We start from the raw sequence: 57,671 nt of genomic DNA, 5'->3' as shown, positions 1-57,671 counted from the left end.
GGATGATCCGGAATGTTCTGCAACCCATGCCAGGCGGCGATTTCGCTGTGCAGGAATTCCCGCATGAAGAAATTGGGCGAAAGGCGTTCACGGCCAAAAGCGTCCAGCTGGGCATAGTTCGAGATCGCGGCCACTCTATCACTTTCGAAACAAGGGAGACTAATCTTAAGCCGAAAGTTTTCCTTTTGCCAACTAATATCAGAGAGTGGCGCTGGTTGTCTGCGCCGCTGCCGGGGCAGGACAGATAATCGCTTGTCCTGTTGCCCGGCGGTGAGCGCTGTCAGTGTGCTTTCGAATGGTCGAGAATCGCCCAGAGAGTCTCGGTATGTGCCTGCGCATTGGGAAGTCGCGGCTTTGCCCAGTCTGCACGTTCGCCAGGGGCGAGAAGAGAAGGGAAGTCCAGGACCGCGTCCGCAGCCACACCCGTCCTTTCGAGCGGGGCGGACAGAATCAGCACCCGCAGCGAAGCCGCGGCATCCTGGGTGGAAGCGCCTCCGGTCAGCGTGCGCTCCACAGTCTCGGGCGACACCTTCCAGAGCCGCTCTGCCGCAGCCATGCCCAGGGACTCCGACCCGAGAAGCCGCGTGAGCGCATCGACATGCTCCGCACCAAGAACGCGAATCGCGCCAATGCGCGCGGGCAGTCTCGACTCCTCTACGGGGCTGGAATCCGCAAGCATGCCAAGCAGGAGCCGGGGCGGAAGCGAGTGGGGAACCTGCCATAAGGCCTCGAGCTGTACCTCGTCGAGGCAGGCGGACACGTCTTCGTACGACACGTGCTCCAATACCCATGTACGTATGCGCGAACGGTAGAAAAGTACCTGTCTCATCCCGTCGGTCCGCCCCGAAAAGAGGAACTCCATGAGGAAGGGGAGCAGTTTCGGGGCTGCTGTGGAGCCGATCCTGTTCAGCTCCCGGAGGAGCAGGTTCTCTGCTGCATTGCGCCGCTCCCGGTCCGTCTCGCTCATGATGGCCTCGAGCCACTTGAAGTCCACGGGCCATCGGCCTCTGATGCCTTCGGCCAGAAGTATCGGCGCGAGAAATTCCGGCGGATACTCGGGAGGGCGCGTGAATTTCTGGACCAGCTGGCCGGCAACCGCCATCATGCGCTTCCACTTGTACGAGAGGGCCGGCCGATCAGGCAGGAGTGTCGGCCAGAACCAGGGGGTCATGCCGACCGCGAGGTCCGGAGCCCAGCCTGGAAAGTGCCAGGTCCAGCTTTCCGGCAGATGCATCGGAGGCCTGTCGCACCAGATGCTCCACGCCCAGCATATGGTGTTCCATTCCAGTGATTCGTCTTCGTTGTCGGCAGGGCGCGTCCATGGAGCAGGTGTCAGATCGGTCTCGGCAAGACGGGGCAGAACCATCCCGGCGAGGCACGCGAACGCCTCGGGCACCGTCCGCATGTCACTGAGCCGTTTGCCGATTTCCCAGAACAGTGCTTCCCCAGCGCCGATCCGGGCTAGCGCGTCCGCAGGCATTTCCTTGATGCGATCGAGTACTGGCAAGAGTTCGCCGATCGACATGCTGCCGAGCGCTGCATCGATCAGGACACGGCGATCCTTGTCATGGCAGTACATCGCCCAGTGGTCGACCGGCTGCTCACGGATGATCTGCATGAGCAGGTCGCGTGCGACCAGGTCGACCAGAAACTGAGGGGCCAGTACCAGCATGCCGTCACGGGTTTCAACCAGAAACCGCGCTTCGATGAGCGGAGCGATTCCCGTCTCCTGGATATATTCGGCGACGGCCATGGCGCGCTTTCGTCGCTCTGCCTGATTCGCGCCGTTGGCGATGGAAAGAAGGGTCGTCTCGTCGAGGGCGACGGATGCTGCAGGGGCGAAGGCTGCCCATTGCGCTGCGGTCAGCGGATCGTTCCAGCTCAGCTGGCGCGCCGCGAGCCTGGCATCCACCAGCTCCTTGAAGCGTCTGGACAGTGCCTTGTCGGCGCGGGTGACCTGTTCGAGTAGCCGCTGTCCCGCATTGAGGTCCGACACGCGTGGCAGCTCGGTTTCCCTGGATAGATGGCAAAGGCGGCAGACGGCAAGGAGATCGGCTGGTCCCCTGACAAACTGCCACCCTTCGGGAAAGCTGGAGAGCCAGTTCGCGACGCCCTTGGCCGTGAACAGCGTATCGTCGGTAGTGCGGCTGATGCGCTTTTCCACCCAGTCCAGCAGGCGAGCCTGCCAGTCGTCGTGAATGCGCCATTCGTATCTGGCAATCGAGTTGAAGAAGTCCTGCGGGTTCCTGAGCGCAGCCATGCGTCCGTCGATCTGCCCTGTCAGAACCTCCCAGCTGGGTAGCCACGTCGACGGTGCGTCAGTATCGCCCTCCGGCGCACTGAAGGGCGCCACGATCAGCAGGTTGAGATCGCGATGCGCCTCCGCCAGGGCGATCAGGTCGGCATTGTCGCAGGGCTGTTCTACGAGAAGGATCAGATTGCCTGCCTGGCGAAGGCGTTCTCCGGCGTCACGGAGTCGTCTTTCCACCATGTGCTCGTGGCGTGTCCGCGCACGGAGTGCTGCCCAGAAGAAGCTGAGGCCGGTGCCGGGCAGGAACTCGAGCCAGGAGATCTCATTGTCGGGGCCGCGCCATGCATGGCGCGGAGGCGCCACGTCAAGCCAGAACGCCAATCTGTCTCCCTCCTTTCCGGCAGCCGCCGACACGGGGAAGCCGATCTCGCATGAGGTTTCGCGCGCCAGCGTGATCGGGGCCAGTTCCGGGAAGGTCGTGAACTGGAAGGCGTCCCCTGCAGGGGCATCGTGCAGACCCAGGTCGACTAGCGGCGCCTCCAGCAGGGTCGCGAGAGCGCTAGCGTGCGAAGGGCGTCTTGTCCACCACACCTTGTCTCCACGATCGATGTCGCCCAGCTTTACCGCCAGCGCACGAGGTGCAGGCCAATCCAGATCGGTGAACTCGCTCACCAAGCGCTTTGCCAGCTCGTCGAAGGATCGAAATTTTCCGCTCGAGCGAGCGGTACTGATTGGTTTGAACATTGGGCCTCCATTTTCTCGGAAGCATACTTTTCTCGAACAACAATTGCAATGTCGAATGCAACGCTGCGCAGCATTGCAGGAGTCGTTGCGCATCGGGCGCAAGGTAACTAATCTTCCTCTGTGGCAAATATTTTTTTACAGGAGGTCATCCAAATGAAGATTCGTTTTATCGGTCCGCTCGGAAAAGTCACTGGTTCGTGCACCTGGATGCACGATGAGGCAAACGACTGGAATTTTCTCGTCGATTGCGGGATGCAGCAGGGGGAACGTACGGCTGCGGAGTGGAACGCCTGCGACTGGCCCTTCGACCCGGCAGAGATCAAGTTCGTGATCCTCACGCACGCACACATTGACCACAGTGGTCTGCTTCCCATGCTGTACAGGAAGGGATTCCGAGGTCTGGTGTATTGCTCGAGGGAGACTGCCGAGATCGCGAAGATCCTCTTGCGGGATGCGGCCGAGCTGTCGGACATCGGTTTCACCGCAAAGGACGTGAACGCAATCCGCTGGCATGAACCGCGCCGGAGTCCATTTTTCGGCCAGTTTCATTCGGTCGACAGGAATCTCTTTGTGCGCTTCTTCCGTTCGGGGCATGTCATCGGTGCGCTCTCCGTCGCAGTTCACTGGGGCGCACCAGGTCCGGGGCAGCGCAGCATCGCCTTTTCAGGCGATCTCGGGCCCAACGTGGAGGATGAGGAAAGCCTGCCGTTCCTCCGGCACAGAATGTACGCCGGTTCGAATGACTTCGCGGTCATCGAGTCAACTTACGGCGAGATGGTACGGACTGCGGAGCAGAACGATCCTGCGCATCGCAGGGCTCAGCTGCGCAGTCTCCTCGATCGGACGATTTCACGTGCCGGCAGTCTCATCATCCCGGCGTTCGCCCTCGGACGTGTTCAGGACGTCCTTTTCGATCTGCACTGGATCGTGGCCGAGAATCCGGAGCGATACGAGGGCGTCGGGTTCCACATTGATGCACCAAGTGCACGAAAGATGAACGCGGCCGTGCTCGAGGCTCTCCGGAGAACCGAGAACAACGGCAAGAACGGAAAGGTACGCCCCCTCTGGCTGGGTAAGCAGATGTTCCGCTGGTTCGGCCTGGACGACAAGGATCCGACGCATGTGCGCACGGTTCTCGATATCTGCCACATGACACTGGGGGCCGAGGCTGGAGATGACGTGCAGCTCCCCGCTTGCGGAAATGCCGTCGCGCGCGCCTGGCGGCCGTTGTTCCGCGCCATGACCAATCGTCGCCAGCATGTGCCGGAAGAGGACTCCCGTGCATCGGTGTATGTGGTCAGTTCAGGCACTTGCGATGGTGGGCCTGCGGCCTGGTGGCTGCCGAAATTGATCCCGTCCACCAGCAACACCGTTGCGCTCGCGGGCTTTTGTTCGGCCGGCACGGTCGGCGGACAGCTGCTTTCACTCGCGAAGGCCGGTCTGGAGGAGCGCCGGCGGCTGACGGGCAGTCTCGACTGGCCGGGTGGGATGACGATGCCGCTGGCGGAGATTGGCGCCGACGTCGTTGCGCTCACGGGCTACTCGGCTCACGCGGATCAGACTGGTTTGCTCGACTGGATCCTGAATCATCACAAGGACGAGTTGAGGCTGGTGGGCAAGGCAGTCTTCATTCAGCACGGTGGGGACATGCAGCGGGAGGCCCTTGCGGAGGCGATGAAGGCGAGGGCGGAGATGGAGGGCACGCTTGTTCAAGCGATGATGCCCGCAGATCCGGATTTGTGGTTCGACCTTGACAAGGACGCTTCCGAGATTTCGGATGAGGCGTGTCTTCGCGAGATGGAGGATGAGATTGCGCGCCTGAGCCGAGAGATTGCTCGGCGCCGCGGAATACCGGGAGGCAAGGGAAGCTCGATGCCAGGGCGAGGGCAGCAACGGGGAAGATGAGCGACGGCCGGCGTCGCAGGGCGCTGGTCGGACTTTTTTGATGCTTGAGAACATATTGATGAAGTTTCAAAACCGTATCAAAAACACACATCAGAAACTAAATTTGCTGAACAGACATTTTGGTTATTGCATAAATGTAACTGTCGAACGATAATCATCTGATAATGAACGGAAACCTCCATTTAGTCGATGGAGGGATCGGTATCAGCCCAATTTTCGAGCTACCATGGACGTGCAGTCCAGCGGTACAGAAGGCAGGTGGCAATCACGTGGTCAAGTCAGGCGAATCGTGTGGTGCATTTCCCGAATTCCGGGAAGAGGGAGACGCGTGGCGACCGTTGCCAGCGTGGGCGCAGTTCTTCTTGTGTACCGGGTATCAGCTTCAGTCTACACTGGACAGTACTCGTCGCATCATCCTGCTGACCACGCCCTGTGAATCCGCTGGGGCTGCGCTCCTCACGCTTGGTGCCATGCGTTTCCGGCTGTCGCAGGAGGGGGCCGACGATCTGGCAGCCCATTTTTTCCGAATCAAGGCACTGGCAGGTACCCGACATGCGGATCGTCCTCTCTGCGACATTCGGAGCCACGGGCGACGAGCCGGTCCGTTCCTCGTCAGCGATGTCGAGCCTGATATCGGCGTCTGGGTGCGGCACACCGGCATGGAAAGCGACCGTCGGCTGATCACACCGGCAACTGCCATGAACTGGCGCTTTCACGACGAACCGCCCTTGCAGCTGCATGGCGGCCGAGTTCCCTATCGTGAGCTTTACGACGGGCTTTTCCCTGACGCAGGCGCTATCTGTGCAGGAAATCTTTCTCGCTCGGATTCTGCCATTTGCCTCATGACGCGACTGAGAGGCGAGGCAGCCACGCGTGCGGCAGCTGCCGAGATCCGGCTTTCTGTGGGTGGTTTGGAGGCCGGACTGGACGAACTGCTGACGGTCAGACACTGGGCCGCCGAGCGAATTTCGCGCGTCGTACTCTTCAACACGCGGAAGGGTGAATTTGATCGTCATACTCGGTCCCCGCAGCTGGTTGTTGCTGATGGCGATGAGGCCTTCCTGCGGGCGCTCGACAAGCCAGAAATGAAGCTGGCTGATGTGATTGGGGTTGTGCCTCGCACACTGGAGCGCGATCGCCTCGAGGCGCTGGGTCATCGACTGGCTCATCTCGAGCAGTGGTACCGGCGAGACGATCCGCTGTCTGACGGTATCGGAGAGCTCCCAGTAGGCGTCGCAGCCGCGCTGCTTGCACGGAGGGAAAACTGATGGTATCGGCTTCCCGAATCTTCGACAGTCTGGCCCTCAATGGAACGGTGCACGCCGAACGGCATGACGTGTTCAGTGGATGGTTCAGCAGTCTTCGCAGCAGCCTGCGCAGGATGGCCCATATCTGGCATGAAGCTGACGATCCGGACGCCCTCGAGACTGTGGGTTACATTCAGCGCATGCTTTCGGAATGGCTGACAGTCCCTATCGCATTCGATGAGGTTCTGACCGACAAACTCGAGCCATTGGGGACGCCGGCATTTCTGGAGCGTCGCTGGGGCGCGGACATGGGAAACCTGTGTCAGGCGGCCCTTGATGCGGCAGCGCAGTTGCGCGGCATGGCGAGCCCGCTGGCGGTACTGGTGGGTGAGAAGATCTGTCAGCTGCAGGCGAATCAGGTCGATTTCCGTGTGTTCTGTCATCGGTCCGCCGTCCCGGCCTTCAATCAGCTGATCGCTGCGGCAGGTGGTACTGCGCTTCCGCCCGAGGCATTTCTGCATTCGTGCCGTGATTACCGCGAGTGCGTGCCGTTCGAGACGCTTGTCAAGGTCGGCCCGCTGCGTGCCCGTGGCTGGGGCGCCGTACCCGATGCACTGATTACCGCTCCCCGGTTCACCCGGTTGTTGCAGTTTGTCTGGTCCGGGTGCTTCGATGAGCCGGAGTTCGGCTACGACCCGGTCAGTTCCTCTGCTGCATCCGGGGCACCGCTGCCGCAAACCGAGGCAATGCCGTCGTCGCCCATGGGCTCGGCTCTGCTCTGGTCGCGACAAGTCCACCAGGCCGATGACGCTGATGACACGACGTTCGCGACGCCGCCGCCTGACGACGATGAGTTCCGGATGTTTCGCGATTTCCGGGAAACTACTGCCCGGGAAAGCCGTCAGGCTGTCCTGGTTCAGGTTAATGACGAACATGGCATCCTGTACCCGCCGCTGGCCCGGGTGTTGTGCTTCGACCCGAGCCAGCATGACGTGCACTGTCTCGGGTACCGTGTCGTCGGCGATTCTCTGACCGAAACCTGTTTTGTCATCCGGCCATCGTTGCAGACCGAAGGAGCCGGGACGCTGCAGGCGCAACATGGCAGGTTCAGTCAGATATGGAAATCATGTCTGCGCAGGCGCCTCGAGGAAAATGCGGAAGCGTTGATTCACGACCTGGATGCGGCCGGTCTTGACCTGACGTGGTTGAGTCCCGCTCTTCATCACTGGGCAAAGCCACCGACAACCGTAATCCATGCGCCACAGCAGAAACGGCATTTCGAGATTCTGATGCGCGTACTGAAGGCCGATTTTACATCGGTCGCGCCGGCGCGTTTCCGGGACAAGCCATTGTGGCAGTTCGCCTGGCAGGAAGTCTGCCACAGCCGGGGGGAGGCAATTCATGCCGGTTTTGTGAATCACGCACAGGAGGACGAGAGCCTGCGCGAAGTACTCGTGTCCATGGTTGCCGAAATCCGCGATCTGGCTGCCGCAGGCTCCAGTTTCACGTTGGCGCTGCCGGGTGGTCGTGCGGTAGCCGGCACTGCATTCTTCGATCGCGTAGTGGTCATTGAGGACGGCTTCCGCGCCTCCGATCAGAACATGCGGGTCGCCCATCCTCTGAACGAGATTGAAAAATGGCGCGTCTGATTCCCGCATTTACCGACGAGCGTACGCCGCCGGGCGAGAAGGACGTCTTCCGCATGCTTGCCAGTGGACCGGATGACTGGGTCGCAATTCATTCGCTCGACCTCGCGCCCTGGAACCGCGGACACCGGACCGAAATCGATTTCGTCGTGATCGTGCCCGATACCGGCATCCTCTGCATCGAAGTGAAGTCGCACAGGACGATTCTGTTCGAGGGCGACCAGTGGATCCCGCATGACATCCGCCGCTCGCCGTTCAAACAGGCAGCGGATGGGCGCTACAGCTTTTACCGAAACCTCATCGGTCTATCGTCAGGCTATCACCGACTGCCGGTAGTCCATTGCTGCATCTTCCCAAATGCACCGTTCCCACTTCGCCCGAACCTGGCCGTGCAGCCGTGGGAGCTGATCGACGGGCTGCAGTTCCGTTCCTTCAGGACGGCGCAGGAGTTCTGCGCGCGTCTGGTCAGCTGCATGCGCAGCAGTATTGAAGCCGACGCCAGCCTGACACCCCTCGCTGCGCCGGTGCGCCCGGCAGATGTCGCCAGAATCGTCGAGTTCTGCGCGCCGGTGCACAAACGCCGTCCCGGTGCACGAGAAGACATCATGCAGAGGGAGAAGGAAGCGGAGCATGTGCTGCGCGAGCAGCAGCGACCAGTGCTGCGTCTCGCGGAGCTGAACCCTCGCATCGTCGTGGATGGCGCGGCCGGTACCGGGAAGACGCTGATCGCGATGGAACTCGCCGCAAGTCTGGTCCGGGACGGCAGACGTGTAGCCCTTGTATGTTTCAACCAGCTCGTCGGGGAATGGGTGAGACAGCGGGCTACCGACATGTCTGCCGCACTGCCGAACCTTGTCGCCGGCCGCGCGATTCGTTTGATGGCAGACATGGCCGGCATCGCCGTGCCGGAGCAGCCATCGGCATCGTTCTGGGACGAGGATTTGCCGGCACAAATCGAGGAGCGGTTGACCGATCCGGATTTTACCGCCACGGCGTCATTCGACTACCTGATTGTCGATGAGGCGCAGGATCTCCTGGCACGGCCACGCATCTGGCACTGCCTGACACAGTTCCTCGCCGGCGGGTTCCGCGACGGAAACTTTGCCCTGTTCGGCGACTTCAGTCACCAGGTACTTGGTGACAAATCGGCACTGGATGAACACCTCGCTGCGCTATTACGGGATGCCCGCCCCGCGCGCTGGCGCCTGGCGGAAAACTGCCGTAACTACCAGGTTATCGGAAACACCGCTGTCCGCCTCAGCGGCTTTGCTGCCCGGACCTACAGCGGCTACATGCGCGGCGGCGGGACGCTTTCCTGTTACGACATCGAGTTCTACCGCAGCCCGGACGAACAGGCGGCTTACGTGAGGAGCTGGTTTGCGGAGTTCCGGGCGAAAGGTTATCGGCCTGGCGAGATCGCGATTCTTTCGTTCTGCGCAGAACCCGACAGCATTGCCGCGCGACTGACAGCAGAAGGTCTGCCACTGCAGGCGGCGTGGAAGCAGGGCGACGGCACTGCTCACTCGACCATTCATGCATTCAAGGGACTGGAGCGCAAGGTCATTCTGTTGACAGATCTGGCGCCGCGACAGTCCGAATTTCACCGGCATCTGTTTTACACCGGCATGACGCGTGCCGTCGAAGAGGTTCGCATTCTCTGCCATGAGGGTGCAAAAGAGGTATTGGTCAAATGGCTCAAGGAAGGGGATGACGAATGAAGGAACGCTCGGAGCTGATCGGATGGGTGCGCAGTGAGGTCGTAGGGCCGTCGACGCCGCTGTCGACGCCACGGATCGTCGAATTCAATCAGCAGAAGGAATTTCATGATCCCGAACCGAACCGGCGCGGGCCGCTGGCCTGGCGTCCTGTACCTGAGGCGGTGCCTGAGGAAGTGCTGTATTACGACCGCGAGAATCCTTACCGGCGTTATGGGGCGGGCCTGCTGCACCCGGCCGGGAGTTTTCAACGCGATGCCCGTAGCCAGGGAACGGCTGCGGCACTCGCCACCGACACCCTCGGTACGGATGGTGACGGGCTGGACGAGGAAGGTCCTCCCTCCGACCTGCAAGGGAATGAAGCGCCCGAGGACGCAACGTTCGATGCGACGGCCACGCCGGACGCTGCGTCGGACGATTTCGAGGTGACCAGTCCTGACGTCCGCTTTCCCTCCACGCTGGGCGTGACCTTCTGTGCCCGGCTCGAGGGCGGTGGACAGATCGTGATCCGGCTGCCGCGTGAGCGTCGCTTCGTCTGGCAGGCCGATGATGCCGCGCCGTTCGCGCTGAACGGCAGATACGAGAAGGCGGCGCGGTGCTGGAGCGACGACAAGGGGCCGCGTACCGCTCCGGTATGGCGACGGTTGCCGGCACTGCCTGCAGATACGCGGATCCTGATCCCCCGGCAGGAGCTGGTCAATGGCAAGAAGGTATCCCGGGACCTGCCGGCAGTGCCCGGATCCCCGCTGGCGCTGCGGATCGAAGCCTTTCCGCGCAAGGTCCGCCACACCGCCGACAGGTGGTTGATCACCGTCGTATTGCGGAACGTGACCCCTGCGAGTCATGCCGGATCGAAGGAGGCGGTGCTCTACCAGAGCTACTTCGACGTCAGCGTCACCGGTGGCGCGCTTGAACGGTATCCGGAAAGCGAGCGGCCGTTCGAGAAGCTGGATGAGGAAGAACAGTCCCTGGCCCTGCTGTACCGTGAATCGGCCACCTGGGCGATCGGACACGGATGCGCTGCAGGCTGGGATGCCGCGCCTGGTGCTGCACCTGCCGAGATCTACGCGGATGTGATGCCTGCGGTCGAGCTCCCCAGCATGACGGCCGACGTGGTCGACAGGAAGGGGAATCCGATCGAGATGCCCATGAAGATGCTGGCAGCGCTGCAGGACGACGGCAAGGGCCAGGCCTGGACGGCGCTGACCACGCTTGCGGCGGAGTACGAGGCCTGGATTGCCGAGCGAAGCGCCGAAGCCACCGGTCTTCCAGAGAATCTGCAGGATGTCGCCCTGCGGAACCTGGACGCATGCCGCCGGTGTCTGGATCGCATGCAAGCGGGTATCGCGCTGCTCAAGGCAGAGCCGTCGGCGAGAAGAGCGTTCAGGCTGGCCAACCTTGCCATGCTCCTGCAGCAGATCGGCACGAAACAGCTTGACCGACGGCCGCTCGGTTGGAACGCCGGAGCCCGCATGGTGGTGCCGGCGGCAGGGACTGCCAATCCATGGAGTGTGTACAGCAGCGATGGCGTTCGTCCCGGACTCGGCACATGGCGAGCCTTCCAGATCGCCTTTCTGCTGATGTCGCTTTCGGGGGCAAGCGATGCGGAATCGTCCGACCGGGAGATCGTCGACCTGATCTGGTTCCCGACAGGTGGCGGCAAGACCGAGGCCTACCTTGGCGTGATGGCCTACTACATGTTCCATGAACGTCTGCAGATGGGCGAACAACCGGGGCTCAGGCGAGACGGCACCAATGTCCTCATGAGGTACACGCTGAGGATGCTCACCACGCAGCAGTTCCAGCGCGCGGCAGCGCTGATCTGCGCGATGGAGTACCTGCGCCGCCATCCCGACCGGCACGATAACGGAAAACTGGCCGGTGAGCGTTTCTCACTCGGTCTCTGGATCGGCGCCGATGGGGCGCCGAACAAAATCAAGGACGCTCAACAAAAGATGAAGGCCTTCGCCGGTGGCGAGGGCAAGGGTAATCCGCTGGTACTGACCGAATGCCCTTGGTGCAGATGCGGGATCGGCCGATACGACGGCGATCAGCCACCGGGAATGAGGCAGAAGGATTGGCACGCACGACGCGTGCGCGGTATCACGGACATCCGTGACGAAGGTCCGCTGCTTCATTGCTCCGACGGCCAGTGCGCGTTCGGCGGGGAGCATCCGGATACCTGGCTGCCGGTGGAGGTGATCGACGAACGCATCTATCGACGTCCACCCAGTCTCGTGATCGCGACTGCCGACAAGTTTGCCATGATTGCCTATCGTCCGCAGGCAGGTGCGCTGTTCGGCAGACAGCATGGCGAAGGAGACCCGGTGCAAGTCCGTATGCCGCCTGGCCTGATCATTCAGGATGAACTGCATCTGATCTCCGGACCGCTCGGCACCATGTGTGCGCTCTATGAAGGTATTTTCGAGGCGCTGTGTACTGTCGAGTACGAGGGAGTGCGAGTCAGCCCGAAGCTGATCGCCTCGACGGCCACCATCCGGGGCGCCGATGGCCAGGTGAAAACCCTGTATGACCGGGACCAGACCAGTCTGTTCCCCGCACCCGGCCTGACCATGGGGGATTCCTTTTTCGGGCAGTATGCCCGCGACGAGAACAGGAAGTTGCGGCCGGGGCGTCTGTACCTCGGAATCCATGCATCGGACTACGGCTCGATCCTGACCGCACAGGTTCGGACATTCTCGTCCGTGCTGTTCCGTCCGTTCTTCTTTGCGGCTGAGCGTCGTGATCCCTGGTGGACGCTGCTGGCGTTCTACAACAGTATTCGCGAGCTCAGTGGTGCGCGCACGCTGTTCGATTCGGATATTCGGTCGCGCCTGAAATTCATGTTCAACCGCGAGGGTGTCGATCCGCAGGCCCGCCGGAATCTTCGAGTCGTCGAGGAGCTGACGAGCCGGCTGTCGCAGTCGGAGATCGTCGGGATGATGGACAGGCTCTCGGTCGCCTGCACACCCGAAGGCAGCGACGTCATGGATGCCTGTCTGGCGTCCAACATCATCGAGGTCGGTGTCGACATCGACCGGCTCTCGCTGATGGGCGTGATTGGGCAGCCGAAGACCACAGCTCAATATATCCAGGTGACCGGTCGCGTGGGGCGCCGCTGGTGGGAGCGTCCAGGTCTGATTCTCACCTTGTACAGCCCGTCGAAGAGCCGGGACCGATCGCATTTCGAACAGTTCCACAGCTACCACCGGCGGCTGTACGAGCGTGTCGAGCCGACCTCCGCTACACCTTTTGCGATCTCTGCCATTCAGCGTGGCCTCGCTGGCGCCATGCTGACGTGGGTACGCCAGCGGAAAAAGGCGGATGTGCATGATTTTGCAGCACACGAGGCGGCACTCGAAGAAGCACTCGAGATTCTCTCCGACCGATCATATGCGGTACAGCAATCCGAGAGCGACGCTGAGCGATCGGCGAAGGAGCTCGTGCGCGTTTACGAGAGCTTGCGTGACAAGTGGAAAAGCAACCCACAGGAATGGGAGAACTTTCCCCCAAAAAAGGATGGGGAATACCTCATGCTCTGGCCTGGGCAGTTTGCAACTGATCTCCAGAAGCGCAGGGGCGAAGTCATCCCAAGCAGCATGCGCCAGGTCGATGGCAGCGCCGAACTGAATATCACCCCGGCCTATTCAACCCGGCCGGATGCAGGAGGTTGAGAATGGCTGACAAACCAATTCGCGTCGGGCAACTGATTGCGCCTTTCGGACCCGGTAGTCTGTACACCGACCGTCGCGGCATTCCGCATGTAGTCTGTGGTCTCGATTACTGGTACATGAAACATGAACCTGCACGCGGCCTGGTCCCGTGTTCGGATGTTGCAGAGTTCGAGATATTGGAATCCCGTCTGTCCGAACTGCTGCATGTCGACCGGTTCCGTGCACCGCCGGATTATCGTCGTGTGCGCAAGGGTGACGATCCGCCGCCGAACGCGGCGTTGACCATACCCGCGTTGCGCTTTCCGACCTGGTATCGGCATACGAGCACGGGTGAGATGCGCCGTTTCAACCCGGATAGCGCCAGGCTCCCACCGGCTGCCGGCGGGCGCTGGCAGCCCGTCCGGTTCATTTCTGTCTGCGCAGGTGGTCATCTCAATGAATTTCCTTGGCAGGAATGGATCGGCTGTACCTGTTCCGGACAGGGCGGTCTGCGCATCATCGACCGCGGCGGTGCCGATCTGGCGAGCATCCAAGTCCTGTGCAAGACCTGTCCGCCGGGTTCCGATGGCGCGCGGGGCAAGTCGCTGTCGGGGACCACGTCGCCACCGGACAAGCAAGGTGATGCGGACGGCGCAGGCCGTGGAAAAGGACGGAGCGCATTCGAAAAGGCGGGAATCGCCTGTCCCGGCGAGCGTCCATGGCTAGGGCCAGGCGCCGAGGAATGCAATTGCCCGCATCCGCTGGTCGGTGCCCTGATCAACCAGACCAATCTTTATTTCCCGCGCACGATGGCGGCCATCCTGCTGCCGGAAATGAACATCGATGACGAGGCAGCCCGTGCACGAGCAGAGCTCGCGAAAGAGCCGGCTTATTGTGTCCCGAAGCGAATGGAATGGAAGCTTGTCAGTGAAAGCGAACACTCCCGGATCGCCGAGGATGTACAACGGTACCTCGCCCGGCGAGGAAATGAGTTCGACGCCACGGCAGTGGAGGAGGCGCTGAGGAGTCTGTTCGAGCCGCGTTTCAATGCCGATGATGGTGCTGCTGTGCCCGCGGCGCCGGAATCGGAACTGCAGACGTTCCGGCGCCAGGAATTCAATGTCATCCGCCAGAAAATCGATGACCCGGACCGGATGCCCGATCTACGCGTGATCCCCTCTGAAGTACCGGACGACCTTTACGGAATCGTGACACGTGTGAATCTGGTGGAACGCCTGTGCGAGACACGGGCATTCTTCGGCTTCAGCCGGCTGGAACCACAGACTGTACCCCCGTCCGAGATGCCGGATGCAGCGATCCGACAGCTGTTCCGGTACCCGCCGGTTGACATTGCGGATCGCTGGTTACCCGCCGTTGCCGTGTTCGGTGAAGGAATCTATCTGGAGCTCAGCGAGGACCGCCTGCGCGAGTGGCAACAAAAGAACCATTCATGGCTCGCTGACAGGCTGAGCGACGACTTCATCCTCCGCCTGTCCGAGTTGCCCCAGGCCATGGCCCCGGAAGGTGTGGGAAGCCGGGAATGGGCGTCGCGCTTCCTGCTGGTGCACAGCCTGGCTCATGTGCTCATCAACCAGCTGGTCTTCGAGTGTGGGTATAGTACGGCGTCGCTGCGGGAGCGGCTCTACATCTCCGCGGATCCCGCTGCCCCCATGGCCGGAATCCTCATCTATACGTCAGCCGGCGATTCCGAGGGCACCATGGGTGGTCTCGTGCGGCTTGGGCAGCCGGAACGCTTCGGTGCAATCGTCCGCCGCGCGATCAGCCGGGCGTCGTGGTGTTCTGCAGATCCGGTCTGCTCGGAAAATCTTGGGGGGCAGGGCTCCCGTCAGGTCAACCTGGCGGCATGCCACTCTTGCGTGCTGCTGCCGGAAACGTCGTGCGAGACGATCAATCAGGGGCTTGATCGGGCGATGCTGGTTGGTACGCCGGAAGACCGGTCACCTGGATATCTGTCGGAACTGGTCGAGACGTACATGGTGGACTGAGCCAGAATGAGCTGAGCACCACAAACTGGGGCGCCTTGGATGGGCAGAGCAACAGATCTTCCTAGGGGGCGGAACAGGTTCAGCTCGATGTTCGATTAAAGCTAAAAATCACGTATCCGGCGGTCAGCGGTTATTGATATCGTTGTAATATTTCTGTTGTGCATTGTTCAAGGGAGACGTCATGGGCTGGTGGGACAACATCAAGGACGCAGCGGAGCGGACCGCCAATTTCGTAACGGGCGGGATGAATGACCGCAAGAAGAGCGAACGCATCACGCGCTCGGCAAAGGCGCAGGAGGAAGAAGCGGAACAACGCCTGAAGGACGCACAGCAGGCAACAGCCGAGAGCCTTGCCGAGTTGGGGCGGTTGCGCGTCAGGGTTTTCGAAACGACGGTCACGGAATTCGTTTCCCTGTACGAGATGATGAGCACCATCCAGGTAAGCGATCTGAGGGACACCAGCCAGACGTTCAATGTCGATCCTGACCTCCCCGAGGTGAAGGAGCTCAAGGCGACCTCCGAGCATGTCCAGCAGATGCTTCTTGGAGGCGGTGCTGGAGCCCTCGGCGGTGCATCGCTCGCGTTGGGAGCGTGGGGACTTGCAGGAGCCATTGGTACCGCGTCCACCGGCACCGCCATCGGTACCCTGTCCGGTGTCGCGGCAACGAATGCCACGCTGGCCTGGCTCGGAGGTGGAGCAGCGTCTGCGGGCGGCATGGGGGTGGCCGGCGGGATGGCCGTGCTCGGCGGGGTAGCTTTGATTCCGACAGCAATGGTCGCGATGTACTTCGGGCAGAACAACGCGAAACAGAAGCTGAACGATGCACGGAATTACAGGGACGAGGTCGACGCAAAGGAAGCACAGATCAACACCTACGTAGGCCAGCTGGAGCAGATCCTGAAGGGTTCCGATCTGATGAAGGAAACGATTGCCGGGCTCGAGTCGGTTGTCAAGATGCAGAATTCGCGGATGCGCTCGAAACTGATCGATGTCGCATTCGCCGGTCATTCATTGCATGAGCACTTGTCCACCCCGCTGCTCGCGGCCGACGGAAAAATTGATGAGATGACGGTCGCGCGTATCGAGCGTGACACTCTCGTGTTGATCGAAGAAGGAAGCCTGGCATGATGATGGACTATCTCAGCGCAGGAGCGCGGCTGCGGAGCACTGCAAGCGCCATGATGGAAGCGGCTCGACACCAGATGAGCGACGCGCGTAGCAGCTGCGAGACCACGAGGAATGGGACGCGAAAGTCGCTTTCCGTACTGGATGAGCAACGGCGGCTGGTTTCTGCGGAACTCGCGACGGTATCTCCTCTGTATCGGCTTGCAGGACTCGACAATCCTGGTCCGGTTGCCGGAGCCGAGACAGAACGTTTGCCGGCCATCCTCCTCGACGAAGGAGGACTTCCATCGGTTCCATCGGCGCCGCTGTGGCTCGCCATTGGAGCATTGGCGGGTGGTGCCATCGGTGCCGTTGCTGTCTTCGCAGCTGAAATCTCAGCCTCTTACGGCTGGATTGCCGCTGTTCCGGGAGGCGCGTTGGCAGCTGGCATGCTTGCCGGCATGATTCACGGAAGGAGAGCCGTTTATGTGGCGCGCGAACACGAGGCGCTGGGGCGGCAGTGGCATAAGGAAGCAGCATCCTTTGTCCAGAAGACCGATCGCGTACGCAGGTTTGCTGCAATGTCGACGCGACTGAACGCAAGCCTGGCGACAAGAATGCACGCGCGCGAGGCCGAACTCGAGGAAGTCGCTCGCGATACCGTCAATGCCGCGATCCTTTTGAAGGATGTACTCAATACGGCCTTGCTCAATGAGGAGGGCGCTTTCCTGGATGAGGTGATCGAACAGCTTCACGGACAGAAAGAGCGGATTGCCGGTTTTGCCGATCGAATCGCTGCTGCAGCCTGAGTGCCTGGAATGGAGCGAGTGATGATTGATCAGACGGGCGACGAGCAGAAGCAGCACGCAGAATTTTCGGCCGAAGTGAATTTCGCCGCAACGACGGCCGTTAAGCGTTACGCCGAAGCTACTGCGGAACACTGCAGATCGATTGCGGAGCTCGAGAAGATTGCGCGTTATCAGGTGAATCCCGAGTACCGCGAGAAGAATTTGCACCAGCAGGCCGGGAAAGCGGCCGAGGTGAAGCACGTCGCGCGGACCAATGCCGAAAACGCCATTGCGCGCGACCCTTCCAGAATCGCCCGCACCGACAACGTTGGTTACCCCAATCACCAGGAATTTGATTTTGTCGAGGTGGACCCTGCGAACGGTCCTGTATCGGTGGACGGCACACAACTGACGTCTGGAGGCCAGATGAAGGTTCACAAGGACATCGAGAAATACCGCGATCATTTCAAGGGCAACTTCGACAAGTACCGGCGTGCCGAACTGGTGGTTCCAGGTGACCAGTTCGACCTCGTCATGAAGGACTGGGCAGCCGAGCAGAACAGCCTGGTCGAACAGCGCGACAAACTCCGCAGTCTTGGTCAGGATGAGCTGGCGCGGCAGAAGCAGGAAGCGATCGACAGGATCGAGGATGCACGTTCCCGCCTGAAGCGGTCCGACGTCTCGTCGGTTGACGCGATGGAGGCGCGGACATCACCGACCTTCAGCGCGGTCAAGGATGTGCTCGACGTATCCCATCGTGCCGGAATCGAGGCGGCAAAATCCAGTGCGGCCATCGGTGGAGGGATGAGTGCAGTGCGTAATCTGGTGGCCGTTGTCAGATCAGGCAAGCCTCTCGACGAAGCTGCCCTGGATGTGTGCAAGGATGTTGGCGTATCTGCCGCAGGCGCCTACGTCAGCGCCGCTGCAAGCACCACGATCGGTGGTGCCCTGCAGGCCGCGAACAGTCAAGTCATGCAGAATCTGGGCCGGTCCAACGCGCCTGCAATGGCCGTGCAGGTCGCTGCGACGATGGGGAAGAGCATCATCGAACTGGCAAGTGGCAGGATGAGCAGCGAGGACTTCGTTCGGAACGTGACGAAGGATGGCAGCATGCTGGCAGTCTCGATGACCGGCTCCAATCTCGGCGCGATCGTCGGGACGGCGGTTCTGCCTGGGGTCGGCACGCTCGTTGGTGGACTGGTTGGCGGCATGGTGGCGTCCATGCTTGGAGGACAGCTGCATGCCGAGCTGATGCGGTCCGTGGCGAACCTTGATGCGTCGAGCGCATTGCGCCAGCGAACGCAGGCTCTATGCCTGAGGTTGAAAGCCCAGCACGAGGCCTACAAGGTCGAGATGCACGCCGCGTTCGACGTTTTCTTCAGAGAGAAGAGCCTGGCGCTCAAGCAAGGTTTCGACCTGATCTCGGCGGCGTCGGCTGAGGGCGCAAGCATTCATGATGGATTGTCCAGGATCGCAGTGGCCATGAACAAGGACCTGGCCTTTGGGACTCGGGAGGCATTTTCCTCTCAACTTCGTTCCGGCAGGGCTCTCGAGTTCTGACATGAAGAACGATTGACGTACAGAACCAGATATCCTCCGTCTTCATTTTGTGTCGTCTGTGCCAACGTGACCGCTGTCGGGAGGCGCTCCGGGATGCACTGGAACTGGTTCCAACGGCTTCTTGGAATCGGTAGCCGTGCACGTTACTCCCAGCGTGCCCAGGCTCGGCCTTCCAGCCAGGTTCTCAGCCTTCGTATATTCCGGGGTCGGCATTGCCTGCTGAACACGGGCGATTTTGGAGAGACCCGCCTTGCCCGAAGTGCTACCGGAAAATTTACATGCCTGCAGCGGTTGCTGCAGGCATGTGCGCGTCAGTCAACGGCCAGGGGCGCGACTTCCCCAGCCGTACGAAGACCCTCGACCAGATCCCTGAGCAGCCGTGCTCCCTTCAGTACGCGGTCTTCGCCATCGGCGACCCGGCCGTCCTCGTCTGACTGCGGTATCGCCAGCATCAGGTCCGGGCCAACCTCATGCTTGCGGCACACGTCGCTGAACACCGCCAGGGCGGTCGGGCCCTTCGGGGCGCACAGCTGAAAGCCGCCATCACGACAGCTGATCAGCTTGTCGTCACTGTCCTGGAGCTTGATCCACCGGTCCACAGCGTGATAGTCATCCCAGCCGTAGAAGCGGCAATCGGCGACGTTCTTTCCTTCGCGCACACCGCTTGCCACGATAACGGCCTGCAGATAGGGGTCGCGGTAGTAACTGTTCAGCTGGCTCGCGTTCAACATGCACAGGTCGAAACCCATTCGCTCGGTCGAAGATGCATAGATGCCGCTTTCGCCGGAACGCATCGCCGGGTACTTCACGAGGTAATAGCGCCAGTCCAGGTGCCGCGCCTGTTCCTGCTCCTCCAGCCAGGCATCGGCGATGGACTGCAGGCGCGCCTCGGGCAGATCGCCCTCGGTTTGTCCGTAGCGGTCGAGCAGAGTCTGCAGCGCGGCGTGGATACCCTTGACGCTGGCGCCGGTCAGCAGGTTGCGCCAGGCTTCGAGCTGGGTCGGCTTAGGGCTGCCGAACAGGAACCGCCCATTCTGCGTACGCTGCTGGTAGGGCCCGCAGGCCAGCAGCGCGGCACGGATCTGCGGCGCGGGGATGGCGGCGTCCTCCGGGAAGATCTCGTGGAACAGGCGTGCGCGCCGGACGAAGGCATCGGCGTCCGCGCCGAGATCGAAGGCGACAAGGCAGCCGCGCAGCAGGGAACGGTCTTCGAGGGTGTGCAGCGTCTCCTGCACGGCCGGATGGCCCTCGAAGCGTGCCAGGAAAGCAGCCTTGCTCTTCTCCTCCTCGATCTGGCGCGCGTTGTACCCCTTCAGGACGTCCAGGTCGCCGTCATGCATCCAGGCGGCGGTGGTCTCAAGCAGCGTCGCCATCTGGTTCGGGCGGATCTCGTTGCTCGAGGCGAAGATCAGATTACGTATCGTGCGCAAGCGCCGGGCGGCTTCGGCCGCGTCGGGACGAGGGGAGTGCCTCAGGTATTCGAGGAAAGCGAAAAGCAGCAGCGTGCGGGCCAGCGGGAAGCCGCGCCGCTGGCCGCTCGTGTCGCCATAGTTGGCGCAGCAGTCGCCGAACAGATCGACCTTGTCGTAGATCGCCACGCAGCCCTGCCGGTAACCCCTTTGGGTGAAGTGGGTACCGAACCATGCGGCGTAGCCGTCGGCGTCCTTGATATCGCGCTCCCTGATTTCCCTGACCAGTGCGCCCAAGGTGGCGAACATGTCGTCCTGTGCCTGCGCTGCCACGGGGCTGTCCACGCCGTAGATGCGCTTTGCCCACCGGCCGATGTCCTTGTCGAACGGCGCGTCATCGACCGACACGCCGCGGCGCAGGACTGTGATGTCGCCGACGAAGTGGAACAGGCGCAGGAACTCGTCGTCGATGATCGCCTCTTCGCCTTCCTTCTTCGTGCCGCTGTCGCGCAGGGGCCAGAGCAGGTCCGACCAGTCCTGGTCGATGTTGCGGGCAAAGTCGGCGCGTGCCTTGCTGGAAGTGGCGCCCAGGGTCTTCTCGAAATCGGCCTTGAAGTGCTCGAACGGCGTGAGCGGCTTGCCGCGAGAATTCATCTTGATGTACAGCTCGTCGGTCAGGCCCATGTCTTCCACCGACAGGAAGTCAAAGGTGATGACAGGCTGCTCCTCGTCCACCAGACGCTCCCATGCGGCCCGGCAGGTGGCCTGGTCATCGGCCGCGAACAGGGCGTGCAGGTCGTCCAGCGCCACCAGCATCGACTGTATGGTAGGGTCGTGCTTCCATGCACCGGCGTACCAGGGCTGGTCGGTCAGCCACGCCGACAGGGTCGCCGTCCCGGCCTTGCCGATGTGCGGCAAGGGGCAGCACGGACGTTCGATGACTAGCTTCTTGCAGAAATGCCTGGCGCTGAACCGGGTGCGGTAGGTGAATTCGGCCAGGAAGCGGCACTCCTCAGCAGGGATGCCATTGCGCGCAGCAAGGTACCAATGAAGCAGGAACAGCGTAGTCAGGCGCTGCTGGCCGTCGAGCGGCACCAGACGGCCGTCCTCGATCTCGCCATAGATGAAATCAAGGCCCACTGGCTGGTTCTCTACCAGCGCCTGGCGCAGCACGCCGAGGAAGGCTTCGCGGATGCGCGTCGTGTTGGCGTCCCGGCGGCCCTGGGCGTAATCGCGCTGGATCATCGGGATCTCGATATGTCTTACCGCACCGTCGCGGAAAACGTTTCTGAAAGATGTGCTCATGCCTGGGCTCCTGCTGCCGGTTTCTTCAAGTACTTCCAGACCACGCCCTCTTTCCCTTCGGGCGAAACGTGCGGGTCGGCGAACATGGCATCGAGATAGCAGGCGCGGTCCGCGCGGCTCCACAGATGCATCTGCTGAGTATCGGTCCTCGTGTAGTACTTCAGGAACACGCGCCGGGTGCAGACTGGAATGAACCTGCCGTCCTGGTCCATGTCGATGAGCTGCAGGCGCTTGACCTGAAAGGCGCCATTGCTCAACGCGCTGTTGACGGCGCCGGAGAGCAGCGCCAGGTTCGCGATCGAATGCTCGTCCTGGCTTGTCCCGTCCGGGTTGAGGAACTCGTCCAGTACCCGGCGCGACAGCGCAGCGAAAACCCCGCGACTGATGCCGCCCTTGTCAGAATCGAGTGTCAGGTCGATTGCACCCAGCAGACCGGCTTTCGCATCTTCCCTCTGCCGGTCTTCGAAGCGGGGCAGTGCGCACAGCGCACGACGGGCGTCGGCCAGCCAGCTGCGCCATTCACTGTCCGTCTTCAGCGGTTCTGCATTCTGCGCGTGGATGTGCTCAAGCGACCAGCGCTCCTTCTTGTGCGAGTCGAACGGGTAGCGCTCCGAGGAGTGATCCAGCAGGCGCACCGTTTCGACATTGAACAGGAGGAGCAGGCGCTCGCACTGCCGGCGATGCTTTTCGTAGTCCAGTTCGCGGGCTGCCGTGGCGTCGAGCCCGAGAAGCCCGGCGATGCGATCGTCGAGGAAGGTCGAGAATGCGGACTTCGTCACGGCTTCCTCTCCAGTCGCCTTCCCGACGAGATCGCCAAGCTTGTCGCCGGCGGCGACCAGGTAGCCGATCTTGTGATAAAGATCCCGGTCCTCGAACCATTCGCGGAGCAGATGGTAGAGCTCAAGTACAGGTGCCCATACCGCGATCTGGGGTGCGCTACCCTGGTTGGCCTCCGCCTTTTTTGCGCCCTTGTTCTGATGCTGCAGCTTGTCGAGTTGCTTCTTGAAGTACTCGAAGGTGAAGAAGCGGTCGCTCCTGGCCGTGTTTTTCTTTGCCAGGAGGTCGAAGATCAGTTCGATGCGGGCCGGGTAAGCCGAGGCAGGATGGTTGGTGAGGAAAGCCCAGAAGGCGTCGTCCTGCAGGGATTGCTCGATCATGTCCCATTGCGTGGCGATCTCGACCTGGCGGTAATGCGCGTTCAAGGTTCCGGCATCCTTGCCCGACAGGAGCAGCGCCTTCACCAGTTCTGCGTTGGTCAGAGCAATACGGCCGACGTTCAGGCGCGTGAAAAGCGTGATCGAATCCTGTTCGCCGGCGTCGTACCAGATCACGTGGACCTGTTCGCGCAAATGGCGGTACATGTCGTCGGCAACGCCCGCGATCTGGCCGTCGTCGGTCTGCTCGCCCCTCTTCTGAAACCAGCGCTCAATGCATTGGCAGGCCTGGTGCATATGGAAAAAGTCGATGTTCGCGTTGCGCTGCGCTTCGGTGGGATCGAGCAGGTAGGCGGCGCTGCCCGGCCGCGTTTCGTAGGCCAGGTTGAAACCCGGGACGATGCCCTTGACCTTCTTCAGGTACAGATAGAGCAGGTACAGCGTCGTCAACCTCTGCTGCCCGTCGATCAGCTCGTAGTAGACCGTGCCAGGCGGTGGCAGGCCTTCCCGTGCTTCGTCGGCAGATGCGCCGGAGATTCTCTCCTTGACGACGATCGGCTGCAGGCAGTACTTGACGCCCGGATCGAGATCGCGGCAGGCGTAGATGTCGTTCAGCAGCGCCTCGACCTCATGCTGTCCCCAGCGGTATCCACGCTGGTAGGAAGGAACGAAAAAATGCCCCTTCAGTTTGCTGACCTTCTCGGGCCGGGGATTTGCGAGGCTTTCTTCTGATTGTTTGTCCATTGCTGCTTCGGCTTGAGTGTTGATGGGATGAACTGCTTGTCAGGTTTACGCGAAGAAGTGCATGTGTTGATCAGACCGAGCACTTCCAGCGGTGTACATCGCCGAGTTAAAGGATTGCGCGGTCCTTTTCTGCATGGAACCTGGTGAGTTCAGACTTGAGGTGATCCCAGCGATAGCGTAACTGGTCCAACAACTCTTCTGGAGTCGTACCCCGATCAGCAATGCCATGATGGCGAAGGGCCGCCGCGAGCTTGTTGCGAACCTGGCGCGCCTGGAGCTTGGCCAGCAGATTCGCACAAAGCTCCAGCAGAAAGTCTTCGAACTCGTCGCCCAATGCGGGAACCGGTGGGAAAGCGAAGCCGGACGTGAAGCGGCGGCAGAAGTAGTCGTCCCTCGATTTCTCGCGGTCGCGCGCCAGCTTGGAATCGGCCAGCTGCCGGTACCGGTCTTCGTCGAGCTCGCCCCGTCGCTGGAGATGAAAATAGGTTTCGCGCTGTTTGCCCGTGAGTGTCCGCGAGACGTTGTGTATCGAGTCCGTGAATTCGCCGAGCCAGCGGCTGTAATGTTCCGGTCGGGGTTCGCGAATGGCGTCGAGCGCACGCCTGCGGCCGTCGGCCTGTGGAGCGACAAAACTGTCTTCGAGCGCGGAAAAGCATTCCGCACTTGTCCAGTGGCCGTACACCGTCTCGGTAAAGTATCGCTGCCGCCAAGTCTGGCGTTCGATTGCCGCATCGGGTTCGCCGCTCGTGTAGCGTACGTAGGGACGGGTGAACGCCTGCATTTCGCCAGTCTGACTGAAGCCGGCGTTGCCGAGGTTTGTACCAAGCAGGCCTTGTGGCATTGGCTCCTTCAGACGCAACACGAGGCGACCGAACGTCGGATCAGGCTGATAGCTGTGGCAGAGGCGGCCGCGGCGGATCCAGGCATCGAATCCGTTGGGCCAGTGTGTATGCACGATACGCAGCGGCGGCAGAGAGAGCCAGGACTTGTCATGGATGTAGAACCACGTGTGGGCGGTGTCGTGACCGCTTGCCAGATCGGTGAAGTATTGCAGTGCTGCCTTCTTGTTCCTGATGTCGATATCAGCGAGGTCCACATGGACGAATGATTCCGCATGCACGCCGAACCCGTAGGGACTGGCGTTGGCCGAACCTGCCAGCAGGGTATGGCGGCGCCGGTTGTTGGCGCCATTCACCCATTCGAAGCAGTAGAGTTTGGCGTGGACCAGGCCGCCGCCACCAAGTGGAGCAACACGGCGCAACACGAATCTCGCGCGGCCAGCGAGCGTCTGCTCAATCGCTTCGATGCGCTCCTGCGGCCAACCGTCGTCCACTGCTAGTACGACTTCGTCCGGCCCCAGTGAAAGCACTTGCTCGATGAACTCGTGAGTGGGGTAGGGGCCGACGATCGTGGCACGGCTCAGGCGAAAGCCGGTGCCCACGTGTATCCAGTTGTTCGCGTATTCGGTAAATTTCAAAGGTGTCTCCCAGGATGGAGTCGGTCAGCCTGCCGGAACCCCGAACGACTTGCCCGGCTTCCGGCAGTGTGAGTGTTAACCGTGCTCAGAACACGGTCGTCACGACATGAATCAGCAACCCGACAAGCCCGCCGACGAGCGTGCCGTTGATGCGAATGAACTGCAGGTCGCGGCCGATCGCCAGTTCGATGCGGTCACTCATTTCTTCTTTCGTCCACTTCGCCAGTTGCTCCTCGATGAAAGGCGTCACCTCGCCACGGTGGCGCTGCACGAGGTTGCGGCTGACGGATTCGACCGCGGAGTTCAGCCATTCACGCGCAGCAGGATCGCTGACCAGAACACGTCCTGTCCTTTCAACCAGGCTTTGCGTCGCGCTGGCCAGCGCCGGGCTTGTTCCCTGCAGATCTGCCAGCATCCTGTCGCGGAAGACATCCCAGAGCCCGTTCAGGGCATTCTGCACGCTGTCGCTGCGAACCGTCTGCCGCTGGTATCGGGCAATCGCGTCCTTCCATGCAGGGTCCGCCTTCAGATGCAGGGCACTGTCGGCAATCCAGATACCGACCTGAGCACGGAGCGGATGCTCGCCGCTCCGCTGCACTTCCGCGATCTGTTCCTGCAGCGACTCGATGGCCTTTGGCATGTAGCCCTGCACCAGATTCTTCACGAACCCATTCTCGACGTTCAGACTGCGAAGCAGGAAATCGCCGATGGTCTCGTGATTGTCCTCGTTCGCCAGCCAGCCTGCGAGCCTGCCGAGCAGCGCATCGAGCAGCTCCTGCTGCTTGCCTTCGGCCAGCAAGGCGTCCATGCCGCCGCCGGCCAGTGCCGACAAGTCGAGTTTGAGGAGTTCGTTGGTCGCGAGCTCACGGATCATGTTGCGGACCTGTTCGTCATCGAGCCCCTGCAGGACCTGCCTTACAAGCGAGGTGGCCGAGCAGCCGACCTGTTTTGCATTCACCGGATGGAGCAGCCATTCGCCCAGCCGCATGGCGACATTCGCCTGCCGTACGCGACCGACGATGCCGTCCTCGGTGATGAAATGGTTCTCCACGAAGCTGCCCAGACTCTTGCCGATGCTGTCCTTGCTGTTCGGGATGATCGCGGTGTGCCAGACGGGAATGCCGAGCGGATGGCGGAAGAGGGCGACCACGGCAAACCAGTCGGCAATGGCGCCGACCATTGCGGCCTCGGCGAAGGCTTCGAGGTAGCCCCAGGCCGGGTGCCGGCCGTGACGCGAACGAGCGAGCGCGAAAAGCACCATTGCCGCAAGTAGAAGCCCGAGAGCCACGCGCTGCATGGCACGCAGGCGGCTGCGGCGGAAGGTGTTTTCGGCAACGTCGAGCTGCTGGACGATATCGTTTTCTCGTTTCATTGCTTCCTCAATGGATCAGTTGCAGGCCGAGCAGGGCGGCAGTCGATGCGAGGCTCAGGGCGCACACCGCGACGAGCCATTTTGTCCGCACCTGGAACGGCGCAAGCTGAAGGGCAAGCTGCTCCTGGACAGCGGCTGCCACCAGTGCCTTCTGCGATTCGGAAAGCGCCTCGTAGCGGGCTGCGGTTTCTCTGGATGACTGCTCGACGGTGGCGGCCAGCGTGTCCAGACCGCCTTTCAGCCGGCTGGCGCTGGTTTGCTCCTGCTCACGCAGGGTGCCAAGCTCGGCGTCCAGTTTCGCGACCCCACGCACTGAAGCGGCAAGGCTCTCGTTTGCCGCTGCCGCCCTGGTGTCGAGCTGCTCGAGAACCGAGCTTGTCCTGCCGAGGCTGCCGTCGAAATGTGACTGTTGCTGCTCCAGGCGTTCACCCAGCCCGCCGAGCTCCCGGCTGAACCGCTCGACAGCCACCCGCTGCTGCTCGCGTATCGTGCCGAGCGCACCGTCGACCCTGGCAAGGTCGGCAGACGTTGCGACCAGAGCGCCGTTCACCGCATCGGTCTTGGCGTCGAGCTGCACGAGAACGTCGCGGGCGCGAGCCAGGCTGTCCTGGATGTGCTGCTCGCGCTCGACCTGCTCGTCGTGGCGCTTCTCGAGCGTCGATGCCAGGCCTGCAAGCTCTTCTTTCAGGCTGTCGACGCCATCGGCAACATCGTTGACATGGCGATTCAGACGTTTGCTCTGACCCTCCAGCACTTCGCCGAGACCCGCCTCGACGGATCGAGCGGCGTGAATGCTTGCCTGCTCGACGGCCGCGATATGGCTGCGCAGGTCCTCGATAGTCTTGTGCAATGGCGCAAGTGGACGTTCCATCACGCGCAGCAGCAGTTGCGACATGGCCTGCTCCTGCGCGTCGATATGGCGCTGCAGTTCTTCGTCTTTTGGATTCTCGTGGCGCTTCATGGTGGTTCCATTCAGGATAATTTGATCTTGCGGCGTTCTTCGCTCAGGTCGGCTACCGACAGCAGGGTGAGCAGGGCGTCGACAGGCTGTTTCGCCATCGCGACCCGCGCGTGTTTTTCCCGTAGCTCCGTCAGGTATTCTTCGTCGAGCATGTTACTGAACCTGGCTGCGCTGCCCTCATCGCTGTCGAGGCGTGCAAGAGCCCGAGTCATGTCGGCTTCCACCTCGCTCGATCGAGCGATGAGTTTTTCACGTGCCTTCTTCTGCTGTGCGGCGATCTGCTTCAGTCCCAGACCTTCGCTCTCGGCCGCGGCCGCCTCGACTTCTAGTTCGGCTGCGCGTTTGCCCGCGTGCTTGTGCCACACTGTCTGCAGGAGTTCGGCTGTTTTCACGCTTGCGTCCCGAATGTCGTCCTTGAGGCGCTTCTTGTCTTCGGAGAAGCAGTTCGACCATTTAGGGTAATACTCGTCCAGGGAATAGCCCTCCATGCGTGCAATGAGGGTGGCGAACTCGTCGTCGGTGATCCGCTTGACCTTGCCGATGTTTGCGGTCAGGTTCGGTCGGGAATTGCCGAAGAATTTTCTGGCTTCGCTGCCCGATGGCACGGTGTCGAGAAAGCGCTGGCGCAGCCATGAGGTGACATCGGTGATTCGTCCGAAGAGCGCGCTGGTGTTCGTCGTCAGGCCATCTACCTTCGTGATGTGATCTTCGGCGTCGAAAACGAGGTCCGTGCTCAGTTCCTGCTCTGCCGCCGCACGCCGGGACAGCAGCGCACGGGCAGCCTTCGCCTGACGGGCAATCCGACGTTCGCCGCACAGAGCCTGTTGCTCTGTCGCCTCGGCTTTCGCGATGCGTTCCGCCAGTTCGGCAAGTGCTGCCTTTCCTTGCTCGATGCGCGCTTTGCGCTTGTGCCGCGTGACGACCTGGACGTCGAGCGCATTGCGGAATCGGGCTGCTTCGGTGGCCGAGGCCTGAATGTCCGCGTGCAGCGCCGCTTTGAGTTCGTTCACGAGTGGTTCGACGCGCTTCGCGAACGCGGCGTCTTCCTGCAGCATGGTCTGCCACGACTGCCCGAACTCCAGGGGAAAGAAACGCGCCGTGCTTGCCGCTTCCGGCGACAAGGGCAGACCGAAGGTCTGGATCTGCTCCAGCAGACGCTCGCGGAAGTGTTCGGCCGTCAGTTTCCCCTTATGGTTGCGGGCGAACTGTTGTACGGTATGCGGCGTGAACGAGTAGGTGGTCACGATGCGGAATCGATTCGGCACGTACTGCCAGTCCTCGATACTCGGCAGCGTGAGCGCTTCGGGGTTCAGGAAAGACAGGTCGTCGCCGCGTCCGACCAGAAGGATCAGGTCCGCATGCGGCACGTAACGCTGCGCCATGCGCTCGACATGTTCTCGTTCGACCTCGTCCGCGGGGTTGTCCCCCGGCAGGTCCAGCATCCTTGTGCCGATACCGATGCCAGTTCCGGCGGTCTGCCCGAAACAGTCGTCCGGAATCCACACCACCACGGGCTTCTCCACCTTGAGACGGCGTTTGCTCATCCGTTGGCGCAGTTCCCCCAGCGCCTCGCACATGTCATCGTCGGCGGCGATCCGCCGCATGCCCGACCCATCATCGAGATGCCAGTCGCCGTCCGGTGAACGCCTGTATTCCATTGTGGTGGCGGTGGCCGACTTGCCGAAAGCGCGCCCGCCGCGCAGCACCCGGCTGACGCGCGCCTGTGCGTCGGCTCCCAGTCCCATCAGATCGAGGAGTAGGGTGGTCTTGCCCACCTGGGTTTTTCCGAACACGACAACGTAGGGCTCCTGGTCGCCGGCACCGTCCATCAGGTGCGCGCGCACGTCTTCGCTCAGACCCTCGACGAAGCGCCGGTACGCGCGGTATGCCCAGGCGAGCTTGTCATCACGAAGGGCGGCCCACCGCACCTCCGGCTTCTCGCCACGTGTCATCATGCCGCCGCCGTGTCGAACAGCGCCAGCGTCTGCCCGGAACTTGCCAGCTGCGACAGCAAGTCCCGCTGCAGGACTTTCACGTCCGCCAGGGCTTTCTGCAGGCGGTCCTGTTCCATGAGGCGCTGATCCAGGGCGTAACGGCGACGGAGGCCCTGCTTGAGGTGACTGCGCATGGTGCTCATCAGTTCGTCGTAGCGCGCAGCGAAGTGCACCTGATGATGGTCGCGGGTATGCTGCAACATGTTGTTGGCAAGCGCGCGCACCTGACCGTCGTAGCGCCTGACCTCCTGCAGTGCGCTGTGTGCCAGGTAGCCGATGGCGATTGCAGCGGCGACCGCGCCGCCGACCGTCATGCCGGCAGCGCCTGCGGCCGTGGTGGCGCCCCCACTCGCGGCGGCGCCGGTGCCGACGCCGATTGTCGACAGCAGTGCGTCGATGATGTCGGCGTGCCCGTCGGCCGCCACATCCACGGCCAGAACGGCTGCAATGCCCTTGAGGATGCCGCGCGAGGTCTCTGCAAACTCGGAGAACTGTTCCTTCACTCTGCCGGCCGACTCGGCCAGGTCGCCCTTCGGCATCTGCGCGAGTGTCGTTTCACTGACATGAACGAGTTGCGGCAGGGCTGATGCGATCCTCGTGTATTCGAGCACCATGACAGGCAGCAGCCGCGCGGTACGCTCCAGGTCACGGTTGGTAGCGCGTGCATCCACTTCGCCTGCGCGGCTGCGCATCAGCGCGTGCAGGTTGGACTGAATCTTTGGATCCGTGAATCTGGTCTTCACGGGTTCGTTCTTGCTGTCCACGTAGCCGAGGCGCTGCAGTGGCGATGCTGACGAGCCCAGCGCCAGCGATGACGATTCCGGCCCGGCATCCCCGGCAGTGAGCTTGCCCAGACCGGCTGTGTACTGGTCGAGCAGGGCGTCCTGCTTGTGCCAGGCATCGAGCACGTCGCTCTCCAGCTTTTTCTGGGTTTCGCTGACACTGTCGAAGGTCCTCGCGATCTTGTTCCGCAGGCCCTCGTGATCGCGAATGAGGACGCCTTCCATGGCGCGCCACGCCTTGCCGTAGTGTTCCCCCGTGATCTCCTTGACCATCTTCTGGTGCTGCTCCCGCAGGCTGGCGCACGCATCGTCGAAGGCATCCAGGCAGCTCTTGAGCGTTTCCTGCGCGCCTTCCTCGCCACCGGACTGACGAAAATACAGGGTCGCGTGTGTGCGCAGCTCGCGAAGTGCGTCCGCCAGGTCGACGGACAGGGTCTGCTCCAGCCTGGCCATCTGAACCTGACGTGAGGCAGTGCCGGCGAGGGACATGTCGCGCAGCGCTGCACCAATTACCTGGCGCGATCGATGAACATGGTCGGTGGCGGTTCCGGAGCCGCCAATCCCGGAACAGAATACGCGTGCGGCTGGGTCCTCACCCTTCAGTTCGAACGCGGCGACGGCGCTCTCGCGCAGCTCGTCCAGCTTCGCCTCATTGCCGCCGAACGCTTCAGTCTTCGCAATCACGATCAGGGGCCGCACGGTGCGCAGTTCGTTGGCGAGCATGTCCTTGACGATATCCTGCTGGCCCTGGTTCGCGAGGCGCGTGGAGTCGGTCACGATCACGCATCCTGCAGCTCCGACCAGCGCCTGGCGCATCAGGTCCTGCCACACGCCGTTGTCGGTCGTACGCTTTTCGTAGCCCGGCAGGAGCAGCAGCGCCTGACCGTTGTGCTCGAAATGACTGCGCGGCACGCGAAGCACCGGCAACAGTACTTCTGCCATCTGGCCGCGGCAGGCTCTCACGAACTCGGCTGCTTCAAGCGGTACTTCGGCCGTGACGAACTGGTTCGTGTCCTTGTCCGCAGCACGCAGCACCATGGCATAACCCTTGGGTGAGTCATGATCCGCGCTTTCCTGAATCAGAATCGGCAGGGTCTCGCCCCGACCCTCGTTCGCAGGCAGCCAGGGATCGTTGTCTGCCAGGTTGTACAGCGTGCGCACGAGTGTGGTCTTGCCTGCGCTCTGCGTCCCGCCGACCGCGATCAGCCAGCGGTTGTTCATGATTTCGGCCAGGGTCAGGCAGCGGATGACCGGCAGCAGCTGCGCATCGATCGCGTCGTTTTCCAATACCCTGGCTGCTCCGCGCAGCTCGCGCAAGGCCTGGTTGAGAGTCGAAAGCAGTAATTCAGGAGTTTGCATGATGGTCAGAGATGCTGGTAAGGGTTGGCAGGACGGTGGTCTGAAAGGCGATGACACGCGTGGATTCGGTTCAGGTGCGTCAGCGAGAGTCATGTCGAGCTGTCTTTCGTTCGCAGCGGGAGTGCGGATCCTGGGGGCCGTCGCGCGGCCTTCGTTTCGTTCTGGCAATTATAGTTTTTCATGACGACATGAATTCTCGCAAATTGTTGCACTCAGTGTGGATGTGCAATCCTGTCCGGACGCTCACATTGGTTCTAAGGTCTGTCAAGAATGCGGGCGTACCGGGTTCCATCGCCGCTGAGTCCGATCGTCCACTCGCCACGCCGCGCCAGGCTGTCCGCCAGTGCGCAGGTACGCTGGTAACCGATCCGGAACTCGCGCTGCAGGCGCGAAACCGGGTAGAACAGGTGAGTCTGGCCGCGCTGGCGCAACTGGTCGATCCATGCGGCGGCCTGTTCCAGGATCGGATCGACCGTGTCACAGGAAGTTGCGGTACTTTCTGGCGCTACCCTGTCCGCTGGGCCGGCAAACATCCGGACGAAAAACATGGGGCTCCGCGCTGCGTTTGCGCCTGGCAGAACGAGAAGCGTGACGACGGCCGCGGCAGACCGGCGCAGGAAGCTCCTGCGTCTGAACTGATGCATTCAACGATCCTTTCATGAAATGTGCTGCAAAAAAGTACTGATTTGATGAGCGCATGCGGCGACAGGTCATATCGCAGCGATCAGCCGGGCGCAGCGCGACACGGAAACACCGGACAGCTGGCACTACGGACAAACGTGGGTCCGCAGCTGGGGCTGCCTCGCTTGCCGTGGACGACATGGATCAGTCCAGTTGTCGTCATCTGTTCTGCGTCAGCGGCGCGAAACAAGCGAAGCGAGCTGGTTGCCATGGCCGACCATTCGATGTTGCGCGTCCCGTGTCGTATCTGGGCGCGGATCGTAACGGCCAAGCACGCGGTAGCGCGCGTCACGCGCGGTTTGCTTGCCGTCAGCGGCAGTGTCGATGAAGCCGATGGTGTGGTAGCGCGCGTCGGTCAGGGTTTGCCTGTTCATGGTGATGTCCTCATCCGTCCGTGGAGGGAATGACTGTAGACGCTGGTACGACAAGCGTTGTCGCAGACGGCATCCAGCTGACGTCTCATTGCGGCATACTCTGGCCCCACGTTGCGACACCGATTGTCGCGTCGCGGAGGCATCCTTCCGTTTCCGTTTCCGATTCCGTGGAGGTCCGGATGGCGCATTTCGTCCTGCTCGGGAACTCGATCTTCGATAACGCCCCCCGTGGTGTGCGGCGGCGTTCAGCCGTGATCGACAGGTTACTTATTGGAAATATTTTTGGTAACATGGCATTTTGAACCAGACGGCAGCCGGACCCATCGGCGTCGCGCAGTTGAACATGCCCGCACTGATCGAACACATCGACGCCATCGCACGCACGAAGCAGCTCGGATTGCTCTATCACGAATTTGATCCCCAGCCATTCAGCGAATGGCGCAAGCACGAGCCGGGCTTCCGGGAACGCTGGGCGGAGGACCTCTGATGGCGACCAATCAGCAATCCCTGGTGCGCCAATGGCACATGCTGCGCATGGTGCCGCGTGCGCCAGCGAGAATCTCGGTCAGGGAACTGTACGAACGGCTGCGCGCCGCCGACTTTCACGTGACCGAGCGTACCGTCCAACGGGATCTCCGGGAGCTGTCGAACGTCTTTCCGGTCGTGGTCGATGAACGCGACAAGCCGTTCGGCTGGAGCTGGCTGCGCGACGCGTCGAGCTTCGACCTGCCGGGATTGACCGTGCCGGAAGCGCTGACGCTGACGCTGGTCGAGCAGCACCTGCGGCACCACCTGCCGCCGATCACGGTCAAGGCCCTGCGTCCTCATTTCCGGTCAGCCGCCCGCACGCTGTCGACGGTGGACGATTCGGCTCCGTCGCGGGCCTGGCTGGACAAGGTGCGCAGCGTACCGCCCCAGCAGCCGTTGCTGCCGCCACGCATGGACGAAGAATGCCAGCGCAGCGTCTACCTGGCGCTGATGGAGGACCGGCAGCTGAAGCTGCACTATCGCAAGCGCGATGCCGGCGAGCCGACTGTTTATGACTCGGTGCATCCGCTGGCCGTGGTGCTGCGCGGCGGCCTCGTCTACCTGGTCTGCATGTTCGACCGCTACGAGGATGTCCGCACCATTGCACTGCACCGGATCCAGCAGGCCGAGGTGCTGTATGAATCGGCCCGCAAGAAGGCTGGGTTCGACGTCGACAGCTATATCGCCTCCGGCCAGTTCGGCGTCATCGCCGGCGACCCAATCAATGTGCGCGCGGTGTTCACACGCGCGGCCGGCGAGCACCTGTTCGAAACGCCGCTCAGTGCCGATCAAGTACTGACGGGCGACGCCGACGGCCGACTGCACCTTTCGGCCACGGTCCCGAACACCCGCTCGCTGGTCTGGTGGCTGCTCGGGTTCGGCGATGGCGTCGTAGTCCAGGAGCCCGCGGAACTGCGCGATGAACTCGCTGGCGTGGCAAAACGGATGGCAGCGGCATATGCCTGAAGTGATACCAACGCCGCTGCGTCCATTCATCTCACAATACTGACCAGGAAACGATCACGAATGACACGACAACACGCACGCAGGGCGATTATCGTCCTGGAGGCACCATGGGAGCTTGACGACAAGGATGCAAACCTTACCAGTGTGCTGCCCTTCATCGAAGGCGTAGCCAAGTTCGCGGGTGACACGGAAGTACTGCACGCGAATTTCTACGACAAGTCGAGCTTCGGGTATGCCTTGAAATGCCTGTGCAAGGTGCACTATCAGAATGCGATCGTTTATATCGCCGCCCATGGCTGGAAAGGACGGGTGGGGACGGTCCCGCTGCGCGACCTGTTGAAGGGCATTGCCGAGGTCTCGAAGGCCTGCAATATTACCGGCGTGCTGCTCGGATCATGTTTCGGCGGCGAATGTTCGCAAACGATGGAAGAGGGGCTCAAGGCGAGCAATCTACGCTGGTGTGCTGGTTATGCGTCGAGCTCCTGGTGGCTCGAAGGAACGCTGATCGATTGCTCGATACTGGCGAAGATGGCGTCGATTCGCAAATCGAGCTATCGCCGACAGGATAGAATGATCGGTCACTTTGCGGATGCCATCGCCCAGTTTGCGCCGACATACCCCATCGGCGAGGACCTGGACGACGAAGCGGTGACCATGCAGGATTCCCTGCAGTTCGTGGTCCAGACCGATGGCAAAGGACAGTTGCCGCAAAACGTCAGTGAGGAGGTGTTCGGCAGACGCCGTGAATTCCTTCTTGATGACGATGAGGATGACGATGACGAAGAGGACGACGATTGACGGGATCTCACCGCTTGTAATGCGCCTCGAGCCCTATGGAGACTGCCGTCCTGCTGTTGTTGCGTCCCGGCCGACCCGGGACGACGGCGCTCATGGTCAGATCCCGAAAGCCTTCAAACCTGCATCGAGCAGCACCTCCAACGGATTGTGCCCCGGCTGTCCGGGACGCGCATTGCGCGGGACTTCCTCGTAGAGGTAGCAGGCATCCTGCCCGGTGAACCTGTCCTGAAGGAGGGGCTGCCTGCCCATCAGATAAGGAATGAAGGGCTCTGTGCGAACGGTGGCATAAGTGGTGTTCCTGCTGAATCCGAGCGTTGCATGCTGACTGATCGTGCGGCCGGTCGAAGCGTTTTCCAATCGTACGCCCCGACATCCCTTGACGATCAGCGTGGCGGGTCCCTCGAAGCTCAGGTAGCGCAGTTGCAGCGTCAGCCACGCGTGCAGTGTTCCAAGGCGCCAGTGGCTGCGGATTCGCGGCCGCTCACCGGTGCGGTACACGATGTCCACCAACGCGCGTGGCTGCAGCACGAATGCATCTCCGGGGCCAATCTCCAGCAGGGCGACCTCATCGAGTGCGTCTGCCGTGGGCGACACCACGACGGCTGCGGTCTGCGTCGTGCGCAAGCGCTTCAGCATCCAGAGGTGCGCGGCGATGCTGGTCAGCCAGCGGTGCCAGTCGAAGAGCACTTTTGTGCTGACGATGGCGCCCAGGGGCTGGCTCTGGCAATACTCCGGGCGGATGAGCAGCTCCTGGCCGGGAGCCAGCATCGCCTTTTGCGATATTGCGGAGATGAGCGAACTGCCATTGCACGAAAGCTGCGCCAGTGAAGGGGAGGCTGGCGTCCTGCGATCGACGGGCCCGATCACGATCGGAGGCCTGCGTGCAGCCAGCGGCGCCAGCACGAAATAGAACAGGGTGCGGATGGCCGCCGGGACGAGCCACCATCCGACCAGTACCCCAAAGGCAATGGGCAGCAAAGGCCGCACCGCCTGCCAGGCTTGCCAGAGGTAGCTCTCCGCCGCAAGACGCCGGGCGTGCAGGAGACGTTCGCGCAGCGGCTCGGCCGCAGCGGTCAACCGCTGCACGTCCACCGCAAACGCGGGCAGGATCCCGGGAGCCGGCGCGCTGTTCAGAGCATCCCGTTGCTTCAGAAAGGCTCTGTACGCAGCGTCATTCGCGATCCAGAGATCCTTCACTTGCTTGTCGAGCGCCTGTAGCTGCCGGTATGTCGGGCCAACGTGAAAGCGCACGCCCAGTCCTCCATTCGCCTTGAAAGCATCCTTCCGCCTCAGCGCGCTCTGGTATTCGGCGTACACCTCCACGTGCGCCTGGCGCAGTTGCGCGAGTCTGTTCATTGCTTCCTTGCGGTGAGCCATTGCATGTACGCGTGCGCGCGAGGCGACCAGGTATGCTCGTTCCTGACGCAGCAGTTCGATTCTGATGTTCGTCGTGACCGCATGCGTCAGCGATTTCGCCATCGTATCGGGGCCATTGAGTGCGGTGAGCACGAGCGGTGGTGCCTTTTCCTGCTCCCGCTGCAGACGGTGCAGATCGTCGTCAACGGTACGAATGCGTGCATCGAGCTGCTGCACCATTGCGCCGGACAGGCGCCCGAGGCCTTCCACAGTCTCGCGGGTCAGCAGATCCTGATACCGGTTCACGTCCTGCTGCGCTCTTTCCAGCGATGGAAGTTCGCTGACGATGCCCTGAATATTTTTCCATTCGGTGCGTATCCATGTCCCGCAGGCGAGAATCACCACGATGGAGACGAACAGCAGCAGATTGCGCCGCAAAGTGATGAACAACCTGGAAAGAAGATGACCCATGCGGGAGCCCGAAAGAGGATGAGTTGTCAGGATTCGCGGTCGTCAGAGCGCCGCAGTCAGACAGCGCTCTGCCCGGGTCGACAGCACCAGTTCCGCCGCCATCTGCGCACGGGTGAGGGCGACGAACAGCTTGCGCCGCACGACATCGTCGAGCTCGGCAAAATCGAACTCGGCCACGACGACAGCGGGCGCGCTCTGACCCTTGTAGCGGTACACCGATTCGACCAGCAACTCGCCCCCGCTCCAGCGTGGCTCGCCGTTGCGGTCGTATTCCCCGGTAAACCTGCGGGTACGCCAGTCCCCGATCATTACCCGGTTCAGCAGTGCCGACCGTTCGCGTCCACGCCCGGAAACGATCACGATGTCGCCCAGTGCAAAGCCGCGAGCCAGCAGTGCGGACACGGCGGCCCCGGTCGCGGCCAGCAGTTCCTCGTCCGACCCGTAGGCGTGAATGCCGGGAACTTCACCCGACCAGGGGTTCAGACTGCGGATTGGCGGGCTGACGAGTGCAAGCGCGTTGATCACGTCGCAGATCACCCGCGGGCTCCGGAAATTGTCGCTGCAACGGATCGTGACAGCGTCGTCCAGTTCGAATTCCGGCTGCTGGTACAGGCGCTGGGCTTCGTCTTCGAGCACGTACAACCTGCCGCCTGGCTTGAGCCGCTGGCACAGGGTCTGCACCCAGCTGGCGTCGAAGTCCTGCGCTTCGTCCACGATCAGAAGATCCAGGCTCGGTGTGAAACCGACGCTGGCTTCGAAGTAGGCATTCGCCATCCGATGGTATGACTCGGGCGTGAAATCCGGATCGCCGTGGTGTCGCCGGTAGTGCTCGACGCAGAGTTCATGGTAATTCACTACCTGCACCTTTGGGGAGGCCAGACGCCGGACATGGTCGGCCAGACTACGGTTGAAGCAGACATAGCTGGCGTTGTTGCCCTCGGCAGCGGCGGTGTCGAGCAGTTGCAGCGCGAGCTGGGTCTTGCCCGAGCCGGCCGTGGCCTGGATCCGGAAGATCCCGGAGGGAGCATCGATGCGTGGCACCCATGTTGCCAGTCCATCGGACAGGCGCCGCACGGTGCCCTGCAACTGCTCGCGCATCGTTGCCAGATCGGGCGTGACGCGGAACTGGTTGAGCAGAAGCCGCCGTAATGCTTCGCGGTCCACCCTGCCGGGCACGCCCTGAAGCCACTGCTGGACAGTCGCAACCATGCTCTCATAGCCGGAAGCATCGATGATCCGATCGCGCGGGATCGAGACGACCTGGCTGTCGCCGAGCGTATAGTCGGGCAGCACCAGGCAGCTGAGCAACTCCGTTTTGAGGCCGGCGTCCTGCAGGCGATTCTGCATGGCTGCGCGCTGCAGCCGGCCCTGGCGTGCCACATCGCATTCACCGTCGCCGTAGAGCTTGAAAATTCCGCCTTCGCGCAGGACGACAGGGCCCGCCTTCACTTCGATCAACAGCAGGCAGCCAGCCGGCGATAGCACGGCGACATCGATTTCACCGTAGCAGTCACGGCCGCCACGGATTGTGTGAAGAGCGATGTTGTGGAAGACCTCGAATCCTGACGGCAGATGATCGCGCAGGCGCTCCAGTACCTCCAGCTCGCGATAGCGGCCGGCGTCCATGCGCAGCGAAGGAAGAAGACCTGGAGAAATGGATGCCATGACGAACGAGGATGAAAAGGTGAGGGGAGCGCCGCTCGATCAGGTGGAGGCGCGTTGCGTCTGGTAGCTCATCTTCGCGTCGTCGAGCCTGAATGCACCGTCGAGCGTGACGATATTGCTGACGACCTTCAGTGAGCCTTTGATGAATCCATGGTATTGAATCTTGAGTGACAGAGGTGACGTTGCCGATGAAGCTCGGCACCCGGGCCGTGGGCGTCCTGCAGTTCGGCCCGGCCGGCGCGCTGGAAAGGAAGATGACCTTGCACGAAGCAGTCAGCCATCATGACTCGTCCACGTTCAATATTAACAAACATAGTTTTCAAAATGAAACTTTTTTCAGGCTGTAACGGTAGCCGTTGCGGCTCAGGAGGAATTCATCCATGCGGCGATCAAAGTACCGCCCTTGTCCCCAGGCCGATATTGCTTGATGATCATGGTTTTTGTTCGAGCGCACCCGGGACACACGCAGTTGGTGGGTCAAGCGCCTCGCCGGAAGACGGTATCGGGGCTGTACATGGTTTGGGAAGCGAAGCAAATGGAACAGGAGCTGAACGTGGCGGAAAATCATGGCGGCGTCGTTGTCAGTGGCGGCGGACGCTTCTTGTTGAGGGAGCCGGCCGGCCATTTCGGTGGCCTTGGCATGGACGTTCGCGAAGACATCGACGCTGGCCGGCGAGTCTGCCGAGCGCACGGCCCCGCGTGCAGTTCGGGAGAAAACCGGATATGACGCATTCGTACGCGCACGTCTGTCGGGGCCATTCGACGGGGCGAGCGGCCCGGCGACTTATTTCCTGATGGAGGCGCGGCATCCTCCTGCGTTGCCGAACTGGCAGACGTCAGCCATTCGGTGGGCGCGATACGATGAAGCAATCGAAATGATCCGGATGTCGTCGAACGCCAGTGCGCGCCAGCGCGACCTGGCGCTTCTGGACGCAGCCAGAGCGTCGGTCGAGAATCTGTCCAGCGGTGAGCGGCTGATCGTGCATCCTGCTGACTGGTCCGATCTCCAGCCCATGCCGCGTGCCCGGGCAACTCTCCACCCGGACCTGGCGTTCGATGCCGCGGCGATGGAACGGATCGCGCGCGGCTTCGTGAAGCATGACATGGACGCGAAGTGGTTCATCTACCTTGATAGGGCGCGACTCAAATTGCACAGGAGCTGGACGGGCAACCTCGTGTTCGATGCAGGGTTCGCTTTCGATGCAGACGGAGGAGCGTCGGTCGCGGACCTGGTCGTGAATCGGGACTCGGCTCAATACAACAGTTCTGGCGACGCGGAGGATCTGGAGCTGTTCGCGAATGTCGTACGCTGGCACTTGCTGGAGGATCTGGAATGGTAATGATTCCGTTGCGCTGAGCGCGCTCGGTCTCTCGTTGGACCGCACGCACTCCGTGACCGGACTTTCCTCATGACTTCATCAGCAAAGAAGTCGACGGAGCAGGACGCGCGCGTTGACGGATGGGCACGTACCCTGGCGGGGGCGCCGGAGTCAGTCGCAAACGATTGCAGCTCCCGCGCTTTCGCCGGCGACGTTGCCGACGTGATCGTGTATGCGCGCCGGCCCGAGAACTTGTGATGATCGCTTCGGATCTCGGGATCAGCCAGTCGGGCTTGCTCGACATGCCGCGCTTGTCCAGGAGTACGGCCGAGGGGCGGTTCGGCAGCAAAGGCACCCCTATCATCCACTGAGCAGGATCGCCTCTACCGCACTTCGTGTGTTCTGCACGGGCGGTAAGAAAGGAGGTCCATACGCAAGTCCATGATTCTATCGATAGAATTGGCCTGGAAAGCCGTTTGACTTGAATTGGAGAGCTACGCTACCACCAGCACATCTCTTATCGAAGGACAGTTAGCTCCGCGAAGCGATGTTGCGGCTTGCGGCGCGCTCGCTAACCCAAGCCAAAATTTCACTGTATACCCACGCGGATGCTTTTTTCGAAAGCTTCACCTGAACAGGAAAGTCACCTTTTTGAATGCTTGCGTAGAGTGCACTGCGCGAAAGACCGCAAATGTGCAGCACTTCGTCTATCCTGATCAAACGGTCTGCAGTAGCTGTGTGGTGTTCCATGTCAACCTCATGCGATGAGCGGGGAGGGATAGGACAACGGTACTGAAGGTAGCGTAAGATTGTACGAAGTATGCGACGTTGATAAAGTTCCGAAGCGAGCTCAGCTGTTTTTGACCCATCTTGAATACATCACGGTTTGGCTCGTCAAAGACTTCGCCGCATTCCACTGCGGAGGTCGCAAATTTTAGGGTATGAGTCAGGGTATGGACTGTCTGGTAGTGCAGCAGGGCGTAGCATTCATGCGGCTTTCGCCGGCCAATACGAATCCCACCGCCTCCGCCAGAACACCGTTCCTGAACATTCAGAAACATCAAAAAACCCGCTGTTCTCATAGAGACGGCGGGTTTTTTGTTGCCTAATCCTGTCCAGCGATGTCTTCGAACGGCTTGCAGCTTTGGGGGCATTTTTCGGGGCATGCCGAGCCCCTCGGTGGACAGGATGCCCCCAAAATGCCCAAACAGGTACAGCCTCTCACCCAACTGCAGGTGTGCAACGCCAAGGCGAAAGGCAAACCCTGTAAGCTTGCCGATGGGGGCGGCTTGTACCTTGAGGTCATGCCAACGGGCGGCAAGCTCTGGCGTATGAAATTCAGGCAGCCGGACGGCAAAGAGAACAGATTGAGCTTCGGTGCCTTACAAGACGTCTCCCTCGCGGATGCCAGGGCCAAGCGCGATGAGGCGCGCCGGTTGCTGGCCGCAGGTGCTGACCCGGCGCAAGCCAAGGCCGAGCAGGCGCGCCAGGCCAGGCTGTCGGCACAGAACACGTTCGAACATGTCGCACGTGATTGGCATCGCACCATGATCAAGAAATGGCAACCTCGGACTGCAGAGGAAATCTTGCGGCGCTTCGAGGCGTACATTTTCCCGGCTTTCGGTCAGTCGCCGATCGCGGAGATACAGGCTCCGGATGTGCTCGATGACATCCGGGCCATCGAACGGCGCGGCGCGCTGGAGATCGCGAACCGGCAGACCGCGAACTGCTCGGGTGTGTTCAGGTACGCAATCCGTTGCGGGCTTGCCGAGCGCAACCCCGCGGAGTTCTTGCGCGAGGTCCTGGAGCCACGCGAGAAGGGACACTTCGCGGCGATCGGTGTCGACGAATTGCCCGAGTTCCTGCGCGCGCCGTACGCCAACGAAGCCTGTATGGGCGTGTCGACTCGCATCGCGATGAAACTGATGTTGCTGGTGTTCGTAAGGACTAGTGAACTCATCGAGACGCCGTCGGCCGAGGTCGACGTGGAGAAGGGAGAGTGGATCATCCCTTGGAAACGCATGAAGCGCGGGCAGCGCCGTATCAATCCCGACAAGACCGATCATCATGTATGCCTGTCGCGGCAGGCGCTGGCCCTGCTGTGTGACCTGCACCGGCATACGGGGGCGGCACCTGTCTGTTCCCGAACCCGCGCGATCCGAGGCGTCCACTGAGCAACAACACGCTGCTGAAAGCCCTCGAGCGCATGGGCTACAAGGGCGACATGACCGGGCACGGGTTCCGTGCGTTGGCGATGAGCACGTTGAAGGAAATCCTGGACTACCGACATGAGGTGGCCGACCGCTAGCGACAGGTCTGGATAGCGATGACAGACTGGTTAGACCGGGGCTCGCCATGAGCGCCAAACAAAAAAAACTTATTTCCACGGTTGCCGCTCACCTTCGGAGCGACGGCCGGGCGATCGCATTTGACGGTGCCACGACGACTTGCGGCATGCGACTGTTGGCAAGCGTTGGCAATTTTAAGATATCGTGACGCGCAGGCACCACGAACAGCCCAGTCCGGCCGCGCCCGCCTCGACTACGGGGGCTGATCGTGCACCGTCGCAAATCCGGTTCTTCAGGCTGTTTGCTCCGTCCGATGGAAGTTGCGAACCGTTTCGCCATGGCCTGGCAACGTCACGAGGCCGAGGTTAGGACTCGTGGATTATTTGCACTTTTGGTAATTACCCGCGCTAATTGCTTCGTGAACGCGCTGCGACAACGCTTGTCGCTGATCAGCGTACGATAGGAAACAAGTGATTCTTGTCGGACCGCGGCGCCAGCGCGACACGGCAGGACAGCGCCGAATTTCAAATTCGCAACGTGTTTGGCGCACAGCAGCGCCAGTACGCGGCCGAGCTGGAACTCGTTCAGGGCCGCGCCGACCAGGGTCTGTCTGACTTATCTCCTCAGCATCAAGACCGTCGTCCCTGCGAAGGCAGGGACTCAATTCCTTCGCGCAGCCACGTTGCCCGCAGTGGTCACAAGCGTGTGCGTGAGGCCAGACCTGGCATCAACGCCGATATCGGCCTTCATCCCGAAGAACCAGTTCTTGCCCTTCTTGGACTGGTGTATTTCCGGATCGCGCTTTTCGTCGTGGTTCTTGGTCGAGGGAGGCGCTGCAATCAGGGTGGCGTCGACGATGTTCCCCTCGCGCATCATCAGGCCTTTGCTGGCCAAGTGCCCGTTGATTTCATCGAAGATCCGGCGCGTCAGGTTGTGCTTCTCGAGCAGGCGGCGGAACTTGAGCAGCGTCGTCGCGTCCGGCGCCGGCTCGTGCGTCAGGTCGATGCCGACAAAACCGCGAATGGCCTGGCTGTCGTGGATCGCATCTTCGATCCCCTCGTCCGACAAGCCGAAGCACTGCTGCGCGATGTACATGCGCAGGATCCGCTCCAGCCCAACGGGCGGACGGCCTCGCCCTTCGCCCTTGGGGTAGTACGGCAGCAGCGCTGCCACCAGCGCTGGCCACGGGGTCACGGCCTCGATCTCGGCCAGGAACCGATCGCGTCGGGTCTGCTTCTTCTTGTGGGTGAACTCGGCGTCGGAGAACGTGGTTTGCGTCATGACTGTTCAGCAGGAATCGAAGTCGTTATTGTGCCATTTCGGCATGCCGACCATGACTGGTCGACATTAAATTAGCGTTTCCCTAATGTCCGATCAATCCAACGTGCGCTTCTTTCCAGCGCAGACGAAGACCGACCGCGTACGACCTACTTTCCGAAATCTTAGTAGGTCAAACGTTGGATTCCGGACCAGTCTATCCTTACGCCGTAGCTTTCCTCACCAGCCCGTGTAAATAACATATCTGGATTGTCTTTCCAAGGGATATGATTTTCGCGACACGCAGAATTGACCCATCGCATCGATTGGAAATTCATTAGATGCAAATAAAGATATTCGCGCCCAACATTTCTATTATTTGTGACAATTCCATTTTTCCAGAACCATATATCAGGATGATCAGCCATTCCATCATGCCAAGGCATGGTATGAAAGACTGTCGAATATTGCTCTTTACAATAGACGTCGCGACTGTAGATTGCATCGTACCCCCTCACCCGATGCCATCGAAAAAATAGATTAGAATAAATATCCTCATCAAACCTTGTTGGATTCGGATTCTCCAAATATTCCTTCCAATTTAGAATTTTAGTGTATGCCTTACGCATGCGCTCTGTATTCTTAAAAAGCGCAAGGTGCCCGGAAATCATACCCACATGGGTACTGATCACATCGAAAGACAAGACCTCATCGGTATAAAATTTTCGGATATCACCATAAATAACATCCAGGTCTCCGAAGCCATAATAGTCATAACTCGCTATATCGTCGACATACATATCGCCGTACATAGCCTTAAGGTCGCAAATTTTATAACTTCTAGCCGGTTTAAAGTTGATACCCAGACGTTGAGAAACAGCCGCCACGTAGTCGGTATACGAACTGAGAAAAAACTTTACGTTTTTCGGTGGATTTTCCGGAATTTTGCAGTCAGTCCTGATAATCCAATCAACTGTACTATTGGATGCGCAACTGGTCAAAAATACGGGAAACCATTTTGGCCAATTCCCAAAATAATCAATTAATATGACAATGCTTTTCATAAATTCCTTACTCTATTACTCGAGAATATGCTTCGGCTTGCGGCTTTTCGACGTCATATGGGTACGCCGTTCTCGCCGAGTCGTGTATCGGATAACCATCAGCGAGATGCAGGCACAAGATCGTTCCGAATGAAGCGCTTCCCGATCGACAAGCTGAAGAGCGACATCGCATTCGTGCGCGACATCACGACCAACCCCGACGATGCCGCGATCGCGCTGGCCATCCTCTGCATCGCGCACAGCCTGCACATGCAGGTGATCTCCGAAGGCGTGGAATCGCGCGCCCAGATGGCGCTGCTGCGCCGCCACCGCTGCGACGAGATCCGGGGTTCTCATTTTTCGCGCGCGCTCGCACCGGCCGACCTAGCGCGACTCGTGCTGGAAACCCGCGTCGCCAATCGAGGGCCTCAAGCTGCTCGCGCTGTACCGCGTGCAGGTGGTGTTATGCGACCAGCGCATGCGCGGGATGAGCGGCGCCGAATTCATCAGCAAGGTCAAGGAAATGTATCCAGACACGATGCGCATCATCCTGTCCGGATATACGGGCGCGGAGACGGTGCTCGATTCGATCAACCGCGGCACCATCTACCGCTTTTATAGGAAGCCGCGGAACGACACGGACCCGCGCGACAACGTGCGGCTCGCGTTCCGCCAGTATTGGCTCACGCACGGGCAGTATGATGACCGTAAGACGCCAAGGGAGGACGAGGAGGCCGCGTGACGCCAACCAACTGCGCCACGCCTGTGTCTCCCGGAAGTGCAGGATCGAGGTCGGCCAACACATGGCGGGCCTGGACCAGCGCGCGGTCGATGGCGGGGCCGATCGCTGCCGTATTACCGGCAATTTCCAACTGCCGGAACGGCTTCAGCAGATCGAGGCCCGCGCTCTTCTCCCGCTTCAAAGCGGGCAGGTCGGCGTTCTTCCGCAGGGCCTGGCGCGCAAGATAGGCATCCAGATTGCTGCTGCCCTCGGGCTCCACCAGGTTGCGCAGCCACCTGCGCACTTCGCTTGCCGCGTTGACGAATTCTCGGCGCAAAGTAGGGTCGCCCAACAGGGGAGCCAAGGCGCGATCCATGCTTTCGGCATCGCCGCATGGCCCCGCGGCAGCGAGTATCGCGTTGAGGTCGAAACGCCCGAGTTGGCGTGGTGGAGGTGCGGCCCTACCGTCGGCGAGACGGCCTGAATCCGTCACGAAACGTTCTTGGGCACCCCGGGTCCACGTGCTGCGCATGGCTTTCAGCCACGTGCGAAGCAGTTCGGCCGGGCAGGCCGATGCCATGTCCTCCGTAAGGCCGGCCATCTTGGCCATTTCGATTGCCAGCCGTTGCTGGAAATGTCGTCCGTACTCTTCAGTCAAGTCATCGCAGCTCACTATCGCGCCGCCGAGGATGAGCGGGCGATACTTGTCCAACTGCTGCCGCAAGGACAGCACTGTCCTGAGTGGCCACATCGCTTCCGTCCATGGTTCTTGCCCATGTGCCCAGCACAGCCGCCGGTACGACGGCAGGAAGTTGGATACGCCGAAATCGAGGTAGGCACCGTTCAATGCGATGTTCGAGCAACTCAGCGTGCCATGAGGAAGCCGCTTCGCAAAGCCGGCCGCGCATTGCCAGGCCAGACGGCGCGTCAGTTCGCGCAGGCCGGCGTCCAGCAACGCCATCTCGTCGTTTTCGCTGGCTGAAAGTGTCAGACTCGTCTTGAAGTTCGTCGCGAGGCACGCCATCGCTTGCTCGGTACGCCAGCAGTCGACCGTTATTCCATGTGCAGTAGGGCCCGCGGCGCGGTTCCCATCCGGGTACATGAAATTACGCATGAAGTGCGCCGGCCGGGGGACGAAGGGGCGAATCGCCAGGGATCGCACGCAACGCGCGTCCGCATCATCGCCCAGCGGCTGCGAGTAGCGGCCTCCCGTCAGGATCACGGCGTGCACCGGCACCGCGCCGAAAGGCAGGCTGGCCTGGTACACGCCGGCGAACAGTGCCTCGGTGGCGGCCTCGAACAACATCATGGTGCCCGAGGCGTGAAACGGGTCCGCGACGGGTGCGACCAGAGGCGTCACGCCGACCCCCTTGGTTTGCAGCCCGTTCAGTGCAGTGCAGCGTCCGCTGCCGCCGGCGGCACCTGTGCCGGTACCGCCATAGCGGTCTGCCCACTCGACGCGGGTCTCGGTTTCGTACAGGTCGTCAGCTTCATAGCGCTGGGGCCGGCAATATACCTGCGTCGGGTCGACCACATCGGTGCCGTCCTGCCAGACGATTTCGGCGCGTGCCAGTCGTCGGGTCTCGACCTCGATGAGCGACGATGGGGGCAACAAGGCGGGCCTCATGCGAGTACTCCTGTGCGACCGGCCGCCATGAACGTGGTGCGATCTAGTCGGCTGACGCGCTTGCACACCGTATGCCCATTCTTGACGCGAAAATACGTGAGTTGCTCGTGTTCGCGAAACACCACATCACGCAAGTCTTCCAGCACGTACGGCAGCGAGCCTGATGCCACCGCCATATCCACTATCCAGGGACTGGTGCCGTCGTTGAATTCCCACTCGGCCAGGGGGCGCGGCTTGTCAGAGATAAAGTCGTCTTCGACGTCGGGCGTAAGGAAGGCCCAGGCGACGTAACCAACGCACTCACCATAGGCGTTCACGTAGACCTTCAATTGATCGACTCGCCGTGCATTCAGCAACAGTGCCGTCATGCCACCCAGAGGTGTCTGCGCATGGCTCGGCAGGCGCGCAGCGAACTGGCATACCAGGCCCAGGTCCACGCTTTCCCCGGCAGCGGCCGAGCCCGGTTTGAGTTGGCCACCAATGGCGGCTGTCGAATGCATTCGGTTTGCTCCTTGTTCGTGTTGAATCGACTCATGCGAGGCCTACACCGCCCCGCCCAACGCTTTGTACAGGCTTAAAAGATTCAACCAGGCTTTCAGGCGCAGGTCGATGATGTCCATTTGCGCCTTGAGTACGCCCTCTCTGCTCTGCAAGACGTCGAGTTGGCCGAAGACGCCTACTTCCTGTCGCAGGCGGGCGATGGCATACACCTTTTCTTTTTCGGCCCGTTGGACCTGTGCCGCTTGCCACCCTCGCTGCCAGCGTTCGCGCTCCAGCAGGGCATTTTCCACATCGACCAGGGCCTGGCTCACGCTGGCGCGCAACGCCAGCGCCGCATTATCGAGCGTGTTGCGGGCCACGTCGCGCTGCGCATCCAGCCGGCGCCAGTCGACCATCGGCACTGCCAGGCTTTGCCCCAGCGTCGCCAGTGGCTGGCTGAACCAGTGGCTCCAGTTCGTGCCGTTGGTGGACAGGTTCAGGTTCAGGTTCAAGGCGGGATAGCGCGACGCCTCGGCCACGTGCAACCTGGCGAGCGCGACGTCCACCGCCAGCCGTGCCTGGCGTACGTCGGGCCGGCGCTCAAGCGTTTGCGCGGGCGTACCCAGGGCCGGCTCCATCGGCTCGTCGGGAGGCAGGACGGCTTCGCCCGGCACCAGGGCCGACGGCTCTCGGTCCAGCAGCAGGGCGAGTTCATTCAGCTTCAGGCGCCGGTCGGCTTGGGCATCCGCGAGACTCTTGCGTGCTTCGTTTTGCTTGCTCACGACAACGTCCACTTCATCGGCACGCAGCTTGCCTTCCTTGAAGCGCAAGTGGGAAATCCTCAGCGCCTCGTCGGCGGCTTGCGCGAGTTCGGCCAGCATCGGCAGCTTGGCGTCGATGGCGGCGATGGTCCAGTACGCCTCGGCCACCCTGGTGCTGACGAGCCAGCGCGCGCTGCGCCAGTCCTCGCGCCGGATGTCGACCTCGGCCTGAGCACCCTGCGTGGCCTTGGCGAATTTCGACCAGAGGTCCACTTCATAGCTGAGGCTGGTACTGCTGCCATAGTTGTGCGAGGTGCTCGCGGCCGCGGCTACCGGCACGCTCACGCCATCGATCACCACGGAGGGCGCTCCCGAGTGCAACGTGCGGTTGGTATTGGCGCTCAGGCTCAGGCCGGGGCGAGGTTGTTCGTCCAGGGCGGTCAGCCTGGCTTGGATGCGGGCGCTTTGCCAATCCAGGGCCTTGCGCAGTGTATCGATATTGGTTTGCAAAGCCTGGGCTTGCAGCGCGTCCAGTTCAGGATCATGCAACACCTGCCACCAGGGCATCTCGGGAGAACTGACGGGCGCGGCGGCTGCCGCGTCGGCTTCCTGCCAAGTTGCAGGTGGCGTGGGCGCCGCTGGACGCTGGGGCGGTTTGGGCCACGCGGCGCAGCCGCCCAGGGCCACCATCAGCGCAGCCTGCAGGATTCGTTGGGAAGAAATGGAGAATCGTGTCATGGTGTATCCGTCAATCGCGTGCAAGGGCAACCACTGGACTCAGCATCGCGGCATTGCGCGCCGGCAGGTTGCCGAACAACAGGCCGATGGCCGTGCACGTGCCCAGCGCCAGCGCCAGGGCATCCCAGGAAACGACGAGAGGCAGATCCGGAAACGCGAGCCTGATCACTTGTGTCGCCAGCCAGGGCAGCGATACCCCGGCCAGTCCACCCAGGCAGCAGAGCAATACTGATTCGATCAGGAACTGGCGCCGCACGTCGCGCTGGCGCGCGCCTACCGCCATGCGGATGCCGATCTCGCGGGTGCGCTCGGCGACCGACACCAGCATGATGTTCATCACGCCGACGCCGCCCACCAGCAACGAGATGGCGGCGATGGCCCGGAGGAGTCCGGTCAGTTGGGTAAGCAGGACCGTGAAGATGCCGGTCAACGCGTCGTTGGTCTCGAGGGTGAAATCCTCGGTGCCGCCATGCAGCGCCAACAGGCGCTGTCGTACCTGCGCGCGGAAGGTCTCGGTCGGGAATGGCGTAGCGAAATGCACGCTCAAGCGGTCGGTCTCCAGATGTGTGTCGAACTTGCTGGTGTAAGTGGACTGAGGCACGTAGACATTGCCCGGAACCCTGAAAGGCAGGGTGAAGGGGGAGTCTTGCGCGTGCAGGGGCTCGGCGAGTCCGATCACGGTGAGTGGTAGGGGCCCCACCATCACTGTCTGTCCGAGCACCGGTTCGCCAGGTGCAAATAGGACGTCTCGCGCCACACGATCCAGCACCGCCACCTGCGCGGCGTTTTGCTGGTCTTGTGCGCCGATATCGCGGCCCTGCGTGATGGTTTGGTTGCCGAGCCCGATGTCGCCAACCGCGATGCCGTTCACCGTGACGGAGTCGTCGCGCCGGCCGTGCCGGGCGGTGGCGCCCGACGCATAATGGGGCACGACCGCCGTAACGCCAGGCAGGGAGCGCAGCGCCATCACGTCGCGCAGGGTCAGCGGCTGGGTGACGGCCCCGGGCAGTAATTTGCGGTTGCCCTGGCTGATGTCCAATTTGCTCGCGGAGGCTTCCTGCGCGCTGTGTCGTACGCCGCTGCGCGCAGCCTCGCCAAGTGCGTTGATACTGATTACGGCGGCAATGCCGATGCTGATGCCCAGCATGCTCAGCGCGCTGCGCATGCGATTGCCGCTCAGCGCAGCCAGGCTCATGGCCAGGGCTTCGCGCCACGGCGCCAGCCAGTGTGCGGGGCCACGCGCTGTCGAAAGCCGGGCAGGTTCCTCGCCCGGCGTGGCCGCGCGCGGCGCCGTCGTCATGGCGGCATCGCGCACGACGCGACCGTCGCGCAATTCGATGATACGTCGCGCATGGGACGCCACCTCGGCATCGTGGGTTACGAGGATGACCGTGTGCCCCATCGCATTGAGTTCGCCCAGCAGCGCCAGCAGTTCGGCGCCGCTGGCGCTGTCGAGCGCGCCGGTGGGTTCATCGGCCAGGATGATGCGGCCGCCATTCATCAGGGCGCGGGCGATGCTGACCCGTTGTTGCTGTCCGCCGGAGAGCGCGGCAGGCTTGTGCGACAGGCGCTCGCCCAAGCCCAGACGCTGCAGCAGAGAAATGGCACGCCGGTGCCGCTCGCGGCCGTTGTAGCCGGCATAAATCGCAGGCAACTCCACGTTTCCTACGGCGTCGAGGTGCGGGAGCAGATGATAGCGCTGGAAGATGAAGCCAAAGGTTTCGCGGCGCAGGGTCGCCGTCTGGTCGGGCGAGAGCTCGGGGAGGTTGTGGCCGTCCACGCACAGCCGCCCACTGCTTGGCTTGTCCAGGCAACCCAGTAGATTCATCAGCGTCGACTTGCCCGAACCCGAAGCGCCCATGATGGCGACCATCTCGCCAGCCTCGATGCGCAAGCTCACATCGTCGAGCGCGCGCACCTGCGCGCCACCGGATGCGTAATGCCGCGAGACCCGTTCCAACTCGATCAGGGACATGTCGCCGCCCTCATGTGCAGATAAATCATGTGCGTTTTAATGAACGGTCGTGCTCGGGGTAGCCGCCGGTAACGTGAGCAGCACGCGTTCGCCCGGCTTCACGCCCTCAAGCACTTGGGCGTGGGCGTCGTCGCGAATGCCGATGCGTACCTGGCGCGGATTGATCTTGCCCGTGGCGTCCAGTACCTGCACCGTGTATCGGCCGTCGTTGCCGCGCTTGTCGAGCGCGAGGACGGGCAGGGTCGGTACCTGATCGGCCCGGGCCACGTCCAGTTCGACCTGCACCGTCATATCGCTGAGCAACTGGTGATCGGTATTGTCGATGTCGAAGAGCACGTTGTAGAACAACGCGTTGCCGATGCGCTCGGGGATGGGTTGCACGACCCGCACCTTGCCTTCGTAGCGCTGTCCGTTCGCGGCCAGCGTGGTGACGTGCGCCGTCTGTCCCACCCGCACCAGGCCGATCTCGGCCTCGGCGACGCGGGCCTTGACGGTCATCGTTCGCATCTGGGCCAACGTCAGCAGCGTCGGGGCCATCTGCAGCGCATTGACGGTCTGCCCTTCCTGCACGGCGACCGCCACGACTTCGCCATCGATGGGGGCCGACACGCGGGTAAAGGTCAGCTTCAATTGCTTATCGACGAGGTCGGCGCGCCGTTGTTGCAACATGGCCTCCTGGACTTGCAACTCGGCTTCGAGCTTGGACAGGTCGGTGTCGGCTTTTTCTTTGTCCAGAATTGTGGTGGCATCGCCTGCGAGCAATCTGCGCTGGCGCTCAGCTTCGCGGCGGACGGCTTCGAGGTCGATGCGTGTGCGTTTGACGGTGGCCGCCTGCTGGGCCATGGCGGCCTCGGCTTGCTGCACCGCGTTGCGGCCGCTGTCAGAGTCCAGGCTCACCAGCAGGGCGCCGGTCTTCACCGTCTGGCCCAACTGCACATGCAATTGCCGTACTTGGCCGCTGACCTGGGCGCCGATGTCCACCCTGAGCTTGGGCTGCAGCAAGCCGGAGGCCTGCACTATCTGGACGATGTCGGTCCGTTCGACCGTGACCGTTGATGGTGCCGATAGCGGTGTTGCCCGGACGCTGAAATACAGTACCAAGCCAAATACGACCGACGCAGCAATTACCGGCCCCAGGATGGCGCGCCAATGTTCACGGATCTGACGCCAATACTTGTTAGTTGAAGCAGAATTCATTTCACTGCGATTTCGTTCGATGACCAACGACTACTGATTAAACCATCGCTACCGGAATGACGCGGATGGAAGGATCGATGGGCTGTAGTGAGAGCGGCGCCACCAGCGTGCCGCCGCAAGCCTGCTCTGCCTGAGGAAGTGCTGATCAATTTAACTATTGATTACGGTTGGATCGAGTCAGCGGCTCCCTGATTTAAGGCTCAACAGGCCTAGTCTCGATGCTTCAGCACGCGACAGCTTGGCAAGCGTTCAGTGCCTGAATAGCGACCGCAGCCCCCACGGAACCAGCAACACCATTGATCGCATAGACACAAGCAGCCGAAGCAATCGGGCCGAGGCCGGCACACGCGACCGCAGCGGTCGCCATGATGTCGGCTGCAGCCATGTTCCCAGCTCCGGCTGCGACAACCGAGCAAACGGTGCTGCACGTATCAGCCTGGGCAACTATGGGAGCGGCAATCATTGCCGCCGCAGCCGTATGTGCCGCAAACGATTTGAGCCTCGTGTTGGACAAAATTTTCATAATATTATTCCTGTAAAAGATCAAATTGAGATTGGATTGAAGAATTTCGGTAAAGCGCAAATATTCGAATGATCCAGATATTTCGCACGCTACTGATAAGATTTAATCCGCAATGGCGCAAACATGTCCTATGCGGCCCTGTAACCTGGTAACGGACGAAGCATAAAAACCTGATTGCGGCATTTACTATAGATGTGAGATTTTATAAAAATCTCTCCGATTGTAATAAAGCAAGATATTTTCCGTTTTTTATTAAAAAACATAACTGCGGAATTTTTATTTCCCTCGTCTCAGGAAATCTTCATAATCAAGGATTAAAACACGACAAGATTCCGCGCATCCGAATTGCCTGAAGCGATGACCCAAGGGTTCTGCAACGGTCCCTGATTCATGAGCGTACCGCATCATCTTGGTTGAATGGGGCGAACCAGGTAACCAGAAATGATGGAATCGTGGCGAGCATTACGACAGTAAAATAGCTGACATAGCCGAGCATCTGTTGCAAGTGGCCGCTGATTACTCCGGTCACCATCATGCACAGGGCCATCAATGCCGTCCCAAATGCGTAATGGGAGGTCGGGTATTTTCCTGGTGCGAGTTGTTGCATCAGGTAAATCATGTAGCCGACCGAGCCGAATCCGAAAAAGAACTTCTCGATGGCGACGCTGGCGGTGATGATGATCAGGTTGTGCGGTTGTGAAATGCTCAGTAACAGGAATGCCACGCCCGGAATATTCACTGCGCATGAAAGAAGGAAAAGCAGGAAGGGCTGCAAACCGCGCCGAGTGACGAAAATTCCGCCCAGCAGTGAGCCAAACAGAAATGCACCAAGGCCGACGGTCCCATAGACGATTCCTAATAATTCGTTGGATAGTCCCAGTCCGCCTTTGGCGACAGGATCGACCATAAAGAATGGGCCAATCTTTTCAAGCAGCCCTACGCTGGAGCGGAACAGGAAGGCGAACGCTATCATGACCCAGGCACCGGGTTTTTGAAAAAACGTGACGAATGAATCCCACAGGACATGCCACGCGTCGCGCATCGATGTTCCCGTATTTCGGGAACGTGCGCCATCCGGCATTACGATCGAATGCCAGGCCGCCATCACCAACGTAATACCGCCGACGATCAGGAAGATAATGCGCCAGGATTCGATCCATTCCGGCCCGGCCACGGTGGCGTCGTGATGAAAGGAGTGCGTATGCAGCCATCCGCTCAGGTAGACCAGACCGCCCGAAGCGACGATCGGACCGATATTCCAACTCAGGCTTTGAACGCCACAATACAGCGATTGGACCTTGCTGCTCAGCGACGTAACGTAGACACCATCGAACGCAATGTCCTGGGTCGCCCCGAAAAAGGAGATGATCAGAAAAGCAATCATCAGGAACGTGATGTAATTCGGCAGGACCATGATCAGCGCGGCACCAGCAAAGCCCACGCCGACTGCCATCTGTGCCCATAGCGCGAAGAACTTCTTGGTACGGTACATTTCAACGATGGGCGCGAACAACGGTTTGATCGTATAGATGAAGAGCAGGCAGCTCGCATACTCGGCCGCCTGTGCATTGTCCATGCCCAGATTCTTGAACATGATCGCGACCACGCTTGTCAGCGTCATCGAAGTCAGTGCCATTGTGAAATAACCGGACGGCACCCAAAGCAAAGGGAATGTTTTCGACAGTGACGGGCGCATCATGATTTCTATTTTCCGTAACGTGATCAACCCGCAGCGCTACCTCCGCCCTGGTTGGGGTTGTGCCGCAATCACTCAACGCGACCGGACTGTCCTATCCCTCTCATCCGCGCGCCGCGCGCGCCCCAGCATCCAGATGGCGGAGGATCCCAGCGTGGCTGCCAGTAGACTCGACAGTGCAGAGGCTCGCGCTTCGGCCAGCCAGAATGCTGAAATCACCCAGGCGAGCGTGACAAAGGCGGCGATCGGCGTTACCGCGCCTCGACCGGGCTTACCGCGCGCCAGGTCCGCGCGTGTCGCCTGGATCGGATACCAGATATGGGTCGCCACTACTGAGACCGTGCCGCCCACGAGGCAGAGCAACAGTCCCGGTACTGACGGCAGATTGATCGTTGTGATAAACGCCACGGCCGGGAGCGCCAGCACCCAGGTGGGCAGCAACGCAGCCAGGGCCTTCATCCAGCGCAACCGGGACAAGGAAACCGGGGCCATGTGCAGTAATTCCGGTACGTCCTCAGCCGCGATCGTGATCCACGCGAGGCTGCCTGCCAGCGATGCGGCTAGGTATACCGTCAGCGGCCCTAGCAATGACATCAACGTGGCCGAGTCCGCATTCTGCTGCACGTTCGAGTACACGACCGGAACGACCACGAAGGTCAGTTGCATCAGCGTTTGCGAAATCAGTACAGGCTCCCTGCGGATCAGGCGCCATTCTTTCCTCAGTACGGCCTGCCACAGAGCGGATTTGAAGCATATCGTCTCCGACTGGGGCGTTGCCAGCGTGCGCACGGCGCTGCCGGTCACCGACTCCTGCGTGCCGGCCAGAAAGCGATGGTGGGTCAATCGCACGGTCAGCCAGAAGATGCCCGGTCCCGCGACGAACATGACCAACACGGGCAATGGCGCGCCGCCCATGGCCTGTGACGGAAGCCACAGGAGGCTGTCCGGCGCAAGCGGACCACCCGGCGCGGCCCAGCGGGTCAGCGCGGCAACCAGATGCTCCGTCGTTGTTGCATCGAATATTTGCCGCAACTGAAATAATAGAAATGTCGCGGTAGTGACCATGGTACCCAGGATCTTGCCCAGACTCCGGGTGCGGCGCGCACCCACCAGGCGCACCAGGACCAGGCACAGATTCATGCCCAGCGCCGTTACCGCCAGGGCCAGCGACGGCAGGGTCAGGTACACGGCTAGGAGGTTCCAATACCCGAACAGCACGCCTACGTTGACCACGGGTGACAACAGGAACAGGAGTGTCTTGCCGGCGTCCGCTGCGATACCCAGGCCGCGCGCCATGAACACAGTGCGCGCCGGCAGGGGGGACGACAGCAACATGTCGAGGTCGCCGCGATCGAATAATGCCGATACCGAGCCAGCTACTGCCCCGGAGAGCATCACGCCGATGACAAGCCAGGTGGCACCGCCCAGAATCTGTGCCGTCCATGCGGGCAGCGTGCCTGTGGCGCCTGACCATCGCCGGAACAGCACGTAGGCTCCGACATGCAAGGCCAACCACAGTGCGGCGAGGACCGCGCCGACCACCACTCGCCGGCGCTTATCCGAGCCACGCCAGGCCAGCCGAAGCTCATGCTGGATCAGCCAGCGCGTGCTGCCGGGGCGCGCTGCTGCCATCAACTTCATGTCTCACCCCCCGCAGTGAGTTGCAGGAACACCTCTTCGAGTGTGCTGTCTGGCTTGCCTTGAGCGGAAACGTCGGCGCGCAATTCATCCAACCCGCCCTGGGCGATGACCCGGCCTCGATGAACAATGCTGATGCGTTGCGCGAGGCGTTCGGCGATTTCCAAAATGTGCGTCGTGAGAATAACGGTGCCGCCACGGGCGACCATCTCGAGCAGCAGGTCCTTGACGAGCCGCGCGGCCGCAGCATCGAGCCCAGTCAGAGGCTCGTCCAGGATCAGCACCACGGGATCGTGAATCAGTGCGCCGGCGAGGGCCAGCTTCTGTTGCATGCCGCGCGAATAACCCTCGACAAGTTCGCCCGAGTGCTTCCACAAATCGAGAAGGCGCAGCAATTCTTCGGCCCGTCGCATCGCGATATCGGGTGTGATACCCCATAGGCCAGCGACAAATTCCAGATATTCCAATGCACGAAGCTTGCCGTAAAGCAGAGGGTCGTCGGGCAAGAATGCCAGGTTTGCCTTGGCTTGCCCAGGCTCACTCATCATGTCGTGGCCCATAACATGGATACGCCCGGAATCCGGATTCAGCAACCCCGCCACCATGCGCAAAGTCGTCGTCTTTCCGGCGCCGTTCGGACCCAGCAGAGCGTGGAATTCGCCTTGCGGGATCGTCAGGTCCAGACGATCCACTGCCGGAATGCCGCCGAAGCGCTTCGTGAGACCGGCGATCTCCAGTGCAGGGGGGCGAAAACTCATCATTTTGCTTCCGTCTCTCATGTGTGCCAGCCGCGATGATCCTTTTTACTGGCCTGGCGTTCAGTGCGAGCCGGCCGCCGAAAGACGATTGACCAGCCGTTCGACTTGCAGCGGGAGCATGTTTTTATCGGATGTAGTTTTCGTCGACAGGGCGAATGATACGAACTTATGGTTGACGGTTGCGTTGCAAATGCCGACGTCCACGCTTACTCCAGGAATGGATTGCCATTTGCAGGACGGCTTGACCGTCTTGGCACCCTGCGGAAGCGCAGCGCTCGTCACGATGAGAGACGGCAACGGTGCGTCCCGGGCGGTGATGGTACAGATGTTGATGCCCGGGTTTGCCGCGCCTTTCGTTTCCGGTACGTCCTTGTGCTCCGCTTTAGACGTGGAATTTTCCAGCTTGAACGCGACGAGTGCTTCGCGGTCCACCAGGTCGCAAGATGAGTCGGATGAGGCGGCGAAAGCCATCGTCGGTAAAATGGACGCAACCAGCAGGAACGCAAGAGTATGACGCATCATAGGCCTAAAAAATATTAATATAAAATTAACTAATCGAAAAGTATAAAAACTTGCTTTGATTTTACAAATCAGATTGCCGGGTGCAATGATGCCCGCCGAAACCACCGACGGCCCGAAGTAAGGAAGAGCAAATATAGGGCGGCAAAACTAAGTGCCGGTGGAGCACCCGCTGTAATGTATTCGAATCCTGTCAACCCAGGTGAAAATGCCCACTGGACACCGAGACTTGCCGCCGCAATCAAGAACTTGATAATGCGTGCCCAATTCTTTCGGCGCGCGATCTCGATATTCAGGTAAGCACCGAACGCAAACCCGCCGAATGGCAAAGCTAGGCTAAAGATGCCAGGACCATGTGCACCAGGACCGGTTGGTAGGATGCTGATTGCAACCGGCAGGAAAAATAAATATTGTACGACGCTAAGCGCAAGGGCCAGCCAGAGCAGCTTCAAGGCCCAGCGGACTTCAACTGGTGCCCGGGTTCTCGACTCGCTGATGGCCCCGAGGTTATCCGATGCAGGCAGATTGACATCGCTTTTTGGAATCATTTGTCGGTGCGGGAATAGTAGTGAATGGTCGTAAAAATCCGGATGCCAGACATTGCATCTTCAGCCAATCTTCCGTGCGCTGAATATATGGACTAGAAAAAAAGGGATATTTTCGTGAATTTTATTGTTGCCTGTCTTGGGCAGAGTTTTAACTTCATCACGTAGCGCGATTTCATGCGCCCGGACGATTCATGACAATTGAGGAAAAATAAACTTCTATCGTTCCCGTGCGATGTACCTCGTCAGCCCAGCGCTTCCTTGGAACCGAAAACTTGGCGCCAATATATATTTTAGAATTCTTTCAATTGTCATTAATTGTAACGAACTGAAAGTTGATCCTCCTGATAGCAAAATTCGTAATGAAAAATCCTTGCTTCCAACTTTTTAGGTTATCTTCTGCGGCCGGCACAGTGCGGTGAGCCGAAAAATCGCAATACGCCATAAGTGGACATATTCGAATTGTTCAGGTTGACGGCCGCCGCATTGCCAAGGGCTTCGGCCTGCTCGTCCTGTACCGCGTGCAGTCGTGTTATGCGATCAGCGAATGCACTCGATTAGGTGTTTAGG

The 57,671-nt window shown here is 61.0% G+C and carries 42 protein-coding genes and 2 pseudogenes (1 of these 44 only partly in view); 17 read left to right on the top strand and 27 right to left on the bottom strand.

All coding sequences use genetic code 11. The annotated features are described in order from the left end of the window. Both ASC93_RS31675 and ASC93_RS10970 read right to left on the bottom strand, forming a co-directional pair. A protein-coding gene (locus tag ASC93_RS31675) for a hypothetical protein (RefSeq protein WP_200958306.1) crosses the window boundary here: on the bottom strand, positions 1-134 show its 5' portion. It extends 940 nt beyond the left edge of the window; 134 of the gene's 1,074 nt are visible here — the first part of the coding sequence; the start codon lies at positions 132-134; the stop codon falls past the left edge of the window. Between the two features lie 146 nt (positions 135-280). Then, complete coding sequence (locus ASC93_RS10970; RefSeq protein WP_056441141.1) at positions 281-2,995, bottom strand: hypothetical protein; 2,715 nt, start codon at positions 2,993-2,995, stop codon at positions 281-283. A gap of 153 nt (positions 2,996-3,148) precedes the next feature. On the opposite strand from ASC93_RS10970, the gene ASC93_RS10965 reads away from it, so the two are divergent. The 9 genes from ASC93_RS10965 to ASC93_RS10925 all read left to right on the top strand — a co-directional run bounded on the left by ASC93_RS10965 (position 3,149) and on the right by ASC93_RS10925 (position 18,620). Further along, positions 3,149-4,900 carry an MBL fold metallo-hydrolase gene (locus tag ASC93_RS10965; protein ID WP_056441138.1) on the top strand — a complete coding sequence of 584 codons (1,752 nt, stop codon included), beginning with the start codon at positions 3,149-3,151 and terminating at the stop codon, positions 4,898-4,900. Between the two features lie 269 nt (positions 4,901-5,169). Further along, complete coding sequence (locus tag ASC93_RS30650; protein WP_157201861.1) at positions 5,170-6,168, top strand: hypothetical protein; 999 nt, start codon at positions 5,170-5,172, stop codon at positions 6,166-6,168. Further along, entirely contained in the window at positions 6,168-7,796 is a 1,629-nt protein-coding gene (locus tag ASC93_RS10955) for a hypothetical protein (RefSeq protein WP_056441133.1), read from the top strand. The genes ASC93_RS30650 and ASC93_RS10955 overlap by 1 nt, the downstream gene beginning before the upstream one ends. Further along, positions 7,784-9,511: a nuclease-related domain-containing DEAD/DEAH box helicase gene (locus ASC93_RS10950; protein WP_056441131.1), complete on the top strand. Its 1,728-nt coding sequence runs from the start codon at positions 7,784-7,786 to the stop codon at positions 9,509-9,511. The genes ASC93_RS10955 and ASC93_RS10950 overlap by 13 nt, the downstream gene beginning before the upstream one ends. Continuing rightward, positions 9,508-13,182: a helicase-related protein gene (locus ASC93_RS10945; protein WP_056441128.1), complete on the top strand. Its 3,675-nt coding sequence runs from the start codon at positions 9,508-9,510 to the stop codon at positions 13,180-13,182. The genes ASC93_RS10950 and ASC93_RS10945 overlap by 4 nt, the downstream gene beginning before the upstream one ends. Before the next feature lie 2 nt (positions 13,183-13,184). Continuing rightward, entirely contained in the window at positions 13,185-15,167 is a 1,983-nt protein-coding gene (gene drmB / locus ASC93_RS29670; RefSeq protein ID WP_082547939.1) for a DUF1998 domain-containing protein, read from the top strand. A gap of 181 nt (positions 15,168-15,348) precedes the next feature. After that, positions 15,349-16,296, top strand: coding sequence for a hypothetical protein (locus ASC93_RS10935; protein ID WP_157201860.1), 948 nt, complete (start codon positions 15,349-15,351; stop codon positions 16,294-16,296). Continuing rightward, positions 16,293-17,081, top strand: a complete 789-nt coding sequence (locus ASC93_RS10930; protein WP_056441120.1) for a hypothetical protein — start codon at positions 16,293-16,295, stop codon at positions 17,079-17,081. Before ASC93_RS10935 ends, ASC93_RS10930 begins: the two co-directional genes overlap by 4 nt. A 21-nt stretch (positions 17,082-17,102) precedes the next feature. Further along, positions 17,103-18,620, top strand: coding sequence for a hypothetical protein (locus ASC93_RS10925; RefSeq protein WP_157201859.1), 1,518 nt, complete (start codon positions 17,103-17,105; stop codon positions 18,618-18,620). A 311-nt stretch (positions 18,621-18,931) separates the two neighbouring features. On the opposite strand, the gene ASC93_RS10920 is transcribed toward ASC93_RS10925, so the two are convergent. The 9 genes from ASC93_RS10920 to ASC93_RS10880 form a co-directional block, all read right to left on the bottom strand. Next, entirely contained in the window at positions 18,932-21,334 is a 2,403-nt protein-coding gene (locus ASC93_RS10920) for a DUF262 domain-containing protein (RefSeq protein ID WP_082547938.1), read from the bottom strand. Beyond that, entirely contained in the window at positions 21,331-23,232 is a 1,902-nt protein-coding gene (locus ASC93_RS10915) for a DUF262 domain-containing protein (RefSeq protein WP_056441112.1), read from the bottom strand. Before ASC93_RS10915 ends, ASC93_RS10920 begins: the two co-directional genes overlap by 4 nt. 106 nt (positions 23,233-23,338) lie before the next feature. After that, complete coding sequence (locus ASC93_RS10910; RefSeq protein ID WP_056441110.1) at positions 23,339-24,709, bottom strand: hypothetical protein; 1,371 nt, start codon at positions 24,707-24,709, stop codon at positions 23,339-23,341. A gap of 85 nt (positions 24,710-24,794) precedes the next feature. After that, the gene (locus tag ASC93_RS10905) at positions 24,795-26,081 is read right to left on the bottom strand and encodes a DUF445 domain-containing protein (protein WP_056441107.1); all 1,287 of its coding nucleotides are present in this window, start codon (positions 26,079-26,081) and stop codon (positions 24,795-24,797) included. A gap of 7 nt (positions 26,082-26,088) precedes the next feature. After that, complete coding sequence (locus ASC93_RS10900; protein ID WP_056441105.1) at positions 26,089-27,042, bottom strand: hypothetical protein; 954 nt, start codon at positions 27,040-27,042, stop codon at positions 26,089-26,091. Between the two features lie 11 nt (positions 27,043-27,053). Continuing rightward, positions 27,054-28,997: a cell envelope integrity protein TolA gene (locus tag ASC93_RS10895; RefSeq protein WP_056441103.1), complete on the bottom strand. Its 1,944-nt coding sequence runs from the start codon at positions 28,995-28,997 to the stop codon at positions 27,054-27,056. Then, positions 28,994-31,177 carry a hypothetical protein gene (locus ASC93_RS10890; protein ID WP_157201858.1) on the bottom strand — a complete coding sequence of 728 codons (2,184 nt, stop codon included), beginning with the start codon at positions 31,175-31,177 and terminating at the stop codon, positions 28,994-28,996. Before ASC93_RS10890 ends, ASC93_RS10895 begins: the two co-directional genes overlap by 4 nt. Before the next feature lie 254 nt (positions 31,178-31,431). Continuing rightward, the gene (locus ASC93_RS10885; protein ID WP_157201857.1) at positions 31,432-31,725 is read right to left on the bottom strand and encodes a hypothetical protein; all 294 of its coding nucleotides are present in this window, start codon (positions 31,723-31,725) and stop codon (positions 31,432-31,434) included. Between the two features lie 306 nt (positions 31,726-32,031). Next, a complete protein-coding gene (locus ASC93_RS10880; RefSeq protein ID WP_056441153.1) occupies positions 32,032-32,232 on the bottom strand; it encodes a hypothetical protein in 201 nt (66 codons plus the stop codon). A gap of 343 nt (positions 32,233-32,575) precedes the next feature. Here ASC93_RS10880 and ASC93_RS10875 point away from each other — a divergent pair, with 343 nt between their 5' ends. The 3 genes from ASC93_RS10875 to ASC93_RS10865 are packed head-to-tail and all read left to right on the top strand — an operon-like array spanning position 32,576 to position 34,524. Then, positions 32,576-32,719 (top strand): hypothetical protein, encoded by a 144-nt coding sequence (locus ASC93_RS10875; RefSeq protein WP_157201856.1) that lies wholly within the window; start codon positions 32,576-32,578, stop codon positions 32,717-32,719. Continuing rightward, the gene (locus ASC93_RS10870) at positions 32,719-33,726 is read left to right on the top strand and encodes a YafY family protein (RefSeq protein WP_056441089.1); all 1,008 of its coding nucleotides are present in this window, start codon (positions 32,719-32,721) and stop codon (positions 33,724-33,726) included. Before ASC93_RS10875 ends, ASC93_RS10870 begins: the two co-directional genes overlap by 1 nt. A gap of 60 nt (positions 33,727-33,786) precedes the next feature. Then, a complete protein-coding gene (locus ASC93_RS10865; protein ID WP_056441087.1) occupies positions 33,787-34,524 on the top strand; it encodes a hypothetical protein in 738 nt (245 codons plus the stop codon). A 96-nt stretch (positions 34,525-34,620) separates the two neighbouring features. Here the strand turns inward: ASC93_RS10865 and ASC93_RS10860 are convergent, their stop codons facing one another. Together ASC93_RS10860 and ASC93_RS10855 are read right to left on the bottom strand one after the other, a co-directional pair. Beyond that, positions 34,621-36,351: a hypothetical protein gene (locus ASC93_RS10860; RefSeq protein WP_056441083.1), complete on the bottom strand. Its 1,731-nt coding sequence runs from the start codon at positions 36,349-36,351 to the stop codon at positions 34,621-34,623. Positions 36,352-36,393: 42 nt separating this feature from the next. Further along, positions 36,394-38,016, bottom strand: coding sequence for an NERD domain-containing protein/DEAD/DEAH box helicase (locus tag ASC93_RS10855; RefSeq protein ID WP_056441080.1), 1,623 nt, complete (start codon positions 38,014-38,016; stop codon positions 36,394-36,396). Positions 38,017-38,204: 188 nt separating this feature from the next. Between ASC93_RS10855 and ASC93_RS32035 the strand changes: the two genes are divergently transcribed. Both ASC93_RS32035 and ASC93_RS10840 read left to right on the top strand, forming a co-directional pair. Beyond that, complete coding sequence (locus tag ASC93_RS32035; RefSeq protein ID WP_162251851.1) at positions 38,205-38,363, top strand: hypothetical protein; 159 nt, start codon at positions 38,205-38,207, stop codon at positions 38,361-38,363. Positions 38,364-38,651: 288 nt separating this feature from the next. Next, positions 38,652-39,356: a hypothetical protein gene (locus tag ASC93_RS10840; protein ID WP_157201854.1), complete on the top strand. Its 705-nt coding sequence runs from the start codon at positions 38,652-38,654 to the stop codon at positions 39,354-39,356. Positions 39,357-39,866: 510 nt separating this feature from the next. Here ASC93_RS10840 and ASC93_RS29665 read toward each other — a convergent pair. Next, on the bottom strand, positions 39,867-40,085 hold the full coding sequence (locus ASC93_RS29665) for an AlpA family transcriptional regulator (RefSeq protein WP_082547937.1): 219 nt from the start codon (positions 40,083-40,085) through the stop codon (positions 39,867-39,869). A 449-nt stretch (positions 40,086-40,534) separates the two neighbouring features. On the opposite strand from ASC93_RS29665, the gene ASC93_RS10835 reads away from it, so the two are divergent. Further along, complete coding sequence (locus ASC93_RS10835; RefSeq protein ID WP_056441068.1) at positions 40,535-41,509, top strand: integrase arm-type DNA-binding domain-containing protein; 975 nt, start codon at positions 40,535-40,537, stop codon at positions 41,507-41,509. 789 nt (positions 41,510-42,298) lie between these two features. Here the strand turns inward: ASC93_RS10835 and ASC93_RS10830 are convergent. Further along, positions 42,299-42,904, bottom strand: a pseudogene (locus tag ASC93_RS10830) (IS5 family transposase); the annotation flags it as partial. A gap of 161 nt (positions 42,905-43,065) precedes the next feature. Further along, entirely contained in the window at positions 43,066-43,944 is an 879-nt protein-coding gene (locus tag ASC93_RS30640) for a DUF6625 family protein (RefSeq protein WP_157201853.1), read from the bottom strand. Positions 43,945-43,971: 27 nt separating this feature from the next. On the opposite strand from ASC93_RS30640, the pseudogene ASC93_RS32600 reads away from it, so the two are divergent. Continuing rightward, positions 43,972-44,229: pseudogene (locus tag ASC93_RS32600) on the top strand (EAL domain-containing protein); the annotation flags it as partial. A gap of 172 nt (positions 44,230-44,401) precedes the next feature. Further along, complete coding sequence (locus ASC93_RS32595; protein WP_307188984.1) at positions 44,402-44,665, top strand: hypothetical protein; 264 nt, start codon at positions 44,402-44,404, stop codon at positions 44,663-44,665. On the opposite strand, the gene ASC93_RS10820 is transcribed toward ASC93_RS32595, so the two are convergent. From ASC93_RS10820 to ASC93_RS30625, 11 genes are all read right to left on the bottom strand, one after another. Then, positions 44,607-46,271, bottom strand: coding sequence for a hypothetical protein (locus ASC93_RS10820; RefSeq protein ID WP_056441062.1), 1,665 nt, complete (start codon positions 46,269-46,271; stop codon positions 44,607-44,609). The two genes, ASC93_RS32595 and ASC93_RS10820, sit on opposite strands and share 59 nt — an antisense overlap. Beyond that, positions 46,268-46,771 (bottom strand): toxin-activating lysine-acyltransferase, encoded by a 504-nt coding sequence (locus ASC93_RS10815; RefSeq protein WP_056441059.1) that lies wholly within the window; start codon positions 46,769-46,771, stop codon positions 46,268-46,270. The genes ASC93_RS10820 and ASC93_RS10815 overlap by 4 nt, the downstream gene beginning before the upstream one ends. 42 nt (positions 46,772-46,813) lie before the next feature. After that, positions 46,814-48,250, bottom strand: coding sequence for a TolC family protein (locus tag ASC93_RS10810; protein ID WP_082547935.1), 1,437 nt, complete (start codon positions 48,248-48,250; stop codon positions 46,814-46,816). A 10-nt stretch (positions 48,251-48,260) separates the two neighbouring features. Continuing rightward, positions 48,261-50,225 (bottom strand): ATP-binding cassette domain-containing protein, encoded by a 1,965-nt coding sequence (locus ASC93_RS10805; protein WP_056441052.1) that lies wholly within the window; start codon positions 50,223-50,225, stop codon positions 48,261-48,263. Positions 50,226-50,261: 36 nt separating this feature from the next. After that, the gene (locus ASC93_RS10800; RefSeq protein ID WP_082547934.1) at positions 50,262-51,422 is read right to left on the bottom strand and encodes an efflux RND transporter periplasmic adaptor subunit; all 1,161 of its coding nucleotides are present in this window, start codon (positions 51,420-51,422) and stop codon (positions 50,262-50,264) included. A 223-nt stretch (positions 51,423-51,645) separates the two neighbouring features. Next, entirely contained in the window at positions 51,646-52,005 is a 360-nt protein-coding gene (locus tag ASC93_RS30635; protein WP_157201852.1) for a hypothetical protein, read from the bottom strand. 328 nt (positions 52,006-52,333) lie between these two features. Beyond that, the gene (locus tag ASC93_RS10795; RefSeq protein ID WP_229412679.1) at positions 52,334-53,644 is read right to left on the bottom strand and encodes an MFS transporter; all 1,311 of its coding nucleotides are present in this window, start codon (positions 53,642-53,644) and stop codon (positions 52,334-52,336) included. Positions 53,645-53,716: 72 nt separating this feature from the next. Further along, positions 53,717-55,282, bottom strand: coding sequence for a hypothetical protein (locus tag ASC93_RS10790; protein ID WP_157201851.1), 1,566 nt, complete (start codon positions 55,280-55,282; stop codon positions 53,717-53,719). Then, positions 55,279-56,040 carry an ABC transporter ATP-binding protein gene (locus ASC93_RS10785; protein WP_229412678.1) on the bottom strand — a complete coding sequence of 254 codons (762 nt, stop codon included), beginning with the start codon at positions 56,038-56,040 and terminating at the stop codon, positions 55,279-55,281. The genes ASC93_RS10790 and ASC93_RS10785 overlap by 4 nt, the downstream gene beginning before the upstream one ends. 57 nt (positions 56,041-56,097) lie before the next feature. Then, positions 56,098-56,559 (bottom strand): hypothetical protein, encoded by a 462-nt coding sequence (locus ASC93_RS30630; protein WP_162251848.1) that lies wholly within the window; start codon positions 56,557-56,559, stop codon positions 56,098-56,100. Between the two features lie 68 nt (positions 56,560-56,627). Beyond that, positions 56,628-57,104, bottom strand: coding sequence for a hypothetical protein (locus tag ASC93_RS30625; protein ID WP_157201849.1), 477 nt, complete (start codon positions 57,102-57,104; stop codon positions 56,628-56,630). Positions 57,105-57,671 lie beyond the last annotated feature (567 nt).

The sequence above is a fragment of the Massilia sp. Root335 genome (assembly GCF_001425685.1).
GTDB lineage: Bacteria > Pseudomonadota > Gammaproteobacteria > Burkholderiales > Burkholderiaceae_D > Telluria > Telluria luteola.
This window is presented reverse-complemented; position numbering and strand designations above follow the sequence as displayed.

What these genes read in the sequence shown, in the direction of transcription:
- ASC93_RS10800 (WP_082547934.1), bottom strand. Translation starts at nt 51,422, where the DNA reads ATGAATTCTGCTTCAACTAACAAGTATTGGCGTCAGATCCGTGAACAT.
- ASC93_RS10930 (WP_056441120.1), top strand. Translation starts at nt 16,293, where the DNA reads ATGATGATGGACTATCTCAGCGCAGGAGCGCGGCTGCGGAGCACTGCA.
- ASC93_RS10925 (WP_157201859.1), top strand. Translation starts at nt 17,103, where the DNA reads ATGATTGATCAGACGGGCGACGAGCAGAAGCAGCACGCAGAATTTTCG.
- ASC93_RS10790 (WP_157201851.1), bottom strand. Translation starts at nt 55,282, where the DNA reads ATGAAGTTGATGGCAGCAGCGCGCCCCGGCAGCACGCGCTGGCTGATC.
- ASC93_RS30625 (WP_157201849.1), bottom strand. Translation starts at nt 57,104, where the DNA reads ATGATTCCAAAAAGCGATGTCAATCTGCCTGCATCGGATAACCTCGGG.
- ASC93_RS10860 (WP_056441083.1), bottom strand. Translation starts at nt 36,351, where the DNA reads ATGGGTCATCTTCTTTCCAGGTTGTTCATCACTTTGCGGCGCAATCTG.
- ASC93_RS10920 (WP_082547938.1), bottom strand. Translation starts at nt 21,334, where the DNA reads ATGAGCACATCTTTCAGAAACGTTTTCCGCGACGGTGCGGTAAGACAT.
- ASC93_RS29665 (WP_082547937.1), bottom strand. Translation starts at nt 40,085, where the DNA reads ATGGAACACCACACAGCTACTGCAGACCGTTTGATCAGGATAGACGAA.
- ASC93_RS10950 (WP_056441131.1), top strand. Translation starts at nt 7,784, where the DNA reads ATGGCGCGTCTGATTCCCGCATTTACCGACGAGCGTACGCCGCCGGGC.
- ASC93_RS32595 (WP_307188984.1), top strand. Translation starts at nt 44,402, where the DNA reads ATGCGCGGGATGAGCGGCGCCGAATTCATCAGCAAGGTCAAGGAAATG.
- ASC93_RS10880 (WP_056441153.1), bottom strand. Translation starts at nt 32,232, where the DNA reads ATGAACAGGCAAACCCTGACCGACGCGCGCTACCACACCATCGGCTTC.
- ASC93_RS32035 (WP_162251851.1), top strand. Translation starts at nt 38,205, where the DNA reads ATGAAGCTCGGCACCCGGGCCGTGGGCGTCCTGCAGTTCGGCCCGGCC.
- ASC93_RS10835 (WP_056441068.1), top strand. Translation starts at nt 40,535, where the DNA reads ATGCCCAAACAGGTACAGCCTCTCACCCAACTGCAGGTGTGCAACGCC.
- ASC93_RS10895 (WP_056441103.1), bottom strand. Translation starts at nt 28,997, where the DNA reads ATGATGACACGTGGCGAGAAGCCGGAGGTGCGGTGGGCCGCCCTTCGT.
- ASC93_RS10865 (WP_056441087.1), top strand. Translation starts at nt 33,787, where the DNA reads ATGACACGACAACACGCACGCAGGGCGATTATCGTCCTGGAGGCACCA.
- ASC93_RS10785 (WP_229412678.1), bottom strand. Translation starts at nt 56,040, where the DNA reads ATGATGAGTTTTCGCCCCCCTGCACTGGAGATCGCCGGTCTCACGAAG.
- ASC93_RS10970 (WP_056441141.1), bottom strand. Translation starts at nt 2,995, where the DNA reads ATGTTCAAACCAATCAGTACCGCTCGCTCGAGCGGAAAATTTCGATCC.
- ASC93_RS10945 (WP_056441128.1), top strand. Translation starts at nt 9,508, where the DNA reads ATGAAGGAACGCTCGGAGCTGATCGGATGGGTGCGCAGTGAGGTCGTA.
- ASC93_RS10815 (WP_056441059.1), bottom strand. Translation starts at nt 46,771, where the DNA reads ATGCATTCGACAGCCGCCATTGGTGGCCAACTCAAACCGGGCTCGGCC.
- ASC93_RS10915 (WP_056441112.1), bottom strand. Translation starts at nt 23,232, where the DNA reads ATGGACAAACAATCAGAAGAAAGCCTCGCAAATCCCCGGCCCGAGAAG.
- ASC93_RS10870 (WP_056441089.1), top strand. Translation starts at nt 32,719, where the DNA reads ATGGCGACCAATCAGCAATCCCTGGTGCGCCAATGGCACATGCTGCGC.
- ASC93_RS10955 (WP_056441133.1), top strand. Translation starts at nt 6,168, where the DNA reads ATGGTATCGGCTTCCCGAATCTTCGACAGTCTGGCCCTCAATGGAACG.
- ASC93_RS30640 (WP_157201853.1), bottom strand. Translation starts at nt 43,944, where the DNA reads ATGAAAAGCATTGTCATATTAATTGATTATTTTGGGAATTGGCCAAAA.
- ASC93_RS10810 (WP_082547935.1), bottom strand. Translation starts at nt 48,250, where the DNA reads ATGACACGATTCTCCATTTCTTCCCAACGAATCCTGCAGGCTGCGCTG.
- ASC93_RS10935 (WP_157201860.1), top strand. Translation starts at nt 15,349, where the DNA reads ATGGGCTGGTGGGACAACATCAAGGACGCAGCGGAGCGGACCGCCAAT.
- ASC93_RS10905 (WP_056441107.1), bottom strand. Translation starts at nt 26,081, where the DNA reads ATGAAACGAGAAAACGATATCGTCCAGCAGCTCGACGTTGCCGAAAAC.
- drmB (WP_082547939.1), top strand. Translation starts at nt 13,185, where the DNA reads ATGGCTGACAAACCAATTCGCGTCGGGCAACTGATTGCGCCTTTCGGA.
- ASC93_RS10795 (WP_229412679.1), bottom strand. Translation starts at nt 53,644, where the DNA reads ATGATGCGCCCGTCACTGTCGAAAACATTCCCTTTGCTTTGGGTGCCG.
- ASC93_RS10885 (WP_157201857.1), bottom strand. Translation starts at nt 31,725, where the DNA reads ATGTTTTTCGTCCGGATGTTTGCCGGCCCAGCGGACAGGGTAGCGCCA.
- ASC93_RS10855 (WP_056441080.1), bottom strand. Translation starts at nt 38,016, where the DNA reads ATGGCATCCATTTCTCCAGGTCTTCTTCCTTCGCTGCGCATGGACGCC.
- ASC93_RS10875 (WP_157201856.1), top strand. Translation starts at nt 32,576, where the DNA reads ATGCCCGCACTGATCGAACACATCGACGCCATCGCACGCACGAAGCAG.
- ASC93_RS10805 (WP_056441052.1), bottom strand. Translation starts at nt 50,225, where the DNA reads ATGTCCCTGATCGAGTTGGAACGGGTCTCGCGGCATTACGCATCCGGT.
- ASC93_RS10890 (WP_157201858.1), bottom strand. Translation starts at nt 31,177, where the DNA reads ATGCAAACTCCTGAATTACTGCTTTCGACTCTCAACCAGGCCTTGCGC.
- ASC93_RS10820 (WP_056441062.1), bottom strand. Translation starts at nt 46,271, where the DNA reads ATGAGGCCCGCCTTGTTGCCCCCATCGTCGCTCATCGAGGTCGAGACC.
- ASC93_RS10965 (WP_056441138.1), top strand. Translation starts at nt 3,149, where the DNA reads ATGAAGATTCGTTTTATCGGTCCGCTCGGAAAAGTCACTGGTTCGTGC.
- ASC93_RS30630 (WP_162251848.1), bottom strand. Translation starts at nt 56,559, where the DNA reads ATGATGCGTCATACTCTTGCGTTCCTGCTGGTTGCGTCCATTTTACCG.
- ASC93_RS10900 (WP_056441105.1), bottom strand. Translation starts at nt 27,042, where the DNA reads ATGAAGCGCCACGAGAATCCAAAAGACGAAGAACTGCAGCGCCATATC.